The 56,420-nt window shown below is 72.1% G+C and carries 54 protein-coding genes (2 of these 54 cut by a window edge); 40 read left to right on the plus strand and 14 right to left on the minus strand.

Features of this window, described 5'->3' with window-relative positions; translation table 11 throughout:
• A protein-coding gene (locus AB0I59_RS17785) for a sensor histidine kinase (RefSeq protein WP_358133934.1) crosses the window boundary here: on the minus strand, window positions 1-794 show its 5' portion. It extends 409 nt beyond the left edge of the window; the window shows 794 of its 1,203 coding nt (coding positions 1-794); the start codon lies at window positions 792-794; the stop codon falls past the left edge of the window.
• A gap of 110 nt (window positions 795-904) precedes the next feature.
• On the opposite strand from AB0I59_RS17785, the gene AB0I59_RS17790 reads away from it, so the two are divergent.
• Genes AB0I59_RS17790 through AB0I59_RS17800 form a run of 3 tightly spaced genes read left to right on the plus strand, consistent with a single transcriptional unit; the run spans window position 905 to window position 3,134 of the window.
• Entirely contained in the window at window positions 905-1,129 is a 225-nt protein-coding gene (locus tag AB0I59_RS17790; RefSeq protein WP_061255570.1) for a hypothetical protein, read from the plus strand.
• Window positions 1,130-1,143: 14 nt separating this feature from the next.
• Window positions 1,144-1,620, plus strand: coding sequence for a PH domain-containing protein (locus tag AB0I59_RS17795; protein ID WP_061255756.1), 477 nt, complete (start codon window positions 1,144-1,146; stop codon window positions 1,618-1,620).
• Window positions 1,617-3,134 carry a PH domain-containing protein gene (locus AB0I59_RS17800; RefSeq protein ID WP_358133937.1) on the plus strand — a complete coding sequence of 506 codons (1,518 nt, stop codon included), beginning with the start codon at window positions 1,617-1,619 and terminating at the stop codon, window positions 3,132-3,134. Before AB0I59_RS17795 ends, AB0I59_RS17800 begins: the two co-directional genes overlap by 4 nt.
• A gap of 13 nt (window positions 3,135-3,147) precedes the next feature.
• Here the strand turns inward: AB0I59_RS17800 and AB0I59_RS17805 are convergent, their stop codons facing one another.
• Complete coding sequence (locus AB0I59_RS17805; protein WP_358133940.1) at window positions 3,148-4,197, minus strand: COX15/CtaA family protein; 1,050 nt, start codon at window positions 4,195-4,197, stop codon at window positions 3,148-3,150.
• A 124-nt stretch (window positions 4,198-4,321) separates the two neighbouring features.
• On the opposite strand from AB0I59_RS17805, the gene AB0I59_RS17810 reads away from it, so the two are divergent.
• From AB0I59_RS17810 to AB0I59_RS17830, 5 genes are all read left to right on the plus strand, one after another.
• Window positions 4,322-5,500 (plus strand): NAD(P)/FAD-dependent oxidoreductase, encoded by a 1,179-nt coding sequence (locus AB0I59_RS17810; protein WP_358133943.1) that lies wholly within the window; start codon window positions 4,322-4,324, stop codon window positions 5,498-5,500.
• Window positions 5,488-5,916, plus strand: coding sequence for a (2Fe-2S)-binding protein (locus AB0I59_RS17815; protein WP_358133946.1), 429 nt, complete (start codon window positions 5,488-5,490; stop codon window positions 5,914-5,916). Before AB0I59_RS17810 ends, AB0I59_RS17815 begins: the two co-directional genes overlap by 13 nt.
• Window positions 5,913-7,304, plus strand: a complete 1,392-nt coding sequence (locus tag AB0I59_RS17820; RefSeq protein ID WP_061255572.1) for an FAD-dependent oxidoreductase — start codon at window positions 5,913-5,915, stop codon at window positions 7,302-7,304. The genes AB0I59_RS17815 and AB0I59_RS17820 overlap by 4 nt, the downstream gene beginning before the upstream one ends.
• The gene (locus tag AB0I59_RS17825; RefSeq protein ID WP_061255573.1) at window positions 7,291-8,184 is read left to right on the plus strand and encodes a dihydrodipicolinate synthase family protein; all 894 of its coding nucleotides are present in this window, start codon (window positions 7,291-7,293) and stop codon (window positions 8,182-8,184) included. The genes AB0I59_RS17820 and AB0I59_RS17825 overlap by 14 nt, the downstream gene beginning before the upstream one ends.
• A 76-nt stretch (window positions 8,185-8,260) precedes the next feature.
• Window positions 8,261-9,262: a proline racemase family protein gene (locus AB0I59_RS17830; protein ID WP_358133950.1), complete on the plus strand. Its 1,002-nt coding sequence runs from the start codon at window positions 8,261-8,263 to the stop codon at window positions 9,260-9,262.
• 143 nt (window positions 9,263-9,405) lie between these two features.
• Here the strand turns inward: AB0I59_RS17830 and AB0I59_RS17835 are convergent, their stop codons facing one another.
• Together AB0I59_RS17835 and AB0I59_RS17840 are read right to left on the minus strand one after the other, a co-directional pair.
• Window positions 9,406-10,281 carry a hypothetical protein gene (locus tag AB0I59_RS17835; protein WP_358133953.1) on the minus strand — a complete coding sequence of 292 codons (876 nt, stop codon included), beginning with the start codon at window positions 10,279-10,281 and terminating at the stop codon, window positions 9,406-9,408.
• A 129-nt stretch (window positions 10,282-10,410) separates the two neighbouring features.
• Entirely contained in the window at window positions 10,411-10,572 is a 162-nt protein-coding gene (locus AB0I59_RS17840; protein WP_358133956.1) for a hypothetical protein, read from the minus strand.
• A 205-nt stretch (window positions 10,573-10,777) separates the two neighbouring features.
• Here AB0I59_RS17840 and AB0I59_RS17845 point away from each other — a divergent pair, with 205 nt between their 5' ends.
• From AB0I59_RS17845 to AB0I59_RS17880, 8 genes are all read left to right on the plus strand, one after another.
• Complete coding sequence (locus tag AB0I59_RS17845; RefSeq protein ID WP_061255576.1) at window positions 10,778-11,950, plus strand: branched-chain amino acid ABC transporter substrate-binding protein; 1,173 nt, start codon at window positions 10,778-10,780, stop codon at window positions 11,948-11,950.
• Between the two features lie 18 nt (window positions 11,951-11,968).
• Window positions 11,969-12,862: a branched-chain amino acid ABC transporter permease gene (locus tag AB0I59_RS17850; protein WP_061255577.1), complete on the plus strand. Its 894-nt coding sequence runs from the start codon at window positions 11,969-11,971 to the stop codon at window positions 12,860-12,862.
• Window positions 12,859-13,959 carry a branched-chain amino acid ABC transporter permease gene (locus AB0I59_RS17855; protein WP_358133960.1) on the plus strand — a complete coding sequence of 367 codons (1,101 nt, stop codon included), beginning with the start codon at window positions 12,859-12,861 and terminating at the stop codon, window positions 13,957-13,959. The genes AB0I59_RS17850 and AB0I59_RS17855 overlap by 4 nt, the downstream gene beginning before the upstream one ends.
• The gene (locus AB0I59_RS17860; RefSeq protein ID WP_082776866.1) at window positions 13,956-14,807 is read left to right on the plus strand and encodes an ABC transporter ATP-binding protein; all 852 of its coding nucleotides are present in this window, start codon (window positions 13,956-13,958) and stop codon (window positions 14,805-14,807) included. Before AB0I59_RS17855 ends, AB0I59_RS17860 begins: the two co-directional genes overlap by 4 nt.
• The gene (locus AB0I59_RS17865; RefSeq protein ID WP_358133963.1) at window positions 14,794-15,507 is read left to right on the plus strand and encodes an ABC transporter ATP-binding protein; all 714 of its coding nucleotides are present in this window, start codon (window positions 14,794-14,796) and stop codon (window positions 15,505-15,507) included. Before AB0I59_RS17860 ends, AB0I59_RS17865 begins: the two co-directional genes overlap by 14 nt.
• A 70-nt stretch (window positions 15,508-15,577) precedes the next feature.
• Entirely contained in the window at window positions 15,578-16,627 is a 1,050-nt protein-coding gene (locus AB0I59_RS17870; RefSeq protein ID WP_358133966.1) for a proline racemase family protein, read from the plus strand.
• Between the two features lie 58 nt (window positions 16,628-16,685).
• Window positions 16,686-17,669 carry an ornithine cyclodeaminase family protein gene (locus AB0I59_RS17875; protein WP_061255580.1) on the plus strand — a complete coding sequence of 328 codons (984 nt, stop codon included), beginning with the start codon at window positions 16,686-16,688 and terminating at the stop codon, window positions 17,667-17,669.
• Complete coding sequence (locus AB0I59_RS17880; RefSeq protein ID WP_358133968.1) at window positions 17,666-18,418, plus strand: GntR family transcriptional regulator; 753 nt, start codon at window positions 17,666-17,668, stop codon at window positions 18,416-18,418. The genes AB0I59_RS17875 and AB0I59_RS17880 overlap by 4 nt, the downstream gene beginning before the upstream one ends.
• A gap of 22 nt (window positions 18,419-18,440) precedes the next feature.
• Here the strand turns inward: AB0I59_RS17880 and AB0I59_RS17885 are convergent, their stop codons facing one another.
• From AB0I59_RS17885 to AB0I59_RS17895, 3 genes are all read right to left on the minus strand, one after another.
• Entirely contained in the window at window positions 18,441-19,373 is a 933-nt protein-coding gene (locus AB0I59_RS17885) for an EamA family transporter (protein WP_082776867.1), read from the minus strand.
• Between the two features lie 174 nt (window positions 19,374-19,547).
• On the minus strand, window positions 19,548-20,315 hold the full coding sequence (locus tag AB0I59_RS17890) for an ABC transporter permease (protein WP_358133971.1): 768 nt from the start codon (window positions 20,313-20,315) through the stop codon (window positions 19,548-19,550).
• A 52-nt stretch (window positions 20,316-20,367) separates the two neighbouring features.
• Entirely contained in the window at window positions 20,368-21,318 is a 951-nt protein-coding gene (locus tag AB0I59_RS17895; protein WP_358133974.1) for an ABC transporter ATP-binding protein, read from the minus strand.
• A 401-nt stretch (window positions 21,319-21,719) separates the two neighbouring features.
• Here AB0I59_RS17895 and AB0I59_RS17900 point away from each other — a divergent pair, with 401 nt between their 5' ends.
• The 9 genes from AB0I59_RS17900 (at window position 21,720) to AB0I59_RS17940 (ending at window position 30,788) form a co-directional block, all read left to right on the plus strand.
• Window positions 21,720-22,412 (plus strand): helix-turn-helix transcriptional regulator, encoded by a 693-nt coding sequence (locus AB0I59_RS17900; RefSeq protein WP_228640155.1) that lies wholly within the window; start codon window positions 21,720-21,722, stop codon window positions 22,410-22,412.
• Window positions 22,409-23,821, plus strand: a complete 1,413-nt coding sequence (gene sufB, locus AB0I59_RS17905) for a Fe-S cluster assembly protein SufB (RefSeq protein WP_061255584.1) — start codon at window positions 22,409-22,411, stop codon at window positions 23,819-23,821. Before AB0I59_RS17900 ends, sufB begins: the two co-directional genes overlap by 4 nt.
• Window positions 23,821-24,954, plus strand: a complete 1,134-nt coding sequence (gene sufD, locus AB0I59_RS17910) for a Fe-S cluster assembly protein SufD (RefSeq protein ID WP_061255585.1) — start codon at window positions 23,821-23,823, stop codon at window positions 24,952-24,954. Before sufB ends, sufD begins: the two co-directional genes overlap by 1 nt.
• Window positions 24,951-25,265, plus strand: a complete 315-nt coding sequence (locus AB0I59_RS17915) for a non-heme iron oxygenase ferredoxin subunit (protein WP_061255586.1) — start codon at window positions 24,951-24,953, stop codon at window positions 25,263-25,265. Before sufD ends, AB0I59_RS17915 begins: the two co-directional genes overlap by 4 nt.
• Before the next feature lie 3 nt (window positions 25,266-25,268).
• Entirely contained in the window at window positions 25,269-26,015 is a 747-nt protein-coding gene (gene sufC / locus AB0I59_RS17920; RefSeq protein WP_061255587.1) for a Fe-S cluster assembly ATPase SufC, read from the plus strand.
• Entirely contained in the window at window positions 26,015-27,277 is a 1,263-nt protein-coding gene (locus tag AB0I59_RS17925; RefSeq protein WP_358133979.1) for a cysteine desulfurase, read from the plus strand. The genes sufC and AB0I59_RS17925 overlap by 1 nt, the downstream gene beginning before the upstream one ends.
• Before the next feature lie 3 nt (window positions 27,278-27,280).
• Window positions 27,281-27,718 carry a Fe-S cluster assembly sulfur transfer protein SufU gene (gene sufU / locus AB0I59_RS17930; protein ID WP_061255589.1) on the plus strand — a complete coding sequence of 146 codons (438 nt, stop codon included), beginning with the start codon at window positions 27,281-27,283 and terminating at the stop codon, window positions 27,716-27,718.
• A gap of 28 nt (window positions 27,719-27,746) precedes the next feature.
• Window positions 27,747-28,112, plus strand: coding sequence for a metal-sulfur cluster assembly factor (locus AB0I59_RS17935; RefSeq protein ID WP_358133982.1), 366 nt, complete (start codon window positions 27,747-27,749; stop codon window positions 28,110-28,112).
• A 555-nt stretch (window positions 28,113-28,667) separates the two neighbouring features.
• Complete coding sequence (locus AB0I59_RS17940) at window positions 28,668-30,788, plus strand: DEAD/DEAH box helicase (protein WP_435831002.1); 2,121 nt, start codon at window positions 28,668-28,670, stop codon at window positions 30,786-30,788.
• 126 nt (window positions 30,789-30,914) lie between these two features.
• On the opposite strand, the gene AB0I59_RS17945 is transcribed toward AB0I59_RS17940, so the two are convergent.
• A complete protein-coding gene (locus AB0I59_RS17945; RefSeq protein ID WP_358133988.1) occupies window positions 30,915-32,681 on the minus strand; it encodes an ABC transporter ATP-binding protein in 1,767 nt (588 codons plus the stop codon).
• Window positions 32,678-34,384, minus strand: coding sequence for an ABC transporter transmembrane domain-containing protein (locus AB0I59_RS17950; protein WP_358133991.1), 1,707 nt, complete (start codon window positions 34,382-34,384; stop codon window positions 32,678-32,680). Before AB0I59_RS17950 ends, AB0I59_RS17945 begins: the two co-directional genes overlap by 4 nt.
• Window positions 34,385-34,895: 511 nt before the next feature.
• Between AB0I59_RS17950 and AB0I59_RS17955 the strand changes: the two genes are divergently transcribed.
• The 3 genes from AB0I59_RS17955 (at window position 34,896) to hisG (ending at window position 37,135) form a co-directional block, all read left to right on the plus strand.
• Window positions 34,896-35,873, plus strand: coding sequence for an acetylxylan esterase (locus tag AB0I59_RS17955; protein ID WP_358133994.1), 978 nt, complete (start codon window positions 34,896-34,898; stop codon window positions 35,871-35,873).
• An 81-nt stretch (window positions 35,874-35,954) separates the two neighbouring features.
• Window positions 35,955-36,218, plus strand: a complete 264-nt coding sequence (locus AB0I59_RS17960) for a phosphoribosyl-ATP diphosphatase (RefSeq protein WP_061255594.1) — start codon at window positions 35,955-35,957, stop codon at window positions 36,216-36,218.
• Between the two features lie 71 nt (window positions 36,219-36,289).
• On the plus strand, window positions 36,290-37,135 hold the full coding sequence (gene hisG / locus AB0I59_RS17965; protein ID WP_061255595.1) for an ATP phosphoribosyltransferase: 846 nt from the start codon (window positions 36,290-36,292) through the stop codon (window positions 37,133-37,135).
• Between the two features lie 173 nt (window positions 37,136-37,308).
• On the opposite strand, the gene AB0I59_RS17970 is transcribed toward hisG, so the two are convergent.
• Window positions 37,309-38,943 (minus strand): serine/threonine-protein kinase, encoded by a 1,635-nt coding sequence (locus AB0I59_RS17970; RefSeq protein ID WP_358133998.1) that lies wholly within the window; start codon window positions 38,941-38,943, stop codon window positions 37,309-37,311.
• A gap of 164 nt (window positions 38,944-39,107) precedes the next feature.
• Between AB0I59_RS17970 and AB0I59_RS17975 the strand changes: the two genes are divergently transcribed.
• Genes AB0I59_RS17975 through AB0I59_RS17990 form a run of 4 tightly spaced genes read left to right on the plus strand, consistent with a single transcriptional unit; the run spans window position 39,108 to window position 42,536 of the window.
• Window positions 39,108-39,992: an ABC transporter ATP-binding protein gene (locus tag AB0I59_RS17975; protein ID WP_061255597.1), complete on the plus strand. Its 885-nt coding sequence runs from the start codon at window positions 39,108-39,110 to the stop codon at window positions 39,990-39,992.
• A complete protein-coding gene (locus AB0I59_RS17980) occupies window positions 39,992-40,729 on the plus strand; it encodes an ABC transporter permease (protein ID WP_358134001.1) in 738 nt (245 codons plus the stop codon). The genes AB0I59_RS17975 and AB0I59_RS17980 overlap by 1 nt, the downstream gene beginning before the upstream one ends.
• Window positions 40,726-41,919 (plus strand): sensor histidine kinase, encoded by a 1,194-nt coding sequence (locus tag AB0I59_RS17985; RefSeq protein WP_358134004.1) that lies wholly within the window; start codon window positions 40,726-40,728, stop codon window positions 41,917-41,919. The genes AB0I59_RS17980 and AB0I59_RS17985 overlap by 4 nt, the downstream gene beginning before the upstream one ends.
• An 11-nt stretch (window positions 41,920-41,930) precedes the next feature.
• Complete coding sequence (locus tag AB0I59_RS17990; protein WP_358134007.1) at window positions 41,931-42,536, plus strand: response regulator transcription factor; 606 nt, start codon at window positions 41,931-41,933, stop codon at window positions 42,534-42,536.
• 78 nt (window positions 42,537-42,614) lie between these two features.
• Here AB0I59_RS17990 and AB0I59_RS17995 read toward each other — a convergent pair whose 3' ends face one another.
• A complete protein-coding gene (locus tag AB0I59_RS17995) occupies window positions 42,615-43,814 on the minus strand; it encodes an EAL domain-containing protein (protein WP_358134011.1) in 1,200 nt (399 codons plus the stop codon).
• Between the two features lie 159 nt (window positions 43,815-43,973).
• On the opposite strand from AB0I59_RS17995, the gene AB0I59_RS18000 reads away from it, so the two are divergent.
• From AB0I59_RS18000 to AB0I59_RS18020, 5 genes are all read left to right on the plus strand, one after another.
• Window positions 43,974-44,771 carry an acVLRF1 family peptidyl-tRNA hydrolase gene (locus AB0I59_RS18000; protein ID WP_358134014.1) on the plus strand — a complete coding sequence of 266 codons (798 nt, stop codon included), beginning with the start codon at window positions 43,974-43,976 and terminating at the stop codon, window positions 44,769-44,771.
• A gap of 240 nt (window positions 44,772-45,011) precedes the next feature.
• A complete protein-coding gene (locus AB0I59_RS18005) occupies window positions 45,012-46,610 on the plus strand; it encodes an ABC-F family ATP-binding cassette domain-containing protein (RefSeq protein WP_061255602.1) in 1,599 nt (532 codons plus the stop codon).
• Window positions 46,611-46,724: 114 nt separating this feature from the next.
• Entirely contained in the window at window positions 46,725-46,940 is a 216-nt protein-coding gene (locus AB0I59_RS18010; protein WP_061255603.1) for a helix-turn-helix domain-containing protein, read from the plus strand.
• Window positions 46,941-47,079: 139 nt separating this feature from the next.
• Window positions 47,080-47,898 carry an enoyl-CoA hydratase/isomerase family protein gene (locus AB0I59_RS18015; protein ID WP_061255604.1) on the plus strand — a complete coding sequence of 273 codons (819 nt, stop codon included), beginning with the start codon at window positions 47,080-47,082 and terminating at the stop codon, window positions 47,896-47,898.
• An 84-nt stretch (window positions 47,899-47,982) separates the two neighbouring features.
• Window positions 47,983-49,830, plus strand: coding sequence for an ABC transporter ATP-binding protein (locus tag AB0I59_RS18020; protein WP_358134019.1), 1,848 nt, complete (start codon window positions 47,983-47,985; stop codon window positions 49,828-49,830).
• On the opposite strand, the gene AB0I59_RS18025 is transcribed toward AB0I59_RS18020, so the two are convergent.
• Window positions 49,808-50,674 carry a sulfotransferase gene (locus AB0I59_RS18025; protein WP_358134022.1) on the minus strand — a complete coding sequence of 289 codons (867 nt, stop codon included), beginning with the start codon at window positions 50,672-50,674 and terminating at the stop codon, window positions 49,808-49,810. The two genes, AB0I59_RS18020 and AB0I59_RS18025, sit on opposite strands and share 23 nt — an antisense overlap.
• A gap of 61 nt (window positions 50,675-50,735) precedes the next feature.
• On the opposite strand from AB0I59_RS18025, the gene AB0I59_RS18030 reads away from it, so the two are divergent.
• Window positions 50,736-51,659 carry a S66 peptidase family protein gene (locus tag AB0I59_RS18030; protein WP_358134025.1) on the plus strand — a complete coding sequence of 308 codons (924 nt, stop codon included), beginning with the start codon at window positions 50,736-50,738 and terminating at the stop codon, window positions 51,657-51,659.
• A 43-nt stretch (window positions 51,660-51,702) separates the two neighbouring features.
• Entirely contained in the window at window positions 51,703-52,659 is a 957-nt protein-coding gene (locus tag AB0I59_RS18035) for a hypothetical protein (protein WP_228640078.1), read from the plus strand.
• 52 nt (window positions 52,660-52,711) lie between these two features.
• Here AB0I59_RS18035 and AB0I59_RS18040 read toward each other — a convergent pair whose 3' ends face one another.
• A complete protein-coding gene (locus AB0I59_RS18040; RefSeq protein ID WP_358134028.1) occupies window positions 52,712-54,484 on the minus strand; it encodes a glycoside hydrolase family 15 protein in 1,773 nt (590 codons plus the stop codon).
• Window positions 54,485-54,494: 10 nt separating this feature from the next.
• On the minus strand, window positions 54,495-55,112 hold the full coding sequence (yczE, locus tag AB0I59_RS18045) for a membrane protein YczE (protein WP_061255608.1): 618 nt from the start codon (window positions 55,110-55,112) through the stop codon (window positions 54,495-54,497).
• Window positions 55,113-55,175: 63 nt separating this feature from the next.
• On the opposite strand from yczE, the gene yczR reads away from it, so the two are divergent.
• Window positions 55,176-56,420 carry the 5' portion of a MocR-like transcription factor YczR gene (gene yczR, locus AB0I59_RS18050; RefSeq protein WP_358134031.1) on the plus strand. Its footprint extends 183 nt past the window's final position, so the window shows 1,245 of its 1,428 coding nt (coding positions 1-1,245); it begins with the start codon at window positions 55,176-55,178; its stop codon lies off the right edge, out of view.

Below are 56,420 nucleotides of genomic sequence, written 5' to 3' on the forward strand. Positions count from 1 at the left end.
TGCGGACGCTCCGGCCGCGCGTCTTCCGGGACCTGCCGCAGGACCCCGATCACCTCGCGCAGGTCCTGCAGAGCCTGGTGCGCACTGGCCCTGATGGCGCTCGCCGCGCGCCGGATCTGCTCGGGAGGGGCGCCTGGGCTGTACTCCAGCGCCCCCGCGTGCAGGCTCAGGATCGAGATGCGGTGGGCGAGCACGTCGTGCATCTCCCGGGCGATTCGCTCCCGCTCCAGCCGCCGCGCCTCCTCGGCCGCGATGGAGGACCTGGCACGCAGGGAGAGGACCAGCTGCCGCCGGGCCCGTACGACGATGCCCCAGGCGAAGATCATCAGAATAAGGGTCGTCATCAGCAGGAACGACCCCCAGACGCCGAGGAGAGGGTCCGGCCGCAGGTGCACGTACGGGATCGCGGTCAGGATCCCGAACGCCACCACCGGTCCGGCGATCTTGAACGGGCGGTGCACCGCCACGGTGAACAGCGCCACGATGGACGCGCCCCCCACCAGCGTGAGCACCGAGGTGAGCGACGACGTCACCAGGGCCAAGGTGACCGGCCGGCGGCGGCGCAGCCACACCGCCGCGCAGGACAGCACGCCCAGGACCTGCTCGACCACGATGTAGCCCCGTGCCTCGCCCGCGATGTCCGGCGCCGAGAGCAGCGTCACCCCGCAGGCCGCCAGGAACATGCACGTGTCCACGATCCAGTCGCGGGTCGAGCGCCGTACGGGGCGGTCCTCCTCGCCCTCGCCGAGAAGGACCGAGGGCAGCAGCCACCGGTATTCCATTCTCGACGTCATGGTCATCGAGGTTACGGCGTGGCTGCCGATCCACGACACCGACCAAAGTAGGTAGCGCCGGCTACCTCGGCACGAGGCGGCCGGCCGCGCCGCGAGCCGATGCTTGGAGCATGAAGACGTTGCTCGAAATCGCGGGCTGGGCGGCGGTCGTCCAGGGAGTGGGCGGAGCCGTCACCCACCTGCTCGGCTGGTGGAGGTGGGCGCACGACCTCCTGATCGTGAACCGCCTCGACATCCTGGCCGGATACGAGGTGTTCGCCTCGCTCGCGCTCGTGGTGCTCGGGTTCGCCCTGCTCGGGACCTCCGAGACGCTGAACAAGGACCGGACCTCGTGACGCCGTCCCTGCGGATGCGACCGCCGCGCAACCAGGCCGACCCGCGCGCGGTGGCGTGGTGGACGGTCCAGGCACTGCTGCTCGCCGTCCCGCTGGTGATCGCCGCGTCCCTGGCGTACTGGCTCCTCACCGACCGGCCGGTCTGGCTCGGTGCGATCGTGATCGCGTTCGGGCTGGCCTGCCTGGGGTTCGTCGTCCTGGCGCCCCGGGCGTACTACCGGGTCGAGCGCTGGGAGGTGACCGGCGAGGCGGTCTACACGCGTACGGGCTGGCTCACGCAGACCTGGCGGGTCGCGCCGATGTCGCGCATCCAGACCGTCGACACCGTCCGCGGGCCGGTGCAGCGGCTGTTCGGGCTCGCCGGCGTGACGGTGACCACGGCCTCGGCCGCCGGCCCGGTCAAGATCGAGGCGCTCGACCGGGAACTGGCCGCGGAGCTGGCCGAACACCTGACCCTGATCACCCAGAACACCCCCGGGGACGCGACATGACCCTCGGCACCGACGAGGCCGCCGCGCGGGAGGAGACCGGCTGGCTCGCGCCGCACCCGCGCGTCGTGGCCGCGGCCGCCGTGTTCTCCCTCGGCGTCGCGGTGCCCGCGGTGGTCGCGCTCGCGCGCTTCCTGCTCGGCAGGGACGTCGCCGTCGGCCTGGTCGTCGCCGCGGGGGCGGGCGCGACGGTCCTCATCGCCGCCGCGGGCGCGGCCTACGAGACCGCGCGCCTGCGCACCACCCGCTACCGCCTCACCGGGCAGCGCCTGGAACTGCGCTCCGGCATCTGGACCAAGGAGCACCGCGCCGTCCCGCGCGAGCGGGTGCGCAGCGTGGACGTCACCGCCGATCCCGTACGGCGTGCGCTCGGCCTGGCCGTGGTGAAGGTGGGCACCGGCGAGCACGCCTCCGGCGAGCGGGCCGAACTGACGCTCGACGCGCTCGCCGTGGCCGAGGCCGAGGCGCTGCGCCGCGTCCTGCTGGCCGAGCGCCCGGCGGAACAGGCGGAGGGGCCGCTCGCCGAGCTGCGCTGGTCGTGGATCAGGTACGCGCCGCTGACGGTGTGGACGGTCGTCGGCGGCGGGCTGGTGCTGGGCGGCCTGTACAAGCTGCTGGGCACGCTGGGATTCGAGCCGTCGGAGTCGGAGGCCGTCGCGCGGGCCTGGGAGTGGTTCACCGCCACGCCGTGGCTCACCGTCCCGATCCTCCTGCTGGCCAACGTCCTGGTGGGGCTGGTGGGCGCGATCGCGCTGTACGCCGAGTCGTGGGGGAAGTACCGCCTGGAGCGCGAGCCGGCCACGCTGCGGATCCGCCGCGGCCTGCTCACGACCCGCTCGCTCACCTTGGAGGAGCGGCGGCTGCGCGGGGTGGCGGTGACGGAGCCGCTGCTGTTGCGGCTGGGCGGCGGGGCGAGGGTCACGGCGGTCGCGACGGGCCTGAAGAAGGCGGAGGAGAACCAGACCGAGGACGTCGCCGCGCTGACGCCGCCACTGCCGGCGGGAGAGGCCCGCCGGATCGCCTCCGGCGTCCTGCGGGAGGAGTTCGACCCCGCCGGGCTGCGCGGCCACCCCCGGGCGGCCAGGGGCAGGCGGGTGCGCCGGGCGCTCCTCACCGTGGTGACACTCGCCGCCGGGCTGGGCGTGCTCGCCTCGCGGACCTCCTGGGTGCCCGGCTGGGTGTGGGCGCTGCCGGTCCTGGCGGTTCCGGCCGGATGGGCGCTCGCCGCCGACGCCTATCGCTCGCTGGGCCACGGCCTCACCCGGCGGCACCTGCTGACCCGGTCGGGTACGGCACGGCGCAGGACGGTCGCCCTGGACCGCGCCGGGATCGTCGGTTGGACGATCAGCCAGTCGGTGTTCCAGCGCCGGGCCGGCCTGCTGAACGTGTCGGCCACGACCGCCGCGGGTGCGGGCCGCTATGACGTGCTGGACGTGGGCCAGGACGACGGGCTGCTGCTGGCCTCGCGGGCGGTGCCCGGCCTGCTGGAGCCGTTCGTCGAGGAGTTCGTCGAGTAGAGCGGGTAGCCGCTCAGGCGGACCCGCCGTGCGGCGCGGCGGCCTCCAGGGGCTGGGCGTCGCCCGCCGTGGCCGCCGCGCGGCCGTCCGCCTCGGGGTCGACGGGGTCGCGGGTCCGCATCAGGAACACGACCCGCAGGGTGGAGATCCACACCAGGGTCGAGCCGAGCACGTGCAGCAGGACGAGCAGGGCGGGGATGGCCAGGAAGTACTGCACGTAGCCGATCACGCCCTGGGCCAGCTCCACGCCGAACAGCACCAGAGCGGCCCGCCGGACCCTCGCGGGCGAGTCGGTCAGGTGGAGGGCGAACAGCAGCGCGAACGTGAGGCCGACGACGATCCAGACGATGTCGGCGTGCAGCCGGGCCACGGTCTCGATGTCGAAACCGAACCGTGAGGCGGCGTCGTCGCCTGAATGCGGTCCCGTCCCGGTGACCACGACGCCGGCGACGAGGAGCAGGCCGACCGCGCCCAGCAGGACGAAGCCGAGTGTGCGGATATCCCGGTGCACGAGCCGCCGCGGCGGCTCGTCGCCCTCCCCGGCCCGCGCGAACATCGCGTACGCCGCCGCGATCATGGCGATCGACAGCAGGAAATGCACGCTCACCGTGAACGGGTTGAGCATGGTCCGCACGACCAGGCCGCCCCACAGCGCCTGGGCGAGCACCCCGATCGGCTGGAGCCAGGCGAGCCGTACCAGGTCGCGACGGCCCCGGCCGTCGCCGTCGATGTCGCGGACGAGCCGGACGGCGGCGAGGACGCAGGCGACCCCGACGGCGAGGACCAGGAAGGTCAGCAGCCGGTTGCCGAACTCGATCGCCATGTTGAACGCGGAGTGCGCGTCGTGCTGGGCCGGGACGAAACTGTCCGGCGTGCACCTCGGCCAGGTAGGGCAGCCGAGGCCCGATTTGGACACGCGTACACCCGCGCCCGTGACCGTGATGCCCGCGTTGACGACGACGCTCGCGAGCGCCCATCGACGCATCGTGACGGTGCTGGGCAGCCAGTACGACCGGTGGAAACCGGTGGCGCGATCACGGATCTGGGCGGAGAGGCTGGTCACGCTCAAATGGTAGGCGGCGGTAGGGGTGGTCCCGCCTCCGGCCCGTTTGGACGGATATCGCCGGGTATTGCGATAAGCCAGTGAAATATGACACATTACTGAGCCGAAAGGGAGGTGAGCGGGCGTGCCGGATGTCGTGGTCATCGGTGCCGGAATGGTCGGCGCCGCCTGCGCCTATTACGCGGCCCGCGAGGGCCTGACCGTCACGCTGGTGGACCGGGGATCCGTCGCGGGGGGTACCACGGGATCGGGTGAGGGCAACGTCCTCGTCTCGGACAAGGAGCCCGGCCCCGAGCTCGACCTCGCCATGTTGTCCTGCCGTCTATGGACCGAGCTGGCCTCCGAGGCCCGCGAAGTCGGCGGGTTCGAGTACGAACCCAAGGGCGGCCTGGTCGTCGCGGAGAACGACGAGGTGCTGCGCGCGCTGACCGAGCTGGCCGGTCACCAGGGCGGGAGCGGTGTCGTGGCCCGTCCCGTGGCCGCCGACGAGCTGGCCGACCACGAGCCGCATCTCGCGCCGGGGTTCGCGGGCGGGATCCTCTACCCCCAGGACGCCCAGGTGCAGCCGATGCTCGCCGCCGCCCGGCTGGTCCGGCGGTGGCCGGGCGTCACTCTGCGTACCGGAACCGAGGTCACCGGCATCCTCATGGAAGGCGGCCGGGTCACCGGTGTGCGCACCGCCACGGGCGACATCCCGGCCGGCGCGGTGGTCAACGCGGGCGGCACGTGGGGCGGGGAGATCGCCGCGCTCGCGGGCGTGGAGTTGCCGATCCTGCCGCGCCGGGGCTTCATCCTGGTCACCGAGCCGCTGACCGGAGGGCCGTCGGGTGGGCCCTCCGGGCCGCTGGTCCGGCACAAGGTCTACACGGCCGCCTACGTGACCAACGTGGCCAGCGACTCCGAGGGCCTGGAGACGTCGGCCGTGGTGGAGGCCACCCAGGCGGGCACCGTCCTCATCGGCGCCAGCCGCGAGCGTGTCGGCTTCGACCGGACCGTCTCCCTGCCCGTGCTCGCGCGGCTGGCCCGGCAGGCGGTCGCCCTGTTCCCCGCGCTCGCCGACGTCCGGGCGATCCGGGCCTACTGCGGCTTCCGGCCCTACTGCCCCGACCATCTGCCGGTGATCGGGGCCGACCCGCGGGTCCCCGGGCTGTACCACGCGTGCGGCCACGAGGGCGCGGGCATCGGCCTCGCCCCGGTGACCGGGCTCCTCGTCGCGCAGCTCATCACGGGAGCGGAGCCCGAACTCGATCCGGAGCCCTTCAGCCCCGGCCGCTTCGCCGGAGCGGCCGCATGGACAGCGTGAACGGCGTGACCGGCGTGACCGGCGTGACCGGCGCCGAGGGCACCGACCATGCCGACCGCGCCGAGCGCACTGGCGGCACCGGTCGCGTGGACGGCGCGGTGAGCGGCAACGTGGACAAGGGAGGCGGCATGTCCGGGGCTTCGCCGTACCGGCTGGTGGGGGCACGGCCCGAGCCGGGGTTCGAGGTGCGCGTGGACGGGCGGGCCGTGCCGGTGGTGCCGGGCCAGACCGTCGGCGCTGCCCTCCACGCCGCCGGGATCCGCACCTGGCGCACGACCCGGTTCGGCGACCGCCGGCGTGGCCTGTTCTGCGGCATCGGCGTCTGCTTCGACTGCCTCGTCACGGTCAACGGGGTGGAGAACCTGCGGGCCTGCCTGACCGAGGCCCGTCCCGGGGACGAGGTGACCACCTCGTGACCGCGTACGACCTGGTGATCGTGGGCGCGGGACCGGCCGGCCTGGCGGCGGCGGGCGTGGCGGCGCGGGCGGGCCTGCGCGTGGCGGTGCTGGACGCCGGGGCGCGGATCGGCGGCCAGTACTTCCGCCAGCTCCCGGACGGGTTCAACGCCGCGCGGCCCGGTGCGCTCCACCACGGCTTCTCCACGTTCGTACGGCTCCGCGAGGCGCTCGGCGGCGCCGACGTCCTGCTCGGCCACCGGGTCTGGGCCGTCGAGCACGGGCCGGAGGGCGGCTTCGCCGTCCACTGCCTGGAAGGGCGGGAGGAGCGGGCGCGCACCGTCGCGGCGGCACGGCTGCTCATCGCGACCGGCGCGTACGACCGCGTCCTTCCGTTCCCCGGCTGGGACCTGCCCGGGGTCATGACGGCGGGCGCCGCCCAGGCGCTGCTCAAGGGCAACCTCGTGCTCGCCGGGCGGCGCGTCGTCGTCGCGGGGACCGGGCCGTTCCTGCTGCCCGTCGCGACCTCGCTGGCGGAGGCGGGGGCGAAGGTCGCCGGGGTCTTCGAGGCGGGCGGCCGGTTCGGGCTCGCGCCCCGGGCGCTCGCCCGGCCGGGCAAGGCCGCCGAGGCGCTCGCGTACGGCTACCGCCTGGCCCGGCGCCGCGTGCCGTACAAGGGCGGCCGTGCGGTGGTGGCGGCGCACGGCGACGGCGAGCTGACCCACGTGACGGTGGCGAAGGTGGACGCGGACTGGCGGCCCTACCGGGGCGGTTACGAGACGATCGAGTGCGACACCCTCGCCGTGGGCTACGGTTTCGTGCCCCAGCTCGACCTTCCGGCGCAGCTCGGCTGCGAGATCGCCGGGGACGCCGACGGCGGCCCCGTCGCGCGGGTGGACCGGCGCATGCGGACCAGCGTCGAAGGCGTGTACGCCGCGGGGGAGACCACGGGGGTGGGCGGCGCCGACCTGGCCGCGCTCGAAGGAGTGATCGCGGGCCGCGCCGTCGTGGCCGACGCCCTGGGCGCCCCCGCGGCCGGCGACCCCGAGGATCCCCGCATGGAGGCCAGGAGGCGGCGGCTCGCCGGGTTCGCGCGGGCCCTGCTGCGCGCCTACCCGGTCAGGGACGGCTGGATGTCCTGGCTGCGCGACGACACCCTGATCTGCCGCTGCGAGGAGGTGCCCTACGGCCGGATCAAGGAGGTCCGCGACCTGGGCGCCGCCGACGCGCGCTCCATCAAACTGCTGGCCCGGCCCGGGATGGGCTGGTGCCAGGGCCGGATCTGCGGCCACGCCGTGGCCCGCCTCGCCGGGGAGGACCCGGCGCCGCCCCGGCGGCCGATCGCCCAGCCCGTACGCCTCGGCGACCTCGCCGCCATGGATGGAAGGACACTTGATGACGACACGTGAGAAGCCCTGGCACGGAGTGATGGTGGCCACCGCGCTGCCGCTGCGCGACGACCTGACCGTCGATCACGACGCGTACGGCGAGCACTGCCGGTGGCTGGTGGACAGCGGATGCGACGGCGTGGTGCCCAACGGCTCCCTGGGGGAGTACCAGACGCTGACGCCCGAGGAGCGGGCCCGGGTCGTGGAGACCGCGGTCGCGGCCGTCGGCGGCGACCGGGTCATGCCGGGCATCGCCGCCTACGGTGCGCTGGAGGCGCGCCGCTGGGCCGAGCAGGCCCGCGACGCGGGCTGCCGGGCCGTCATGCTGCTGCCGCCGAACGCGTACCGGGCGGACGAGCGGGCCGTCCTGGCGCACTACCGCGAGGTGGCCGCCGCCGGTGTGCCCGTCGTGGCCTACAACAACCCGATCGACACCAAGGTGGACCTGACGCCCGGGCTGCTCGCGACGCTGTACGCCGAAGGGCTCATCGTGGGTGTGAAGGAGTTCACCGGGGACGTGCGGCGGGCCTACGAGATCGCCGAACTCGCCCCCGGGCTGGACGTGCTCATCGGCTCGGACGACGTGCTGCTCGAGGTGGCGCTCGCCGGGGCGGTCGGCTGGGTCGCGGGCTACCCCAACGCGCTGCCCGCCTCGACCGTCGAGCTCTACCGCGCGGCCGTCGCCGGCGACCTGGAGACCGCGCTCCCGCTGTACCGGTCCCTGCACGCGCTGCTGCGCTGGGACTCCAAGACGGAGTTCGTCCAGGCGATCAAGCTGTCCATGGACATCGCCGGACGCAGGGGCGGGCCGTGCCGTCCGCCGAGGCGGCCGCTCACCGCCGAGCAGGAGGCCGCCGTGCGCGCCGCCACCGAGAAGGCGCTCGCCGAGGGGCTGCGCTAGTGGGGCGTCGCCGTACCATCGCCCGGTCCGGCGATTGCGGACCGGCACATCGGAGAGCGGACCGGAGAGGGGTGCGATGAGGACGAAGCGGGTCTTCCACGCGGTGGACTCCCACACCGAGGGCATGCCCACCCGCGTGATCACCGGCGGGGTGGGGGTGATCCCGGGCGCGACCATGGCCGAGCGCAGGGAGTACTTCCTGGCCAACCTCGACCACGTGCGCACGCTGCTGATGTACGAGCCGCGCGGCCACTCGGCGATGAGCGGGGCGATCCTGCAGCCGCCCACCCGGCCCGACGCCGACTTCGGCGTGCTCTACATCGAGGTGTCCGGCTGCCTGCCGATGTGCGGCCACGGCACCATCGGCGTCGCCACGGTCCTCGTCGAGACGGGGATGGTCGAGGTGACCGAGCCGGTGACCGTGATCCGGCTGGACACCCCGGCAGGGCTGGTGACCGCCGAGGTGCGGGTCGAGGACGGCGCGGCCGTCGCGGTGACCATCACCAACGTGCCGTCGTTCAGCGTCGCGCTGGACCGCACGGTGAAGGTGCCCGGCCTCGGTGAGGTGGCCTACGACCTCGCATACGGGGGCAACTTCTACGCGATCCTGCCCATCGAGTCCGTCGGGCTGCCGTTCGAACGGTCGCGCAAGCAGGAGATCCTCGACGCGGGACTCGCCGTGATGGCGGCGATCAACGACAGGGACGAGCCGGTGCACCCCGGGGATCCCGGGATCCGCGGCTGCCATCACGTCCAGTTCGTCGCGCCGGGCTCGGACGCGCGGCTCTCCCGGCACGCGATGGCGATCCATCCGGGCTGGTTCGACCGCTCGCCGTGCGGTACGGGCACGAGCGCGCGGATGGCGCAGCTACACGCGCGGGGGGAGCTGCCGCTGGACACCGATTTCGTCAACGAGTCGTTCATCGGCACCCGGTTCGTCGGCCGCCTGGTGGAGGAGGCGACCGTCGGCGACGTCGCCGCGGTGGTCCCCGCGATCACCGGGCGGGCGTGGGTGACCGGGACCGCGCAGTACTTCCTCGACCCGCGCGACCCCTTCCCCGCCGGGTTCCTGCTCTGATCCGAAGATCGGGCAGTGACGGGCCGGTCGCGCGGCCCTGACCGCGGACAGTGCGAGGGTGTCCAGGATCCGCTTCACGGAAACCGGTCCGGACACCCTCGTGATCGCGCGTTCGCACGCGGCGGCGGGTCGGCTCTCGTTTCTCAGATGTCGAGCAGATCGCGGGCGGACTCGACGGCGACGGCCGCGCGGATCCAGGCGTCGAGCTGGTCGATGTCGGTGCAGGCGCCTATCTCGGCGCGTACGTCGTCCGGGACCTCGAGGTCACGTGCGGACAGTACCTGGAGGATCGACTCCGCTTTGCCTTCAGCTTTGCCTTCAGCAATGTTGTTGCGGGCCCACTCGCTGAGGTATTCGTAGGTTTCAGTCTTCATGAGCTTCTCCAGGTGCTCCCAGATCTCACGGGGCAGCGCTGCACGTACCATGTCAGCGTATCGGCCGCCCTTGTACGGGTCGAGGTCATGTACGGCTTTGAGCAGGGCGTTCAGAATGTCGGGGCCCTGCGGCGTGTTGGCGTGGGTGATCACCGACAGCACGGCGAGTTCGGGGTCTTCGGCCGCGTCACACGGGTCGAGGATCATGGGGACTTCGGTGGGGCCGGCGACGAGTGGGGTCAGCGTCAGCCCCGGATGGCCCAGCTCGATGGGGTGCCGGGACCAATGGGCGATCGCGGCGTCGGGACAGACCACAAGCAGGATCGCGGGGCACCTCATGCGGGTGCGAAGGCTGATGAGGTACATCGGCCAAGACCAGCGTTTGCCATTGTCCCGACCGCGTTGGACTTCCATGACCACGGCGAGGACAGGCTCGGGGTCGGCGTCGGACTGTTTCTTGCGGAAGACGATGACGGAGTCGGCGCGGAGTTCGGTGGGGGTGACCTCGGTGAGGTCGCCGGACTCCACGGCCGCGTGGTCGTAGTCGGGCAGAGGGATCTTGAGAGTTTCGGTGAGAAGCTCGGCCGCCAGAACCGGACGTTCATGGAACAGGCGCACGATGACTTCGTGTTCGCTCGTAAGCACAGCGTGACCGTAAAGTGGGCCGGGCTGCTGGCGCGCCAATTGGTGACTATCTGTAATTGAACAGTTACCGAATGTCCTCTGGTCTGAGTGGATATGAGGGGAGTGATTCGGAGTTCCCACCCCGGGCGGTCACCATTCGGCGGGTGCTCCGTCCGCCATCTCGTGCGTCGCGATCCGGAGGAGGGTTTCGCCGTCTCCGGTGATCAGTGCGGTGACGCCGAACGCGAGGACCACGGCCACGTAGGCGACCGCGATCAATACGGCGACCCAGTCGAAACGGTAGTGGCGCACGTGGAGTTTCCGGGGCGCGGGGCGGCCGATCGTCCAACCCTGGCGCCTCGGACCCTGAAACGATCTTCAGTGATGTGCTCGAGGAGCGCTGCTTACCTTTTCGCGGCGGTGTCTTCACAGGGGGCTAACGGTCTGATATCAGACCTTGACGCGATCTTCCGAGGACGTGCAATGTCACATTCCACATTCGGAAGAGGAGGCGCGGATGCGCAAGCTCTACGGGACGGCTCTCGCGGTCGTCATGGCATCGGCGGCCCTGATGACCGCGGGCTGCGGGCAGGGTCTGCTCGGCGGGGACGACGCCGGCTCCGCTGAGAAGAAGGACGAGCCGATCGTGCTCGGCATGCTGATCCCGCAGTCGGGCAGCGAGGCGGCGATCGGTCCCTACATGAGCAACGCCGCCCAGCTCGCGGTGGACGAGATCAACGCCAAGGGCGGCGTCCTCGGCCGCAAGCTGGAGTTGAAGACCGCCGACGACGCGTGCGACCCGCAGACGGCCGCCGCGGGCGCCAACAAGCTGGTGACGGCGGGCGTCCACGTCTCCATCGGCGGTTACTGCTCGGGCGCCACCCTGCCGACGCTGCCGATCTTCGGCAAGGCCGGGATCCCCATGATCATTCCGGCGGCGAACTCGCAGGAACTGGTCGACCAGAAGCTCAAGAACGTCTTCCTCATCAACGGCACCGGCTCGCAGCAGGCCGGAGCCGCGGCCGCCTGGATGACCAAGGATGGGGCCACGAAGGTCGCCCTCATGCACGACAACACCAGTTATTCCAAGGACATCGCGCTGCGGACCCAGACCCTGGTCGACGAGCCGGGTGGCCCGGAGACCGCGATCCTCGAGGCGGTGACCCCCAAGGAGAGCGACTACAGCGCCAACATCACCAAGGTGCTGGCCAAGAAGCCCGACTACGTCTACTGGACGGGCTACTTCCAGGAGGGCGGTCTGATCGCCAGGCAGCTCCGCCAGGCCGGTTACCAGGGCAAGATCATGGTCGGGGACGGCTCGGTCTCGCCCAAGCTGATCGAGATCGCCGGAGCCGAGGCGGCCACGGGCGTCTACGCCACCATGACCCAGACCCCGGACACGCTCCAGGGCGCGGAGAGCTGGATCGCGGACTACACGAAGAAGTTCGGCTCCGAGCCGGGGCCGTACTCCAACCAGGCCTACGACGCCGTACGGCTGGCCGCCGAGGCGGTCACCAAGGCCGGCGGCACCGACGGCCAGAAGGTCATCGCCGCCCTTGAGGCGATCGACGGGTTCTCGATGTTCTCCGGGCCGCTGAAGTTCACGCCCGAGCACACCCTGAGCACCGGCGGCTTCCAGATCCTGGTCGTCAAGGACGGCAAGTTCGCCCTCCAGGACGCGCTCCAGTGACCTCCAGGGAATCGTGACATGTCACAGTTGGTCTGGAACGGACTCTTCGTCGGGTCGTTCTACGCGCTCGTGGCGCTCGGCTACAGCATGGTCTACGGGATCATCAAGCTGCTCAACTTCGCCCACGGCGACCTGTACATGCTCGGCGCGTTCATCGGCTTCGCCGTCCTCGGCGCGGCCGGTGGCGTGTCCGCGGGCATGGCCCTGCCCCTGCTGCTCTTCGTGCTCGTACTCACCATGGGCGTCACCGGCCTGGCCGGGGTGCTGCTGGAGCGGGTGGCCTACCGCCGGCTCCGCGGCGCCCCGCGCCTCTCGCTGCTCATCACCGCGGTCGGCGCCTCCTTCGCCCTGGAGTACGGCATGCGGGCCGCCTCGGGCGCCGACCCCCGCGTCTACCCGGTGCGGCTGGGCGGCACCTCGCTGGAGGTGTTCGGCGCCCGCGTCACCCTCCAGCAGCTCGCCCTGGTCGCCGTGGCCGTCCTCCTCATGATCGGCCTCAACCTGCTCGTCACCCGCTCCAGGGAAGGGCGGGCCATGCGGGCCGTCGCGCTCGACCCCAAGGCCGCCGCGCTCATGGGGATCGACGTGGACGCCGTCATCTCCCGGACGTTCTTCCTCGGCTCCGCCCTCGCCGGCGCCGCCGGAGTCATGGCCGGCGCCCACTACGGAAAGATCGACTTCATGATGGGCTTCCTGATCGGCCTCAAGGCGTTCACGGCGGCCGTGATCGGCGGCATCGGCAACATCCCCGGCACCATGCTGGGCGGGCTGCTCCTCGGCCTGCTCGAATCGTTCGGCACCTTCTGGCTGGGCGGCGAGTGGCGGGACGTCTTCGCCTTCGGCGTGCTCATCCTGTTCCTGACCGTGCGGCCGACCGGCCTGCTCGGCGAACGCGTCACGGAGCGGGTGTGACCGGGCCGGGGGACCAGGCGCCCACCGGCGCCGGCCCCGCCTCCGACACCACCACAGGCACTCCCGCCACGGGCACTCCCACCACAGGCACTCCCGCCACGGGCACTCCCGCCACAGGCACTCCCAGCAGGGGCATCCCGCCCCGCCGCACCGGACCCCGTGGCGCCGGGCCGCGCTCGATCGCGTCGCGGCTGATGGACAACCGGTGGGCCGGGCTAGCCGGGCTGCTCGTCGCGCTGCTCGCGCCCTTCGTCAACGCCACGCCGTACGCGCTGTCGGTGATGACCAGCGCCGCCATCTTCGTGATGCTGGCGGCCGGGCTCAACATCGTCGTCGGCTACTGCGGCCTGCTCGACCTCGGCTACGTCGCCTTCTTCGCGGTCGGCGCGTACACGAGCGGGGTGCTGTCCACCCGGTTGGGGCTGCCGCTGGTCGCCACGCTGCCCGCCGTGCTGGTGGTCACCGTGATCGCCGGCCTGGTCATCGGGGCCCCGACGCTCCGGCTGCGCAGCGACTACCTGGCGATCGTCACGCTGGGCTTCGGCGAGATCATCCGGGTGACCGCGAACAACCTCGACGTGACCGGGGGGCCGTCCGGGATCTACGGCATCCCCGGGCTGACCGGGGGCCCGGTCTCCTTCTACTACGTGACCGTGCTGATCGTCGCGCTCGCCGTGGTCGGTGCCGCCCGGCTGGGCCGGTCGCGCCTGGGCCGGGCGTGGCGGTTCGTCCGCGAGGACGAGGACGCCGCCGAGGCCATGGGCGTGCACACCTACAAGGTCAAGATGGCGGCCTACGTCGCCGGGGCGATCTGGGGCGGGCTGGCCGGGGTCCTGTTCGGAGCGCACCTGTCGGCGATCTCGCCGACGAGCTTCACGTTCCTGCAGTCCGCGCTGGTGCTGATGGCCGTCGTGCTCGGCGGCATGGGCTCGATCAGGGGCGTCGTCGTCGGCGCCGTGGTCATCAGCGTGCTGCCCGAGCTGCTGCGTGACCTGGCCGACTACCGCTACCTCGCCTTCGGCGTGCTGCTGATCATCGTGATGCTGGTCCGGCCGCAGGGTCTGTGGCCGGCCAGGTCCCGGGAGGCCGCCCAGTGAACAGCACAGTGAAGAGCACAGCGAACGCCCCGCTGCTGTCCGTCGAGGACCTGCGGCTCTCCTTCGGCGGCGTGCTCGCCATCGACGGGCTGTCCTTCGGCGTCGGCGAGGCCGAGATCGTCTCGGTGATCGGCCCCAACGGCGCGGGCAAGACCTCCGCGTTCAACTGCGTGACCGGCTTCTACCGGCCGACCGCGGGAGCCGTACGGCTGCGCGGGCGTGACATCACCGGGCTGCGGCCCTCGGCGGTGGCCGCGCTCGGCGTGGCGCGGACGTTCCAGAACCTTCGTCTCTTCGGCGAGATGTCCGTCCTCGACAACGTCAGGGCGGGCACCCACCTGCGGATCAGGCAGAACGTCTTCGACGCGCTGCTGCACACCCCGCGCTACCGCAGGGGCGAGCGGGAGAGCACCGAGCAGGCCCACCACTGGCTCGACTTCGTCGGGCTGCGCGGCGACAGGTACGGCCCCGCCCGCGCCCTGCCGTACGGCGAGCAGCGGCGGGTGGAGATCGCCAGGGCGCTCGCCCGTGAACCCGACCTGCTGCTGCTGGACGAGCCCGCGGCCGGCCTCAACCACGGCGAGAAGGCCGAGACGCTCGACCTCATCCGCCGCGTCCGCGAGCTCGGCGTCGCGATCGTCCTGATCGAGCACGACATGGGGCTGGTGATGGACGTCTCGCAGCGGGTGGTCGTGCTCAACTTCGGGCGGGAGATCGCCGACGGGCCCCCGGACGAGGTGCGGCGCGATCCCGAGGTCGTCGAGGCGTACCTCGGCAGGGACGCCGACGAGGCCGAGATCGAGGAGGCCAGGGCGAGCGTGGCGGGAGGACGCGATGGCGGCGCTTGAGGTCGACGGGCTGGACGTCCACTACGGCGGCGTCCACGCGCTGCGCGGGCTGTCCCTGACCGTCGGGGAGGGCGAGGTCGTCGCCCTGCTCGGCAACAACGGCGCGGGCAAGACGACGACCCTGTCGGCCGTGTCCGGACTGGTCCGGCCCAGCGCGGGACGGGTGGCCTACGAGGGGCGTGACATCACCGGCGCCAAGCCGAGCGCGATCGTCCGGCTCGGCCTGGTGCACGTCCCCGAGGGCCGGCGGGTGTTCAGCACGCTCAGCGTCCACGACAACCTCTTGCTCGGCGGGTACGCGGTGGGCGACCAGGCCGAGGTCCGGCGGCGGATCGACCGGGTGTACGCGCTGCTGCCCCGCCTGGCCGAGCGGAGCGGTCAGCAGGGCGGCACGTTGTCCGGCGGCGAGCAGCAGATGCTCGCCATCGGCCGCGCGCTGGTCACCGGACCCCGCCTGCTGCTGCTCGACGAGCCGTCCATGGGCCTGGCCCCGCTGGTGGTCGCCGCCGTGATGGACGTGATCAGGGAGATCAACGCCGAGGGCACGGCGGTGCTGCTGGTCGAGCAGAACGCCAGGGCCGCGCTGAAGATCGCGCACCGGGGATACGTCATCGAGAACGGGACATGCGTCCTGACGGGGACGGCCGCCGACCTGCGCGAGGACACGCGGGTCGCCGAGGCGTACCTGGGCGGCGTGTGATGGGCCCGCGCGTGATGGACATGCCTGTGATGGACATGGGGCGAGCGCTGGAACGGGAACGGACATCGGAGTGAGCACAGGGATGAACGCGGGGAGCGCGGCATGGGCGCCCGCCCGGATGGAGACGAGCCGGGACGTCCGTACGGTCGACTACCACACCGGCGGCGAGCCGTTCCGGATCGTGGTCTCCGGAGCGCCGGACATCCCCGGCGCGACGGTGCTGGACCGCAGGACGGCCGCCGCCGCTCCCGAGGTGGACGCCGTGCGGCGGCTGCTCTGCCACGAGCCGCGCGGCCACGCCGACATGTACGGCTGCTTCCTCGTCCCGCCCGACGACGGAGCCCACCTGGGCGTGTTGTTCTGGCACAAGGACGGCTACTCCACGGCGTGCGGGCACGGCACCATCGCCCTCGGCGCCTACGCCGTGGAGTACGGCCTGGTGCCGGCGGACCCCGACGGCGAGACCGGCGTCGCGGTGGACGTCCCGTCGGGCCGGGTGCTCGCGCGGGTGCGCTGCGCGGGCGGGCGGGTCGAGGCGGTGACGTTCCGCAACGTGCCGTCCTACACCGTCGCCCGCGACGTGCCCGCGCTCGGGACCGCGGTGGACGTGGCGTACGGCGGAGCCATCTACGCCTCCGTCCCGGCCGCCGCCTTCGGCCTCGCGGTGACCCCGGGAGACCTCACCGAGTTGATCGCCCTCGGCCGGGCGATCAAGGCCGACCTGGCCGGGCACCCGTCGGCGCGGCATCCCGTGGACGACCGGCTCTCCGGCATCTACGGCGTGATCTTCCACGACGATCTCGGGTCGGACGGCGACCGGTACCACCAGCGCAACGTGACCGTCTTCGCGGACGGGGAGGTCGACCGGTCCCCGTGCGGGTCCGGCACCGCCGCGCGGCTGGCGCTGCTCGCCGGGGACCACCCCGACCCGAGGACGGTCACCCTGCGGCACGAGGGCATCGCGGGCAGCGTGTTCCTGGCGAGCGTGGCCGCGGTGACCGAGGAGGCGGGACGGCCCGCGATCGTCCCGGAGATCGAGGGCACGGCGTTCCGCACCGGGGAGCACCGGTTCACGCTCGACCCCCGGGATCCCCTCGGCACCGGATTCACCCTCCGGTGACGCGGGCGGGACGAGACGAGGACGCGAGACGCGGGGGCGAGATGAGGGGGATGGGCGGATGAACGGAGTGCCCCACCTGGACGACGGGCTGCCCTATCTGGACGGGGATACGGTGCGCGGGCTCGTGCCGCCGGGCCGGGCCGTCCAGGCTCTGGAGGACGCGCTGCGCGGCGGGCTCGACCCCGAGACGACCCCGCCGCGGCCGGTCGTCGACGTTCCGGCGGGGCAGCTCCTCCTCATGCCCGCGTTCTGGGGGGCGTACGCGGGCGTCAAGATCGCGACGGTGGCGCCGGACAACCCCAGGCGCGGGCTGCCCCGGATCCAGGCCGTCCACCTGCTTCTCGACGCCGCCACGCTGAGCCCCGTGGCGACGATGGACGGCACGGCGCTGACCTCGCTGCGCACGCCCGCGGTCTCGGCGCTCGCCGTACGGCGTCTCGCGTCGCCGGACGCCCGGTCGCTGGTGGTGTTCGGCAGCGGCCCGCAGGCGTGGGGGCACGTGGCGGCCCTGCGGGAGGAGCGGCCGGTGGATCGGGTCACCGTGGTGGCCCGCGATCCCGGCGGCGCGGCCCGGCTGGCGGAGCGCTGCGCCGCCGAGGGGCTGACCGCCCGCTCCCATCCCGCGTCGGATCCGGCGTGGCACCGGGCGGTCGAGGAGGCCGACCTGATCGCCTGCTGCACGACCGCGAGAACCCCGCTGTTCCCCGGCCGTCTGGTCCGCGACGGCGCCGTGGTCGTGGCCGTCGGATCGCACGAACCCGGCGCGCGCGAGCTGGACGACGACCTCGTCGCCCGGGCGGTCGTCGTCGTGGAGGCCCGCTCCGCGGCCCTGACGGAGGCCGGGGACCTGGTCGTCCCGATACGGGACGGTAGGATCACGGCTGACCATCTCGCCGGGAACCTCGCCGAACTCGTCGCCGGCCGTGTTGACCCCGGTTCGGGCCCCCGCGTCTTCAAAAGCGTGGGCATGGCCTGGCAGGACCTTGTGGTCGCCGCCGCCGCGTACGAGGCGTGGACCTCCCGGCGGGGAGATCTCCAGTGAGCACGAAAGAGGGTGGGGACATGGCGCCTTCGGCCGCGGACGGGCTCGGCCTGCCGTTGGTGGGCGAGCGGCAGAGCCTGCGCGAGCAGGTGGCACAGGCGCTGCGGGACGCCCTGGTCGCGGGCGAGATGCGGCCGGGCGTGGTCTACTCCGCGCCGGTGCTCGCCGCGCAGTTCGGCGTGTCCGCGACCCCCGTACGCGAGGCGATGCTCGACCTGGCCAAGGAGGGCCTGGTCGAGGCTGTGCGCAACAAGGGTTTCCGGGTGACCGAGATGACCGACCGCGATCTCGACGAGATCACCGAGATCCGCCAGCTCATCGAGGTCCCGACGGTGGCCCGGCTGGCGGGCACCCGCGCGGCCGCCGACTTCGAGGAGCTGCGGCCGGTCGCGGAGGAGATCGTCGCGGCGGCGCGGAGCGGCGACCTGATCGCCTACGTCAACGCCGACATGCGCTTCCACCTGGGGCTGCTGAGCCTGTCCGGCAACACGCACCTCGTCGAGGTGATCCGCGACCTGCGCGGCCGGGCCCGCCTGTACGGCCTGCGCGGCCTGTCGGAGCGCGGCACCCTGATCAACTCGGCCCGCGAACACGTCAGCATCGTGGACGCCCTCGTCCGGGGCGACGCGGGAGCGGCGGAGCGCGTCATGAGCCACCACATCCAGCACGTGCGCGGCATCTGGGCCGACAAGCCCGAGAGCCTGGAGCGGCCGGAGAGCGCCGGACAGCCGGGGAATCCGGGAGCGTAGGCCCGCCCGACCGGTGCCCGGTTCAGCCGGATCTGGTCGCGCCGATGGAGGCGATGACGACGCAGCCGATCGCCGCCCACTCGCGCACCTCGAGGAACTCGCCGAGCACGAGAAGGCCGACCATCGCGGCGACGGCGGGTTCGAGGCTCATGAGGATGCCGAAGACCCGCTTCGGCATCCTCCGCAGGGCCTCCAGCTCGATCGAGTACGGGATGACCGAGGAGAGCAGCCCGACCCCGGCCCCCAGCAGCAGGATCTCGGGGCGCAGCAGATCGGCGCCGCCGGAGGCCACCCCCACCGGGGCGACGGCGATGGTGGCGACGACCATGGCGAGCGCGAGCCCGCTGGACCCGGGGAACCGGGCGCCGGTGGCCGCCGACAGCACGATGTAGGCGGCCCACAGGGCGCCCGCGAGCGCGGCGAATCCGATGCCCACCCAGTCGGCGCCGTCCGCCCCGCCCCACGGCGCGAGCAGGATCACCCCGGCGCCGGCCAGCGCCACCCAGAGGAGGTCGAGCCGCCGCCGGGAGGCGACGACCGCCACGGTGAGCGGCCCGATGAACTCGATCGCGACCGCGATCCCCATGGGCAGCCGGGCCAGCGCCTCGTAGAACGACAGGTTCATCAGGCCGAGGCTGAGTCCGAAGGCGGCGCCGACGGCGAGGTCGCGCCGGGTGAGACCCCGCAGGCGGGGTCGGGCCACCGGCACGAGGATGAGCGCGCCGATCGCGATCCGCAGGAACACCACGGCGCTCGGCGACAGCTCGGCGAAGAGGTTCTTGGCCAGCCCGGCGCCGACCTGCACGGACAGGATCGCGAGCAGCACCAGGCCGGGCGGCGGGATCGAGTCCGACGCCGCCCGCAGCAGCGCGCCGGGACCGGCCCCGGCCCGCCGGGCGCGGAACGGCCTGATCCGGTACGGCTCCGCCGCCCCCCACACGGGTTCAGCCGTCATCCGGCCGCCACCTCCCACGTTCGTCGACCGCCTCGTACCGGCGCCGACCACTCGATCCGAGCGCAGAACCTATCGCCTCGGTCTGAGCCGCATGGCACCGAGGTCGGGCTCGTCCGCCGTGCTCGCCTCCGTGCCGTTCTCCCCGGCGCCGTTCCCCGGCCCTCTCCCGGGCGCCTACTCCCAGCGGAAGGTGCGGCCGGCCAGCCCGAGCGTGACCACCGCCCACACGAGCAACACGAGCACCGGGCCGGTGGGGAACCCGCCGCCGGAGGCCAGCACCGAGCGCATGCCGTTCGTCAGCGCGGTGATGGGCAGGAGCTCCAGGATCGGGCGGACGCCCTCCGGGAACGTGGCGACCGGGAACACGACGCCGCCGAGCCCCAGCAGGACGAGGTAGACGAGGTTGGCCGCGGCCAGCGTGGCCTCGGCCCTGAGCGTGCCGGCGATCAGCAGGCCGAGCCCGCTGAACGCGGCCGTGCCGAGCACGATGAGCAGCGCGATCCAGAGCGGGTCGCCGTGCGGGGACCACCCCATCAGCAGCGCGACCACGGTGATCACCGCGACCTGGATCGCCTCGACGCCGAGGACCGCGGTGGTCTTGGCGAACATCAGCCCCGGCCGGGACAGGGGCGTGGCGCCCAGGCGCTTGAGCACGCCGTACCGGCGTTCGAACCCGGTCGCGATCGCCTGGCCGGTGAAGGCCGTCGACATGACCGCGAGCGCGAGCACGCCGGGGGTGACGAAGTCGACGCGGGTGCCGTCCACGCTGATCAGGGGCGCCCGTGAGAAGCCGACGAGCAGCAGCACGGGGATGATCAGGGTGAGCAGCAGCTGCTCGCCGTTGCGCAGCATGGCGCGCATCTCCGCGCCCGCCTGCGCCAGCACCATCCGCGGCAGCGGGGCCGCCCCCGGACGGGGGGCGAAGTCGAGCGTCGAGGTCATCACGTGGTCCGATCGGAGGAGGCCGGCCGCGCCTGGCCCCGCCTGAGGGGGGTCATCGCAGCTCCCGGCCGGTGAGTTCGAGGAAGACGTCTTCGAGGGTGCGCCGCTCGATGCTGAGGTCCTCGGTGGTGACGCCCTCGCTCGCGCACCACGCGGTGACCGTCGCGAGCAGTCCGGGGGCGACCTGACCCTCGATGATGTAGTGCCCGGCGGGCGACTCCTTGGCGGCGCTTCCCTGCGGCAGGGCGCTGAGCAGCTCGTCCAGGTTCAGCCCGGGACGGGCCCGGAACCGGAGCTGGCGCTCCGCGCCGGTCAGCGTCGCGGGGGTTCCGGTGGCGACGACCCGCCCATGGTCGATGATGATCACCTGGTCGGCGAGCTTCTCCGCCTCGTCCATGTAGTGCGTGGTGAGGACGACGGACACCCCGGCCTCGCGCAGTCCGGTGACGACGTCCCAGCAGGCGTACCTGGCCTGCGGGTCCAGGCCCGCCGTCGGCTCGTCGAGGAAGACCAGCTCCGGCCGCCCCACGATGGCCCCGGCCAGCGACAGCCGCTGCTGCTGCCCGCCGGACAGTCGCCGGTACGGCGTACGGGCGTGCTCGCTCAGGCCGAGGCGATCGAGGAGCGCGGCCGGGTCGAGCGGGTGCGCGTGGAAGCGGGCCATGAGGCGCAGCCACTCCCCGGCGCGCATCGCGGGCGGCACCCCTCCGCTCTGGAGCATCACGCCGACCCGCGCCTTCAGGGCGGAGTCGGACGGGTCGCGGCCGAGCACGCGCACGGAGCCCCCGTCCGGTCGGCGGAATCCCTCGCAGATCTCGATCGTGGACGTCTTGCCCGCGCCGTTGGGGCCGAGGATCGCGGTGACCTCGCCGCGGGCGCAGGACAGCGTCAGCCCGTCGATCGCGGTGGTGCGACCGTAGCGTTTGACGAGGTCGCGCACCTCGACCGCGGGAGCGCTGGCCGCGTCTCCCGCGGATCGCGTGTTCGCGGCGTCCGGCATCATGGTTCTCCTGCCTGCCGTCCGCACCATGGCAGACACCGGGGCACACAGTGGCCAGCAGTCCCCACGCTACCGGCCTCCCCCCAGCCAGATGGGACACACTTCTTGACGAAACGAGTCTAGGGAGGCGACGGCGTGCCTCCGCCGCCGGAGGTCTCCTCGCGCGTGCCGGGGCCCGTCCGAGCAGGTTAGGTAAGGCTACCCTGCGTGACAAATTGCATTCCGGACGGCTCCCTCTTCATTTGTGGCGCGGGAAGGAATTACGGCACACTGATGTTGTGAAATACGTGCCCGGGAAGACGTACGCCGAGAACTCCGCCACCGCGCGGCGATCCGGCGCGTCCGAGAGCACAGCCGGGAACACGTCCGGGAACACGTCCGCCGCGAACGCCTCCGCCGCCCATCTGTCGGCCGAGCGGGGCACACGCGCGCGGGTCGCGCGTCTCATCCTGGAACACGGCCCGGTGACGGCCGCTTCCCTGGGCGAACGGCTGGGGCTCACGCCCGCCGCCGTCCGCCGTCACCTGGACGCGCTGCTCGCCGACGGGATGATCGAACCCCGTACGGCACGGCCGCGCGGCCAGCGGGGCAGGGGCAGGCCGGCGAAGCTGTTCGCGATCACCGACGCGGGTCGCAGCACCTTCGTCCACGCCTATGACGACCTGGCGGGCAGCGCGCTGCGCTTCCTGGCCGAGCGCATGGGCGACGAGGCCGTGTCCGAGTTCGCGCGGGCACAGGTGTCCGGCCTGGTCAGCAGACTGGAGTCGGTCATGCGCGAGGTCCCCGCCGACCAGCGGATCCGCGTGCTGGCCGAGGCGCTGTCCGCCGAGGGCTACGCGGCCTCGGCGACCGAGACGGGCAAAGGGGGCGAGCAGCTCTGCCAGCACCACTGCCCGGTCGCGCACGTGGCCGCGGCGTTCCCGCAGCTGTGCGAAGCCGAGACGGAGGCCTTCGGGCAACTTCTCGGCACACCGGTGCAACGACTGGCCACGATCGCCAACGGCGACGGGGTCTGCACCACACACGTGAGTTCTCACGCGTTGGCCGTACGGCACGCGCGTAGTCATGAAACGACGAGCAAGGAGTCCGGAAGGTGACTGTCACCGACCGCCCGGAGCTTGAAGGCCTCGGGAATTACAAGTTCGGCTGGGCCGACTCGGACGTGGCCGGTGCCGCGGCCCGCCGCGGTCTCTCCGAGGAGGTCGTCCGCAACATCTCCGCGCTCAAGAACGAGCCGGAGTGGATGCTGGACCTGCGCCTCAAGGGCCTGCGGCTGTTCGGGAAGAAGCCCCTGCCGACCTGGGGTTCGGACCTCACCGGCATCGACTTCGACAACATCAAGTACTTCGTGCGCTCCACGGAGAAGCAGGCCGCCTCCTGGGACGAGCTGCCCGCCGACATCAAGAACACCTACGACAAGCTCGGCATCCCCGAGGCGGAGAAGCAGCGCCTCATCGCCGGTGTCGCCGCGCAGTACGAGTCGGAGGTCGTCTACCACAAGATCCGTGAGGACCTTGAGGAGAAGGGCGTCATCTTCGTCGACACCGACACCGGCCTCAAGGAGCACGAGGAGCTCTTCAAGGAGTACTTCGGCTCGGTGATCCCGGTCGGCGACAACAAGTTCGCCTCGCTGAACACCGCGGTCTGGTCCGGAGGGTCGTTCATCTACGTCCCGCCGAACGTCAACGTGGAGATCCCGCTGCAGGCCTACTTCCGGATCAACACCGAGAACATGGGCCAGTTCGAGCGCACCCTGATCATCGTGGACGAGAACTCCTACGTCCACTACGTGGAGGGCTGCACCGCGCCGATCTACTCGTCCGACTCGCTGCACTCCGCGGTCGTCGAGATCATCGTGAAGAAGGGCGCCCGCTGCCGGTACACGACCATCCAGAACTGGTCGAACAACGTCTACAACCTGGTCACCAAGCGCGCCGTGGCGTACGAGGGCGCGACCATGGAGTGGATCGACGGCAACATCGGCTCCAAGGTCACGATGAAGTACCCCGCCGTCTACCTCATGGGTGAGCGGGCCAAGGGCGAGACCCTGTCGGTCGCCTTCGCCGGTGAGGGGCAGCACCAGGACGCCGGCGCCAAGATGGTGCACCTCGCGCCGAAGACGTCGAGCACGATCGTGTCCAAGTCCGTCGCCCGCGGCGGCGGCCGCACCTCCTACCGCGGTCTCGTGCAGATCGAGGAGGGCGCCGCCGGGTCGGCCTCGACGGTGAAGTGCGACGCGCTGCTCGTCGACCAGATCAGCCGCTCCGACACCTACCCCTACGTCGACGTCCGCGAGGACGACGTCTCGATGGGACACGAGGCCACGGTCTCCAAGGTCTCGGAGGACCAGCTCTTCTACCTCATGAGCCGCGGCCTGAACGAGGACGAGGCGATGGCGATGATCGTGCGCGGCTTCGTCGAGCCGATCGCCAGGGAGCTCCCGATGGAGTACGCCCTGGAGTTGAACCGCCTGATCGAGCTGCAGATGGAAGGGGCCGTCGGCTGATGGGTCTGGAAACGATGCCGGTGTCCAAGCTCCACGCGGAGTCCTCGTACGACCCGGCCGACTTCCCGGTGCCGACCGGCCGCGAGGAGGAGTGGCGCTTCACGCCGCTGTCCCGCCTCAAGGGACTCCACGACGGCACGGCCGCCCCCACGGGGAACGTCGTGATCGACGTGGACGCGGCGCCCGAGGTCACCGTCGAGACGGTCGGCCGCGACGACGCCAGGATCGGCCAGGCGTACGTGCCGGCCGACCGGGTCAGCGCGCAGGCGTACGCCTCGTTCGAGAAGGCGACGATCATCACGGTGCCCCGGGAGACCGTGGCCTCCCGGCCGACCGTGGTCAACGTGCGCGGCCTCGCGGAGGGCGCCGGCCACGGGGCGGCCTTCGGCCACATCCTGGTCAAGGTCGAGCCGATGGCCCAGGCGGTGCTGGTCCTGGACCACACCGGCGGCGCCGTCTACGCCGACAACGTCGAGTTCGCGATCGGCGAGGGCGCCACCCTCAAGGTCGTCAGCCTGCAGGACTGGGCCGACGGCGCCGTCCACGTCTCCCACCACCACGCCCAGCTGGGCAAGGACGCGACGTTCCGGTCCTTCGTGGTGACCCTCGGCGGCGACCTCGTACGGCTCTCGCCGTCCGTGTCGTACAGCGCGCCGGGCGGCGACGCCGACCTGACCGGCCTCTACTTCGTGGACGCCGGGCAGCATCTGGAGCACCGCCTGTGGGTCGACCACGCCGTGCCCAACTGCCGCAGCAACGTGACCTACAAGGGTGCGCTGCAGGGCGAGGGAGCGCACGCCGTGTGGATCGGCGACGTGATCATCCGGGCCGAGGCCGAGGGCACCGACACCTACGAGCTCAACCGGAACCTCCTCCTCACCGACGGCGCCCGCGCCGACTCGGTGCCGAACCTGGAGATCCTCACCGGCGAGGTCGCCGGGGCGGGCCACGCCTCCGCATCCGGCCGTCTCGACGACGAGCACATCTTCTACCTGCAGGCCCGCGGCATCCCGTACGACGAGGCCAGGCGCCTCGTGGTGCACGGCTTCTTCGCCCAGCTCCTGGAGAAGATCGAGGTCGAGGAGATCCGCGAGCGCGTGCTGTCCGCAGTGGAGGCTGAGCTCGCGCGATGAGTTTCGAGAAGGTCTGCAAGGTCAGCGACATCCCCGACGACGGCGCCCTGGGCGTCGAGGTCGGGGAGACCCCGGTCGCGCTCGTACGCACCGGCGGTGAGGTCTTCGCGCTGCACGACGTGTGCTCGCACGCCGAGGTGAAGCTGAGCGAGGGCGACGTCTACGACCACACCCTCGAGTGCTGGCTGCACGGCTCGTGCTTCGACCTGCGCAGCGGCAAGCCCACCGGCCCGCCGGCCACCAAGCCCGTGAACGTCTACCGAGTCAAGATCGACGGCGATGACGTGTACGTCTCGCTCTCGAAGGAGTAATACGTGTCAACCCTTGAGATTCGTGACCTGCACGTCGCCGTCGGCGACAAGGAGATCCTCCGCGGGGTCAACCTGACCGTCAGCGCGGGCGAGACGCACGCCATCATGGGGCCCAACGGCTCCGGCAAGTCCACTCTCGCCTACGCGGTCGCGGGGCATCCGAAGTACACCATCACCTCCGGCAGCGTGCTGCTCGACGGTGAGGACCTGCTGGCCATGTCGGTGGACGAGCGCGCCCGCGCCGGCTTGTTCCTCGCGATGCAGTACCCCGTCGAGGTCCCCGGCGTCAGCGTCTCCAACTTCCTGCGCTCCGCCGTCACCGCGGTCCGCGGCGAGGCCCCGAAGCTCCGTGACTTCGCCAGGGACCTGAAGAACGGCATGGACGCCCTGTCCATCGACTCGGCCTTCGCGCAGCGCAACACCAACGAGGGCTTCTCCGGCGGTGAGAAGAAGCGGCACGAGATCCTCCAGCTCGAACTGCTCAAGCCGAAGATCGCCGTCCTGGACGAGACCGACTCGGGCCTCGACGTCGACGCGCTGCGCGTCGTCTCCGAAGGCATCAACCGGTTCCGCGCCTCCGGCGACACCGGCGTGCTGCTGATCACCCACTACACCCGCATCCTGCGTTACGTGCAGCCCGACTTCGTGCACGTCTTCGCCGGCGGCCGGATCGTCGAGGAGGGCGGCCCCGAGCTCGCCGACAAGCTGGAGGACGAGGGATACGAGGCCTACGTGAAGGCGTCCGCGTAATGAGCGTTCCGAGCTTCGACGTGGAGAGGATCAGGAAGGACTTCCCGATCCTCTCCCGCGAGCTGCCCGGCGGCCGGCCCCTGGTCTACCTCGACTCGGGCAACTCCTCCCAGAAGCCCAACCAGGTGATCGACACGATGCGCGAGCACCTGGCCCAGCACTACAGCAACGTCGGCCGGGCCCTGCACGCGCTCGGCAGCGAGTCCACCGAGGCGTACGAAGCCGCCCGTGACAAGGTGGCCGGGTTCATCGGCGCGCCGTCGCGGGACGAGGTCATCTTCACGAAGAACGCCTCCGAAGCGATCAACCTGGTCGCCTACGCCTTCGGCAACCCCATCAACACCGATGACAGGTTCCGCGTCGGCCCCGGCGACGAGATCGTCATCACGGAGATGGAGCACCACTCCAACATCGTTCCGTGGCAGCTGCTCGCGCAGCGCACCGGCGCGAAGCTGCGCTGGTTCTCCGTCACGGACGAGGGCCGCCTCTCGCTGGACGACCTCGACGAGCTGGTCAACGAGCGCACGAAGATCGTCTCGATCGTGCACCAGTCGAACGTGCTCGGCACGGTCAACTCGATCTCCCCGATCCTGGCGCGGGCCCGCGAGGTCGGCGCGCTGATGATGGTCGACGCCTCCCAGTCGGTGCCCCACCAGCGGGTGGACGTGGACGACCTCGACGTCGACTTCGTCGCCTTCACCGGGCACAAGATGGTCGGCCCGTCCGGCATCGGCGTGCTCTGGGGCCGCCGCGAGCTGCTCGACGCCATGCCGCCCTTCCTCGGCGGCGGCGAGATGATCGAGGCGGTCTGGATGGACCGCTCGACCTACGCCCCGCTGCCGCACAAGTTCGAGGCGGGGACGCCGCCGATCGTGGAGGCCGTCGGCCTCGGCGCCGCGGTCGACTACCTCACGTCGATCGGCATGGACGCGATCAAGCAGCACGAGAGGGAGCTCACCGGCTACGCCCTGGAGGCGCTGCGGGAGATCCCGGGGCTGAGGATCATCGGTCCGCGCACGGTCATCGCCCGTGGCGGCACGGTCTCCTTCACGCTGGAGGGCATCCACCCGCACGACGTCGGCCAGATCCTGGACGACGTGTTCGGCGTCGCCGTCCGGGTAGGACACCACTGCGCCCGTCCGCTTCACCTGCGGTTCGGAATTCCGGCGACCACGCGGGCGTCGTTCTACCTGTACAACACGACGGCCGAGATCGACGCTCTGGTTCGCGGCCTCCACCATGTCCAGAAGGTGTTCGGCTGAGCCATGATCGCTGAATCCATGTACCAGGAGCTGATCCTGGAGCACTACAAGCATCCGCAGGGCCGCGGGCTGCGTGAGCCGTACGACGCCGAAGTGCACCACGTCAACCCGACCTGCGGTGACGAGGTCACCCTGCGGGTGAAGCTGGGCGACGGCGGCAAGGTCCTGGACGTCTCCTACGACGGCCAGGGGTGCTCGATCAGCCAGGCCGCCGCCTCCGTCCTGTACGAGCTCGCCACCGACTCCACGGTCGAGGAGTCCCTCTCCGTCGTCGACGAGTTCACCCGGCTCATGCAGGGCCGGGGCCAGGTCGAGGCGGACGAGGACGTCCTCGGTGACGCCGTGGCCTTCGCCGGTGTGGCCAAGTTCCCCGCCCGGGTCAAGTGCGCTTTGCTGTCCTGGATGGCCTACAAGGACGCGGTACTGCGGAGCCAGGCGTGACCCCTCGAACGAACGTAAGGAGGATGGCGTGAGCAAGCCGACCGAGACCCCCACGGCGACGTTCGACGGAGAGACCTCCCTCGACGACGTCCTGGAGGCGCTGAAGGACGTCGTGGACCCCGAGCTCGGGATCAACGTGGTCGATCTCGGCCTGATCTACGGAGTTAACCTCGACCCCGCCGGTGCGGGCGAGCAGCCGATCGCCACGATCGACATGACGCTGACCAGCGCCGCCTGCCCGCTGACCGACGTCATCGAGGACCAGGCAAACTCGGCCCTCGCCGACCTCGTGTCCAGCGTCGTGATCAACTGGGTGTGGCTCCCGCCGTGGGGCCCGGACAAGATCACCGACGAGGGGCGCGAGCAGCTCCGCATGCTGGGGTTCAACGTCTGACCCCGGGTCGTACGGCCCCTGAGGGGCCGCGCCGGCCGATCATCCGGCCGATCCACCGATGGTGCCGCGTCACGCACGATGAGGCGGCACCATCGGCATGATCGGCCGACCGGTCGGCCGTGTTCAGCCGTGCGCCGGGGACGTTCGTCGTGATGTTGACGTCCCGGGGAATGGTGTATGGTTGCATCTCGTTATGCCCGAAGCGACTTGAATGACGGTGTCCGTGACAAGGCCGCTCGTATCGACGCGAGTGCCCTGCACGTCTGCGGGAACGCCGAAGTCGCCGGTTTGACCGCAGTGCCGCATCACCAACGCGCAGATCGCGTGGCACTGCCGCCCGACGCAGGGGCCAGCCCGCCGGATGAATCGGCGGCGCCGGACTTTGTGTCCGTCCAGGAAAGCAGTCCTGGAAGCTCCGCCCTGAACACCCCTGCGTCCGAATGAATGTATGAAGTACGGCCACGCCGTACCCGTCCTGGCTCGTCCTTTCGCAGAAGTGACGCGCCCCCGTGTTTCGACACGTCATCTTCGATGAAAGGCACGAACCTCGTGACCATGCTTGACGCTGGCCATATTTCCCCCGATTCGTCCGTGGATTCCTCCACGGTCTCCTCCGCGCCGTCCGAGGCCCCCGACGCCGAGCAGGCGAACGGCTTCGCGCTGCTCGGCCTGCCGAGGCCGCTCGTCTCCGGGCTGGCCAGGGAGGGCATCACCGCGCCGTTCCCCATCCAGAGCGCGGCCATCCCCGACGTGCTCGCCGGACGTGACGTGCTCGGCCGGGGCCAGACCGGCTCCGGCAAGACGCTCGCCTTCGGCCTGCCCACCATGGCCCGCATCGCCGGGGAGCGCGCGCTGCCCAAGCGCCCGCGCGCCATCGTCCTCGTGCCCACCCGTGAGCTGGCCCTGCAGGTGGCCGACACCCTGGAGCCGCTCGGCCGGGGCTTGTCGCTGCGTACCAGGACCGTCGTCGGCGGCATGTCCATGGGCAGGCAGATCGAGGCGCTGCGGCGCGGCGTCGAGATCGTCGTGGCCACCCCCGGGCGCCTGACCGACCTCATGGAGCAGGGCGAGTGCTCGCTCCAGGACGTCCAGGTCACCGTGCTCGACGAGGCCGACCACATGTGCGACCTCGGCTTCTTCCCCGTGGTGAGCGCGATCCTCGACGCCACCCCCTCCGACAGCCAGCGGCTGCTCTTCTCCGCCACCCTCGACGGTGACGTGGACAAGCTGGTCCAGCGCTTCCTCACCGACCCGGTGACGCACTCGCTGGCCCCGGCGACCTCCTCGGTCGAGACCATGGAGCACCACCTCTTCCAGGTCCACAGGGACGACAAGGTCGACGTGACGGCCGAGATCGCCAACCGCGAGGGCCGTACGATCCTGTTCGTCCGCACCCAGCACGGTGTGGACCGGGTCGTCAAGCAGCTCGCCCGGGTCGGCATCCGCGCCGGCGGCCTGCACGGAGGCAAGCGGCAGAACCAGCGCACCCGCATCCTCGGGGAGTTCCGCGAGGGCAACGTGAGCGTGCTCGTCTGCACCGACGTCGCCGCCCGCGGCATCCACGTCGACGACGTCAGCCTCGTGCTGCACGTCGATCCTCCGATGGACCACAAGAGCTACCTGCACCGCGGCGGTCGTACGGCCCGCGCGGGCGAGAGCGGCAGCGTCGTGACGCTCGTCATGCCGAACGAGCGCCGCTCCACCGACGCGATGACCCGGCGTGCGGGCATCAGCCCGTCGCGCCACCGGGTTCGCCCCGGTGACTCGGTGCTCACCGAGGTCGCCGGCGCGCGTCAGCCCAGCGGCGAGGCGATCCCCGTGTGGGAGCCCGACGTGCGCAAGCCGCTGCGTCCGCGCCGTGAGGGCCAGGGCGGGGAGGGACGTTCCCGCCGCTTCGGCGACCGCCGCGACGGCGGACGGCGCTTCGAGGGCCGGTTCGACCGCGACAGCCGTCCGGGCCGCGACGGTGGACGGCGCTTCGAGGGCCGGGGGAGTGACGAGCGCGACTCCGAGAACCGTGTCGCCGAGCACACCGGCGCCGAGAACCGGGGCTTCGAGAGCCGGAGCCAGGAGAACCGCTCGTTCCAGGGCCGGGAGCACGGAGGGGCCCGCGACGGAGCGCGCCCGTTCCGTGGCGACCGTGACAACCGTCCGTTCCGCGGTGACCGTGACGGCGGTTCCTACCGGGGCGATCGGGAGAGCCGTCCCTTCCGTGGCGACCGCGACGGCGGTTCGTTCCGCGGCGACAGCCGGGGCGCCTACCAGGGAGACCGTCCCGCCTACCAGGGAGACCGTCCCGCCTACCGTGGTGACCGTGACGGCGGTTCGTTCCGCGGCGACCGTGACGGCGGCGACAACCGCCGCTACCAGGGGGACCGCTCGCGCGGTTCCTGGAGCGACAACCGGGGTTCGTACGGCGGCTTCCGGGGCGACCGGTCGCGTGGAGGGAACGGCGAGGGCCGCCCGGACCAGCGTGGCGCCGGCTTCCGTGAGGGCGACCGCGCCGGGGACCGCGGCGGCGCTCCCCACGAGGGCCATCACCGTGACGGTTACCGCGGCGAGCGCCGTCCGGACAGCCGGGGCGACTTCCGCGCTCCGCGCGGCGGTGGCTTCCGCCAGGGCGGCCGTCCGGGCGGTCGCGCCGGAGGCCACTCCGGCAACCGTTCCGGCCGCTGAACACACACCGTTCGATCCGGCAGGCGCCGGTGCCCCGCGGGGGGCACCGGCGCCTGCCGCGTTTCGGCGGACCCGCCTGACGGCCCACCCTCTCCGGGCCCGGACCCGGCGTGGTGGACGACAGGCTCAGTCGCCGTGCCAGGAGCGCCAGAGGACGGCGTAGGTCCCGCCCGCGGATACCAGGTCGTCATGGGGGCCGAGTTCGGTGATCACACCGGCGTCCATCACCGCGACCCGGTCGGCGTCGTGCGCCGTGTGGAGCCGGTGCGCGATGGCGATCACGGTGCGCCCGTCCAGGACGGCGGCAAGGGCGCGTTCGGTGTCACGGGCGGTCGCCGGGTCCAGCAGGGCGGTGGCCTCGTCGAGAACCAGGGTGTGCGGGTCCGCCAGCACCACCCTGGCGAGGGCGAGTTGCTGGGCCTGGGCGCCGTCCAACCGGTGCGCGGCTTCCCCTAGGTCGGTGTCGAGGCCGTCCGGCAGCTCGTCGGCCCAGCGGGCGCCGACGGTGGCGAGCGCGGCGCGCAGCCGGTCGTCGTCCGCGTCCGGCGCGGCGATCAGCAGGTTGTCGCGCAGCGTGTCCTGGAAGACGTGATGCTCCTGGGTGACCAGCACCACCTGGCGGCGCAGACGCTCCGGCGGCAGATCGGCGATCGGTACCCCGCCGACCGTCACCGATCCGGAGCCCGGCCGGTCGATCCCGGCCAGCAGCCGCCCGAGGGTCGACTTGCCGGCACCCGACGGTCCCACGAGGGCGATCCGCTCCCCCTGCCGTACCTGAAGGTCGACGCCGTGCAGCACGTCGGCGTGGCCGGCGTAGTGGTAGCGGACGCCCGACACGCTGATCCGGTCGTCGGCGGGTTCGGCGGGTTCGGCGGGTTCGGCGGGTTCGGCGGGTTCGGCGGTGGTGGGTTCGGCGGCCAGGCCCTCCACCCGGGCATAGGAGGCGCCGCTGGACTGCAGTTGCTCGGCCCACTTCAGGATGGTGTCGATGGGCGCGTCCAGTTGGCGCAGGTAGGCCGAGGCGGCGACGACCGCGCCGAGCGTGACGGCGTGCTGGGCGTAGAGCACGCCGCCGATCAGCAGGACGCCGACCACGGGCAGGGCGTAGGAGACGTCGACGGCGGGGAAGAGGACCGTGCGCAGCCACAGGGTGCGCAGCCGGGCGCGCCGGACGGTGGCGATGGCCTCCTCGGCGGCCTGGTGGCGGCGCTGCTGAAGGCCGAGCGCCTCCATGGTCCGGGCTCCGGCGGCGGTGGTGGCGATCACTTCCGCGAGCGCCGAGGTGGCCTCGCCCTCGGCGAGGTAGGCGGTCCGAGCGCGGCGCAGGTACCAGCGCAGGGCCGGCCCGAGGACCAGCAGGCAGGCGAGGCCGGACAGGCCCAGCAGCGGGTCGAGGAAGAGTACCGCCACGACGACGAACAGCGCCTGCATGACGGCGATGAACACCTCGGGCACCGCGTCGCGCAGCGTGGAGGCGATGATGTCGACGTCATTGGTGCCACGGACGCTCAGGTCGCCGGTGACGGAGTGCTCTGCGGTGCCGGCGGGCAGCGCGAGCACCCGGCCGAGGAACCGCTCGCGGACCCGGGAGGCGGCACGCTCGCCGAACCGGGTCCCGAGCAGCAGGGCGTACCGGGACAGCAGGATCTGGCCGATCGTCGCGGCGACGATGATCAGAGCCAGCCGGTCGACGGTGGCCAGGGCGGCCTGGCCGTGCGACGTCCTGACGGTGTCCACGATGGTTCCGAGCAGCCATGGACCGACGAGCCCGACGGCCGCCGCGAGCAGGTTGAGGACCAGGACGGCGATGATCGTCCGGTTGTCCGCGCGGAGTTCGGCCCAGGCGGCCCGGCGTACCTCGGCACGTCCGGCGACGGGCAGCGGTCGGGTCATCGGTGAGCCTCCTCGGCCGCGTCGGTGTCACGGGACACCAGAGCCCGGTAGCCGGGCGCGTTCTCCAGCAGTTCGCGGTGGGTGCCGGTGGCCGCGACCCGTCCGTCGACAAGGTGCACCACCACGTCCGCCTGTTCCAGCACGAAGGGCGAGGTGCTGGTGACGACGGTGGTCAGGCCGGCGCGCGCGGTACGCAGCCGGGCGGCCATCACGGCCTCCGTGTGGGCGTCGACCGCCGAGGTCGGTTCGACGGCCAGCAGCACCTCCGGGCCGGCGCACAGCGCCCGGGCGAGCCGGAGCCGCTGGCGTTGTCCCCCGGACAGGCTCAGGCCCCGGGCGGCGACGACCGAGTCGAGGCCGTCGGGCAGCGCGTCCACGATGTCCGCGGCGGCCGCCGCGTGGATCGCGGCCCGCACGGCCGAGTCCTCGGGGTGGCCCCTGCCGCTCACCACCTCGCGGACGGTTCCGGCGAACAGATCGGCGTCGTTGTCCGCGACCAGGATGCGCTCGCGGACCTGGGCCAGGGGGACCGCGTCCAGCCGCACGCCGCCCCAGAGGACATCGGAGTCCTCGAACCGGCCGAGGCGCTCGACCACAGCCGCGGCGTCCGCGGGGCGCGCGCCGGTGAGCACAATGAACAGGCCCGGCGGCACCTCGACGCCGGAGGCGGGATCGTGGAGCACGGCCGGGCCCGCGGGCGCGTCCGCGGTGGTGGCGGGGCCCGTCCGGCCGGGTGCCAGAGCGAGGAATCCGGTGACGCGCCGGGCGGCGACCACTCCGCGGGCCAGGTCGGAGCCACCCATGATGAGGACGGTCATCGGAATGGCCAGCATCGCGACGTACCCATAGGCCGCGACCAGATCGCCGATGGTGAGCGATCCCTCGGCGGCCATCCGGGCGCCGAGCCAGGTGACCAGCGCGAGGAAGAGCAGGGGCAGCCCGCCGCTGAGCGCGCCGACCCAGCTGGTGGCGGCGCCCACCCGGTAACCCTCCTGGCACAGCTCGCGCGAGCGCCGCCGGTAGCGGTCGGCGTGCATCTCCTTGCCGCCCAGACCGTTGAGCACCCGCAGGCCGGCCACCACGTCCACCAGCCTGGCGGTCAGCGCGCCCTGCCGCTCCCGGTAGTCGTCTCCGGCGCTCAGGACCCGGCTCAGCAGGGGCCCGATGACGACGGCGAGTAACGGCGCACCGGCGAGCACCACGAGGGCGAGCGTGAGGGAGATGTCGGCGAGCACGAATGCGACGACCACGTACCCGACGACGGCGCCGATCCCCGGACCGGCGAAGGACATCGCCTGGGAGATCGTCCGCGCGTCGCTCAGGCCGATCGCCACCACCTCACCGGTCGCGACCCGGCGGGGCAGCGTGCCGCCGAGCCGGAGCGCCTGGTCCATGATCGCTCGCACGGTACGGAACATCGCGTCCATCCGGACCTTCGTCGTCGTCCGGTGCTGTGCCATGCCCAGCAGGGCGCTCCCCACCCCCGCGGCCAGCATCGCGGCCGTCCAGCCCGTCAGCGCCCCGGAGTCGTGGGCGGCCAGGCCGTCGTCGACGGCACGGGAGAGCAGGTACGGCGGTAGGGCCATGGCGACCATCCACGCGCTGCTCAGCAGCGACCCGGTCAGGATGCGGCGCTTCTGGCGGATCGCCAGCCACAGGAGGAACCGCACCGGCCCTCGGATCTGCGCGTCAGGGGATGTCACCGGCGAATGTTAGTGGCGGGCGGAGGGATGATCAACGCGTTATGGCGCCCGCTCACGCTCCCGCCGGATGAGAGGATCGCCCCCCTGAGCCGCCCGGATCATGGACGCCCGCCCGACCCGCGCGGGCGTCGGCGTCCCCCGAAGACGGCGCCCGAAGACGGCGCCCGAAGACGGCCCTTGAAGACGGCGCGGCCGTTTCGAGGTGTCGTGGGCGTTCGCTTCCGTCGTCTCCGGATGGGATGGAGTCCCGGCACTCAACCGGGTAAGTTCCGAGCGTGTCCCCGAGCGGATCCCGGCACGGCCGACCATGCGGGCGCCGACGTCGCTCCTGCGGCGAAGTGGTCCTCGTCGCGTGCTCCCGCGTCTCTTAACCGGACCAGAACCATGCTCGGTCGTCGTTCCTGTACGGTTCCACGTCACCGGGATCACGCGCGACGCGCGCTCCCGGCATGGTCCGCGTCACCCGGGATCCCCACCCGTGTGCGCCTGTCGCAAGTCGTAAGGAGCCCCCTTGTTCGTCGACCTGCCGCTCGACCAGCTCCGTGCCTACCTGCCCGAACGCGGCGAGCCCGAGGACTTCGACGACTTCTGGGAGCGCACGCTGTCGGAGTCGCGGGCGCATGATCTGGCGGCGACCTTCACCCCGTACGACGCCCACCTCGCACGCGTGGACGTGTACGACGTGACCTTCGCGGGCTTCGGCGGGCATCCGATCAAGGGGTGGCTGCTCACCCCCGCGTCCCCGGAGGGGCCGCTGCCGTGCGTCGTCGAGTTCATCGGCTACAACGGCGGGCGCGGCCTGCCGCACGACTGGCTGCTGTGGCCCTCGGCGGGATACGCCGCCTTCGTGATGGACACGCGGGGCCAGGGCGGCGGGTGGCGGCAGGGCGACACACCCGATCCGGCCCCGGGGACCGGCCCCGAGACGGCGGGGAAGCTGACGCGTGGCGTGCTCGACCGCGACGACTACTACTACCGGCGCCTGTACACCGACGTCGTACGCGCCGTCGAGGCGGCGAGGGCGCATCCCGCCGTGGACGCGGAGCGGATCGCCGTCGCGGGCGGCAGCCAGGGCGGCGGCATGGCCCTGGCCGCGGCCGCGCTGGCCCCGCGAATCGGCGCGGACATCTCCTACGCCTTCGTCGACGTGCCGTTCATGTGCCACATCCGCCGCGCCGTGGAGATCACCGACGCTTTGCCGTACGGGGAGCTGAGCCGGTTCTGCGCGGTCAACCGGGACAGGGCCGAGGACGTCTTCGCCACTCTCGCCTACTTCGACGGGACGAACTTCGCGGCCAGGGCGACGGTGCCCGCCCGGTTCTCCGTCGGGCTGCGCGACGAGGTGACCCCGGCCTCGACCGTGTTCGCCGCCTACAATCACTACGCCGGTGCCAAGGACATCTCGATCTGGCCGTTCAACGGGCACGAGGGCGGCCAGTCCCTCCAGGCCCTGGAACACCTGAGGATCGCCAGAAAGATCTTCGGCTGACGCGGACGGGTGGCGCGATGCGGCTGGTCGTACGGACCGACTACGCTGGTTCCGCATCGCCCGACGACCCTGAAAGAGATCATGAAGACCTTCGAAGAGCTGTACGCCGAGCTGTCGGAGAAGGCGCGCACCCGGCCAGAGGGCTCGGGCACCGTGGCCGCGCTGGACGCCGGGGTCCATGCCATCGGTAAGAAGGTCGTCGAGGAGGCCGCCGAGAGCTGGATGGCGGCCGAGCACGAGTCCACGGATCGGGCGGCGGAGGAGATCTCCCAGCTGCTCTACCACGTGCAGGTCCTCATGCTGGCGCGCGGCATCGGGCTGGACGAGGTCTACAAGCATCTCTAGGCCGCCCACCGGGTGGCCTGAATGCGTTCCATGACCTCGTCATCCGCATCCCGAAGGGTTTCTGCCACACCATGTTGCGTCTCGCCGTACCGAACAAGGGCGCGCTCGCCGATGCCGCCCAGACCATCCTGAAAGAGGCCGGATACCGTCCGCGCAAGGACAGCAAGGAACTCGTGGTCATCGACCCCGAGAACTCCTGCGAGCTGTTCTTCCTGCGTCCCCGCGACATCGCCGTCTACGTGGGCGAGGGCACGCTCGACGCGGGCATCACCGGCCGCGACATGCTGTTCGACTCGGGCGCCCCGGCCGAGGAGGTCGTCCCGCTCGGCTTCGGCGGGTCCACGTTCCGCTTCGCCGCCCCCGCCGGGCGGTACGGCAGCGCCGCCGACCTGTCCGGTCTGCGGATCGCCACCTCCTACTCCGGCCTCCTCGGCAAATACCTCGCCGACGAGGGCATCGACGCCCGGGTGATCAAGCTCGACGGCGCCGTGGAGACGGCCATCCGGCTGGGCGTCGCGGACGCCGTCGCCGACGTCGTCGAGACCGGCACCACGCTCCGCAACGTCGGCCTGGAGGTCTTCGGCGAGCCCATCGCCCACTCCGAGGCCGTGCTCATCAAGCGGAGCGGCGCCCCGGAGACGAACGGCTTCCAGCAGCTCATCCGGCGGCTGCAGGGCGTCCTGGTCGCCCGCGACTACGTCATGATGGATTACGACATCCGCGCCGAGCGCATCGACGAGGCCATCGCGATCACGCCGGGCGTCGAGGGGCCGACGGTGTCCCCGCTGCACCGCGAGGGCTGGGTGGCGGTCCGCGCCATGGTGCCGCGCAAGGGCCACCAGCAGATCATGGACCAGCTCTGGGAGATCGGCGCGAAGGCCATCCTGGTCACCGCCATCTACGCCTGCCGTCTCTGACGATCCGGCGCCGCCGTGACGGTCCGGCCGCGCGCGCCTTCGTCCAGGGGGAGCGCGTGGCCGGGTTCACCATCGGGCGGATGGAACGTTTCCTGTTCACCGGGACCCGCGGCCCCGCCAGGTACGTCGTCCTCGGCGGCGCCCGCCGCTGAGCCCGTCCGGGCCGTCCGCGGTCAGCGCCTCGGGCCCGACAGGAGGCCGGACCGGTTCAGATAGTCGATCAACGGCCCGCTGGAGGCCAGCCGGCCCTTGCGCTGGGCCTTGCTCAGCGTCCTGCCGAGGTCCCGCAGTTTCTTCTGGACCTTCTTGGGCTCCCCGTCCGCGAGCTCCTCCCGGATCTCCTCGATCTCCTCGCGTACCTTCTCCGCCGTGTCGGAGTCGATGCCGTGCTGCCGCTCCTGGGCGGTCAGGGCGCTCTCCAGTCCGGCCAGCCACGCCTGAGGACCGCTCGCGGTCCTGCTCGGCGAGGGAGACGGCGCGGTCGGGGGGGTGGTGGACGGCGCGGCGGACGGCGTCGTGGACGGGCTCTGCCGGGTGGGGGAGGGCGTCGTGGCGGCCCCCGTACTCATCGCGGCGGGGGAGGCGCCGGGCGACGGCGTCGACGAGGGGGACACGAGCCACACCACCGCCACGACGGGGAGGACCGCGGCCGCCGCGATCATCGCGCCCTTGCGCCGGGACATCCCGCCACGCGTCGCCCGCCCACCCGGTCCCCCGTGTACGGAGGTCCCGTGTACGGAGGTCCCGTGTAAGGAAGGGGCGGACAGGGACGGCTGGTACGCGGTCGGCCCTCCATACGCGGTGGACCCGCCGGGTCCGGTCGGCCCTCCGTACGCGGTAGGCCCTCCATACCCGGTCGGTCCTCCGTACGTGGGAGGGGCGAGCGGGGACGCGGCCGGTGGCCAGGCGGTGGGCGGGACGCCGACGTCGTGCGACGCGGCGCCTCCCACGTCGAGCACCGCGGTGTCGCCCGCCCGCGCCGGGCGCGGGTCCACGCGCATCCGGGCGATCACCTCTCCGGCGGCAGGCCGGGCGCGGGGCTCCTTGTCCAGCAGCGCCAGCACCAGCGCCTCCAGTTCGACCGGAAGGTCGGGCCGGTAGCGGCGCAGCGGAGCCGGAGCCTGTTGGACGTGCTGGAAGACCAGCTCGGTCGAGCTCCCGGCGAACGGCGGGTGGCCGCACAGGAGCTCGTAGCACACGCAGCCGAGCGCGTACATGTCGCTGGCGGCGTCCCCGGGCCGGCCCATGATCTGCTCTGGGGACAGGTACGCCGCGGTGCCGACGATCATGCCGACGGCGGTCAGCCGGCCCGCCGCCTCGTCCGCCAGCCGGGCGATCCCGAAGTCGACCACCTTGAGCTGGCCGTCCTCGGTCAGGTGCAGGTTCGCGGGCTTGACGTCGCGGTGCACCACCCCGGCCCGGTGCGCGGCGTCCAGGCCGATCGCGGCCTGTGCCGCGAGACGGCGGACCTCGTCCACCCCGAGCGGCCCGCGCGCCGCCAGTTCCTCGGCCAGGCTCCGCCCGGAGAGCAACTCCATCACGAGGAACGGGCGCCCGCCCTGCTCGCCCACGTCGTACACGCTGACCACGTTGGGGTGCACCACCCGCGCGGCGGTGCGGGCCTCCTGGGCGAACCGCGCCCGCATCGACGGGTCGGACGCCTCGGCCGCGAAGATCTTGACCGCCACGGGCCAGTCGCGGTGCAGGTCGCGGCCGCGCCACACCTCGGCCATCCCGCCCCGGCCGATCAGCGCGTCCAGCCGGTAGCGGTCGCCGAGCACGGAGGTGTTCCCTGCCGAGCCGTTCACCGCGACCAGACTCCCAACAAATCACCGCCAAAGGATGCAAGACACCCTAACGGAGCGATCAAGGGCTCCGGCCCGGCGTCGCGCGGGAAGCCTGACAAATGTCACGGAGAAGGCCGGAGGTATGGAACTGCCGGTCCGCGCCGCGCGCCTCTAGCGTCGAGGACATGGACGCCATCTCCTTCTCCGGAGTCACCAGGACCTACGGGGACGTGCTCGCGGTCGACGGGCTGGACCTCGACATCCCGGCGGGCCGCACGGTCGCCCTGCTCGGACCGAACGGCGCCGGCAAATCCACCACGATCAACATGCTGCTCGGCCTGCTCCGCCCCACCAGCGGCGAGATCAAGGTCTTCGGCGACACCCCGTCGCGTGCCGTCGCGCGCGGCCGCGTCGGCGCGATGCTCCAGGAGGGCTCGCTGATCCCCGAGCTGACCGTCGCGGAGACCGTCGGATTCGTGCGCGGCCTCTACCCCGACCCCCTCCCCTTCGACGAGATCCTGCGCATGGCGGACCTCACCGACCTGGCCGGACGCCGGGCCGACCGGCTGTCCGGCGGGCAGACCCAGCGGGTGCGGTTCGCCCTGGCCGTCGCGGGCGCCCCCCGGCTCCTCGTGCTCGACGAGCCCACCGCCGCCATGGACGTCGAGTCGCGCCGCGCCTTCTGGGACTCCATGCGGACGTACGCGGCGCGCGGCCACACGGTCCTGTTCGCCACGCACTACCTGGAGGAGGCCGACCAGAACTCCGACCGGGTCGTCGTCATCGCACGCGGGCGGGTCGTCGCCGACGGCACGGCCGCCGAGATCAAGGCCGGGGCCGGTGGCCAGGCGGTGAGCTTCACGCTGGGCGCCCAGCCCGCCGCCGGCCTCGACGCGCTTCCCGGCGTCGTCGCGGTCGAGATAGCGTCGGGCCGCGCCGTACTCAGGACGAGCGACGCCGACGCCACCGTCGACGCGCTCTACCGAAAGACCACTCTCGACGTGCACGGGCTCCGGATCGACGGAGCCGATCTCGAAGACGCCTTCCTCGCACTCACCCAGGAGCCCTGATGCCGGAGCACGTCAAGATCGAGGCGCTGCGGATGCTGCGCAACAAGCGCTATGCCATCTTCGTCGTGGCGTTCCCCGTCGGCTTCTACCTGCTCTACGCCAACCTGTGGGGCGACCAGGTGGACGACACGACGGGACTGAAGGCCGGCGTCGTCCTCATGGTCTCCATGGCCGCCTACGGCGCGCTCGCGTCCTCGATGATGTCCACGGCGGTGCCCTGGGCGCAGGAACGCGAGAGCGGCTGGCTGCGCCAGCTCCAGATCACCCCGCTCCCCAGGTGGTCGATCGTCGTCACCAAGCTGATCGTCTCCCTGCTGCTCACGCTGCCCTCGCTCGTGCTCGTCGGCCTCGCGGCCGTGCTCACCCAGGGTGTCTCGCTCCCGCCGGGGCAGTGGGCCGGGCTGGTCCTCGCGATGTGGCTCGGTGTGATCCCGTTCGCCGCGCTCGGCCTGACGATCGGCTCGCTGGTACGGGCCGACACCGCCCAGCCGCTCGCCATGATCTGCATGTTCGGGCTCGCCCTGCTGGGCGGCCTCTGGTTCCCCATCGACATGATGCCCTCGGCCATGAAGGCGATCGCGCACGCGCTGCCGTCGTATGACTACGCCACCATCGGCTGGAACATCGTCGCGGGCCAGGCGCCCCCGGCCTCCGCGGTTCTCGGCATCCTCGGCTGGGGCGCCGTCCTGGCCGCCTTCGCGCTCTACACCTACCGGCGGGCGACCGTACGCGCATGACCGGGCGGCTGGACGGCGTCTTCACGTTCGGCGTGGAGAAGGGACGGGGATCACGCCTGCGGCGCCTGATGGGCGTCTCGTTCGGCTTCGTTTACCTCGTCTATCCGGTGTCCGACATCGTGACGGGAAAGGTGGGCGGAGCGGGGGCGGCCTGGCAGCTCGCCGCCCTCGCCGCGTTCGTGACCACCTACGTCGCCGCCGTCCTCAGCCCCGGGGACTACGGCGACCGCGGCAGGTGGACGGTCCCGCTGATGGCCGTGACCACCGCGATGGCGATCGTGTTCCCGCTCCTCTTCGGAGGCGGCTGGACGGCGCTGCCGATCTACGTCACCGTGATGCTCTCCATGGCGCTGCCGCTGCGCCCCGCCCTGGTCGCCATGGCCGTGATGGCCCTGGTCGTCCTCGTCGACAGCCGGCTCGCGGGCGCGGAAGCGGAGACGATCGTGCTGCTCCTCGTGCAGGTGTGGACGCTCGGGATCCTGTTCGCCAGCGTGCGGAACACCCGCATGCTGGTGCTCCGCCTCGAGGACGCGCAGCGGGAGGTGGCCCGGCTGGCGGCGGGGGAGGAGCGGCTCCGCATCGCGCGGGACCTGCACGACCTGCTCGGGCACAGCCTGTCGCTGATCGTGCTCAAGAGCGAGCTGGCCGGGCGGCTGGCCGAGCAGGGGTCGGACCGTACGGCCCGGGAGATCGCCGACATCGAGTCGGTGGCGCGGCAGGCGCTGGTCGAGGTGCGCGAGGCCGTCACCGGCTACCGCCGGCGGGGATTCTCCGAGGAACTCGACGGCGCCCGCGCGGCGCTCACCGCCGCCGGGCTGCGGGTGGCCGTCCGGATCTCCGGCACCCCGCTCCCGGACGGCCTGGACGGCCTCTTCGGCTGGGCCGTACGCGAGGCGGCCACCAACGTTGTACGGCATGCCCGCGCGACCCGCTGCGAGATCGGCGTGGCCCACGACGGCTCGGGCGCGGTCCTGGAGGTCGGGGACGACGGCGACGCGGGGCCGTACGAGCCGGGCAGCGGTCTGCGCGGCCTGGCGGAGCGGGTCCGCGCGGAGGGAGGCGTCATGGAGGCGGGGCCGGTCCCGAGCGGCTTCCGGTTGAGGATCACCGTGCCCGGCCCGGCCGCCGGTCCCGCGACGGCGGACCCTGGCGCCCCGGGCGGCCGGGACTCCGGCGTCCCGGCCGTCTAGGCTCGGGCGACATGATCCGCGTCATCCTGGCCGAGGACCAGGCGATGGTGAGAGGGGCCCTGGCGTCCCTGCTGGACCTGGAGCCGGACATCGAGGTCGTGGGGGAGGCCGCCACGGGCGAGGAGGCCGTCGCCGTCGTCGAGCGGGTCCGCCCCGACGTCGCCCTTCTGGACATCGAGATGCCCGGGATGGACGGCATCGCCGCCGCCGCGGAGATCCGCGACCGGGTGCCCGGATGCCGGGTGATGATCCTGACCACATTCGGCCGCCCGGGATACCTGCGCCGGGCGATGGAGGCCGGCGCCGCCGGGTTCCTGGTCAAGGACAGCCCCGCGCGCGATCTGGCGGTCGCGATCCGCCGCGTGCTGGGCGGCGAGCGGGTGATCGACCCCGGGCTGGCCGCCGCCGCGCTGAGCGCCGGGCCGAACCCCCTCTCGCAGCGGGAGCGCGACGTGCTGGCCGTGGCGGCGGACGGTGCGACGATCGCGGACATCGCCCGAGCGTTGCACCTGTCCGAGGGCACGGTGCGCAACTACCTCTCCTCGGCCATCCAGAAGACCGGCGCGCGCAACCGCATCGAGGCCGTGCAGCGGTCGCGACTGCAGGGCTGGCTCTGACCTGAGGTCCGCGCGCGGGGACCACACGATCGCACGGTCACACGGCTACGGCGGTCGCGCGGCCACGCGGCCACGCGGTCAGCGGGACGACGGGATGGTGGCGACGTGGCGGATCAGGTCGCCGACGCGGACGATGCCCATGCAGCGGCCGACCTCGTCGACCACCACCAGGTCGTCGTAGACGCGGGTCGCGTCCCGGCCCGCGAGCTGCATGGCGGCGATCGCCGGTGTGGTCCTGGGGACCGTCCTGGTGGTGTCGGCCAGGCGTCTGGCCGGTTTCTTGGCGTGCAGCGCGTGGCCGTACGCGCCGGCCATGAAGAGCAGGAAGCGGCTCCGGTCGACGCTGCCGACCGGCCGCTGGTACTCGTCCACCAGGATGACGCTGGTGATCGACGGCTCGGAGCCGAAGGCCGCGACGACGTCCTCCGCCGTCGCCTCGGAGGACAGCGTCACCGCCGGGAGCAGCAGCTCCTGGACTCGCGGCCCGAGCAGCGCGGCCACGGGCGTGGTGTCCGGGACAGGTAGCGGGACGTGCAGCTGGACCCGTCCGCTGGACGGCTTCCAGTCGATCGGCGCGAGCAGCGGGCCCTGGGCGAGCCGGATCCCCCATCCGCGCGTCGCCGCGAGCTGGGCCTCATCCCGCAGGCCGGGGGCGAGCACGTGCGCGCCGAGGGCGCGCGCCACCCCCACGAGCGACTCGGCGAGCGCGCTCCTGCGGGGATCGCGCGGCACCCGGTCCACGAGGTCGCGGGCCAGCACGATCACGTACGGCGACGCGTCGGCGAGCAGGTCGAGGGGCAGGTGCGCGCTGCCGAGCCCGCCGAAGGCGACGAGATATCCGGCGGCGCGCAGGCCGTCGATCCCGGCGAGGAGCGCCCTCCGGTCCGCCGCCGGGATCTCCCCCTCGATCACGAGGATCAGCTCGCGCGGCCGCCTGCCCGAGACGCGTACCGCCTCGTGCAGCGGGGCGAGGCCGCCGGACCCGCCGATCACCGAGCGGGCCGGGATCGGCAGCACGAGGGGGAGCAGGGCCTCCGCGCGTGACGCGGCGAGCAGGCCCCGCACGGTGCTGGAGACGTCGGACGGCGCGAGCCCGGGGACGTCGCCCGCCGCGACCTCGACGGCGATGACACCACCGGTGTCGAGGTCAACGATCGGCAGGAAGACCGGAGCGGGAGCGTGGCCGGGACCCGGGGGATCCGCGGCGAAGGAGCCGGACGCGGTGACGTCCGGGGCGGACTGGGCGAGCGGCGCCGCGAAGGGAAGAGGGACCGACACGGTTGAATTGTGCTGTTCCTCTATCGGTGACAGGAGTGACGCGAAACGAAGTTCACCGACTTTTCCCCTACCGTTCTGTCGGGATATATCACCCCTGGTCCGGCGGCCGTGACAGGGCCGGACACGGCGCGGCGCGGTCTCGGGATAGCCTCGGGTCCCATGACGGCACGACCGGCGGCGGGCGGGGGCAGATGGGTGACGGTCACCCCCGAACGCGTCGAGCGCTGGATAGAGGGCTTCACGGCCCGCCATGGCGCCGCCGAGGTGACGGCCACCCCCGATCTCGTACGGCTGACCGCGGCCGACGGGGCGGTGGCCGAATGCCACGTGCCGTTCCCGCCCCTGGCCGTCCAACCCGGCGGGCCCTCGGGACAGCCGTTCGGCGCGTCTCCCGGACAGCCGATCGCCGAGGCCCCCGGACACCCCCTCGGATCACCCCTCGAACTTCCGCTCGGACATCCACCCGACCGGTTCCTCGGGGTGAGCGACGCGGTGGCGGCGCTCGCCGCGCACGCGCGGCGCGACCGCCTGGTGGGCGTCCTCCTGGTACGGCTCGGCGGCTACGCCGCGGGCGTGTTCGACGGAGAGCGGCTGGTGGCCTCCAAGGTCGGCTCCCGGCAGGTCCACGGACGCAGCGCGGCGGGAGGGTGGTCCCAGCAGCGGTTCGCCCGGCGCAGGGAGAAGCAGTCCGGCGAGGCGCTGGGGGCGGCGGCCGAGGTCGCCGCGCGGGTGCTGCTGCCGTACGCGGGGGATCTGGAGGCCGTCCTGCTCGGCGGCGACCGGCGGGCGATCGACGGGGTACGCGGCGACCGGCGCCTGGCGCCGCTCCTCGCCCTCGAACGCGAGCCGTTCCTCACGGTCCCCGATCCCCGGCTCGCCGTGCTGCGGGAGACGCCGGGGCTGTTCCGCGCGGTCCGCGTCCGCGTCCTCGACCAGGGAGCGTCCGGCGGCGCGTAGCAGTGGCGTGACGCATCCACTGAACCGGTGCAGGCCCGGCGATGTCCTCCAACGCCGGGCGAACCGGGCTTCGCGGCCGTGAGACCGGAGGTCACCGGCGGACAGGCCGTACACTGGGCGGTATGCGCGCTCCCGATTGATCATCTCCCCGAGTTCGCGCGGATCCGTTCTCGCACTCGCCGGCCATCCGTGCGACCACGCGCCGGTCCTGACCCCATCACACGGGATGTTCCCCTAATCATGATCATTGCTACTGACGTCGAGCTGCGCGCCGGGTCCCGGCTGCTCATCGAGGGCGCCTCGTTCCGGGTGAATCCCGGAGACAAGATCGGCCTCGTTGGCCGCAACGGCGCCGGCAAGACCACGCTGACCAAGGTGCTCGCGGGCGAGGGCATCCCCGCCGCCGGCTCGGTGACCGCGGCCGGCAGCGTCGGCTACCTGCCCCAGGATCCCCGCTCCGGCGACTTGAGCACCCTCGCCCGCGACCGGATCCTGTCCGCGCGCGGTCTGGACGAGGTGCTGCGCGAGCTGCGGGCCGCCGAGCTCGGCATGGCCGCCGACGACTCGCGCACCCGCGACCGCGCGGTCCGCGCGTACGGCCGGCTGGAGGACCGCCTGCACGTGCTGGGCGGCTATGCCGCGGAGTCGGAGGCGGCCTCGATCGCCTCCAGCCTCGGACTGCCCGACCGGGTGCTCACCCAGCCCCTGGAAACCCTCTCCGGAGGGCAGCGCCGCCGGGTCGAGCTGGCCCGGATCCTCTTCAGCGGAGCCGAGACTCTCCTGCTTGACGAGCCGACAAACCACCTCGATGCAGACTCGATCGGGTGGCTTCGTGATTTTTTACGATCCCACCAGGGCGGCTTGGTGATCATCAGCCATGACGTCAACCTCCTTGAAGCGACGGTAAACCGCGTTCTGCACCTCGACGCCAACCGCTGCGTGGTCGACACCTACAATGTCGGCTGGAAGGCCTACCTCGCCCAGCGCGAGACCGACGAGAAGCGCCGCAAGCGCGAGCGGGCCAACGCCGAGAAACAGGCCTCCGTGCTGCTCTCGCAGGCCGACCGGATGCGGGCCAAGGCCACCAAGGCCAAGGCCGCGCAGGACATGGAGCGCCGGGCCCGGCGCATGCTGGCCGGGGTGGAGGGCGAGCGGCGCAGCGACCGGGTCGCCAAGCTCCGCTTCCCCGAGCCCGCCCCCTGCGGCAAGACCCCGCTGACCGCCACCGGGCTGTCGAAGTCGTACGGCTCGCTGGAGGTCTTCACGGATGTGGACGCCGCCGTGGACCGGGGCTCCCGCGTGGTCATCCTGGGCCTGAACGGCGCGGGGAAGACCACTCTGCTGCGCCTGCTCGGCGGCATCGAGACGCCCGACACCGGCGAGGTCAGGCCGGGTCACGGCCTCAAGCTGGGCTACTACGCCCAGGAGCATGAGACCCTCGACCCGGACCGCACGGTCCTGGAGAATATGCGCTCCGCGGGCCCCGATCTCGCCGACGTCGACCTGCGCAAGGTGCTCGGCTCGTTCCTGTTCAGCGGGGACGACGTGGACAAGCCCGCGGGGGTCCTGTCCGGCGGGGAGAAGACGCGACTCGCCCTGGCGACGCTGGTGTTGTCGAGCGCCAACGTGCTACTTCTGGACGAGCCCACCAACAACCTCGATCCGGCCTCGCGGGACCAGGTCCTGTCGGCGCTGCGATCCTACGCCGGCGCCATCGTGCTCGTCACGCACGACGAGGGAGCCGTCGATGCACTTCAGCCGGACAGGGTGATCCTGCTGCCCGACGGAGTAGAGGACGCCTGGAGCGACGAATTTTCCGATCTTGTGGCCCTCGCCTGATCTTAATTTGAGCGGGTAGGGATCTTTTCCCGCCGAGTAGGTAGCCGATCCCGCCGAAATGACTGATCATGGCGTGAGTAACGCTGCGGAAGTCTGGCACTACAGGAGGTACTCGTGGCCGAGACTCTGAAGAAGGGCACCCGGGTGACCGGGGCCGACCGTGAAAAACTGGCCAGCGATCTCAAGAAGCGGTACGCCGCGGGTGAGAGCATCCGCGCGCTGGCCGCTTCGACCGGCCGGTCCTACGGGTTCATCCACCGCATCCTGAGCGAGTCCGGTGTGGCTCTGCGCGGGCGCGGCGGGGCGACCCGAGGGAAGTCCAAGCGCTAGAGATCCGCCTCGCAACGCGCGCGACCGCAGCCGCACGTTCCCGCATGCCGGGCGGTCCTGTCAGGAGCCATCCGAACGATATTCGGTAGGCTCGGGGCGGGACCGCGGAGACCACTCGACCGGGATGTAGGAGCTGAGGATGGCGGAAGCGACACTTGGGGGGAGCACGGAGGCGATCTCGGCGACTGAGCTCGCGGAGATCGGACTGCGCTTTGAGGTGGACGGCGAGATCGCGACCATCACCCTGGACCGGCCGGAACGGCGCAACGCCCAGACGTTCGCCACCTGGTCGGCACTGACCCGGATCGGGGACAACCTCCCGGATCAGGTACGGGTGGTCGTGGTCCGTGGTGAGGGGCCGTCCTTCTCAGCGGGCATCGACCTGCGCATGTTCACGCCCGAAGGGGTGCCGGGGCAGGGGTCGTTCGGCACGGTCGCCGGCCTCGGCGACGCGGCCTTCGAACAGGCGGTCGCGCAGGCCCAGCGCGGGTTCCTGTGGCTCCGCCGGCCCGGCATCGTCTCCATCGCCGCCGTCCAGGGCCATGCGATCGGGGCCGGGTTCCAGCTGGCGCTCTCCTGCGACCTGCGGATCGTCGCGGAAGACGTCATGTTCTGCATGAAGGAGCCGGCGCTCGGGCTGGTTCCCGATCTCACCGGCACCAAGCCGCTCGTCGACATCGTCGGCGTCCCTCGGGCCATCGAGATCTGCCTGACCGCCCGCACCGTCGGCGCGCAGGAGGCGTTCCGGCTCGGCCTGGCCGAGCTGGTGGTTCCGGGTGAGGAGCTGCCGCAGGCCGTACGCGACCTCGCGGCCGCGCTGCTCAGTACGAACAGGGACGCCGCGACGGCGACCAAGCGGCTGCTTCAGGGGGCTCCCGGCCGGACCCTGGAGGAGCAGGCCGCCGCCGAGCGCGCGGAACAGGCGGTCCGGATCCGCGCCCTGTTCGCCTCCAGCTGACGCAGGAATCGGAGGTATCCTCCCGGGTGCTTCACAAGCGGGAGGACGAACGTGGCGATGATGGGTGGGGGCTACGGCCCCCAGATGATGCGGTCTCTCCGGCGTGACAGCTCGGTGACGAAGGAGCGGCTCGCGCCGGGCACCGTCCGGCGCATCGCGGGGTACGCCCGCCCGTTCAAGGGGCAGATCGCCGGGTTCCTCGTGCTCGTCGTGCTCGGCGCGCTGATCGTGGTCGCGAACCCGCTCCTGATGAAGTCGATCATCGACGACGGCATCAGGCTCGGCCGAGTCGACATCGTGCTCTGGCTGGCCGCCGCCATCGGCGTGCTCGCGGTGCTGGACGCGGGGATCGGCCTGGTCCAGCGGTGGTTCTCCGCGCGCATCGGCGAGGGCCTGATCTACAACCTCCGCACGGAGGTGTTCGACCACGTCCAGCGCATGCCCGTGGCATTCTTCATGCGGGCGCAGACCGGCGCGCTGGTGTCCCGGCTGAACACCGACGTCATCGGCGCGCAGCGGGCCCTCACGAGCACGCTGTCGTCCGTGGTCTCCAACGTGGTCAGCCTCATCGTGGTGCTCGGCGCCATGCTCGCGCTGTCCTGGCAGATCACCTTGGTCGCTCTGGTCCTGCTGCCGATCTTCATCTTCCCCGCGAAATGGGTCGGCCGGCGGATGTCGGCGCTCACCCGCGAGCAGATGCAGCTCGACGCGGAGATGAGCTCGATGATGACCGAGCGCTTCAACGTCGCCGGCGCCATGGTCGCCAAGCTGTACGGCAGGCCCGACGACGAGGCCGTCCACTTCGCCGGGCGGGCCGGGCGGGTGCGTGACGTGGGCGTGATCGTCGCGATGTACGGCGCGGTCTTCCGGATCGCGCTCGGCCTGGTCGCGGCGCTCGCCACCGCGCTGGTCTACGGCTTCGGCGGGGTCCTGTCGGTGAACGGGGTGTTCGAGGTCGGCACGCTGGTCGCCCTCGGCGCCCTGCTGATGCGCCTGTACGGCCCGTTGACCAGCCTGTCGAACGTGCACGTGGACGTGATGACCGCGCTCGTGAGCTTCGACCGGGTCTTCGAGGTGCTGGACCTCAAGCCCATGGTCGCGGAGGCGGCGGACGCCCGGCCGATCCCCGGCGGACCGGTGACGATCGAGTTCGACGACGTGCACTTCCGCTACCCGGCGGCCTCCGAGGTGTCGCTGGCCTCGCTCGAATCGGTCGCGCGGCCCGACACCGGTCCTTCCCAGCCGGTGCTCAAGGGCGTGACGTTCACCGCGCGGCCGGGGGAGCTGGTCGCCCTGGTCGGCCATTCCGGCGCGGGCAAGACCACCCTCACGTCGCTGGTGTCCCGCCTCTACGACGTGAACGAGGGCGCCGTCCGCCTCAACGGGCACGACGTCAGGCACGCCACGATGGACAGCATCAGGGACACGGTCGGCGTCGTCATGCAGGACTCCCACCTGTTCCACGACACGATCGGCAACAACCTGCGCTACGCCCGTCCCGATGCGACCGACGACGAGATCTGGGAGGCGCTGCGCGCGGCCCAGATCGGCGACCTCGTCGGAGCGTTGCCCGAGGGGCTGGACACGGTGGTGGGCGACCGCGGATACCGGCTCTCGGGAGGCGAGAAGCAGCGCGTCGCGCTGGCCCGGCTGCTGCTCAAGGCGCCCGACGTCGTCGTGCTGGACGAGGCCACCGCCCATCTCGACTCCGAGTCCGAGGCGGCCGTGCAGAAGGCGCTCAAGATCGCGCTGGCCGGGCGGACGTCACTGGTGATCGCCCACCGGCTCTCCACGATCAGGGAGGCCGACACGATCCTGGTGATCCAGGACGGCCAGGTCGTGGAGCGCGGAGGCCACGACGAGCTGCTCGCCCGCAACGGCGCCTACGCCGAGCTGTACCGGACCCAGTTCACAGGTAGCCCAGACGCGTGAGCTCCTCGCGCGCGACCTTCTCCACCAGCGCGAGGTCGGAGGCGGACAGCCGCGTGCGCCGGGCGGCCGCCGTGCCGTACAACGCGACCGTGGAGACCGCGGTCCCGAGGAACTCGGCCACGCCTTCGACGGCCTCGCCGGGCGCGGCCAGCATGTCCTCGTAGCGGAGCGTCAGCAGCTGCTCGCGGGGAAGCTCCTGGCGGAGCGTCGCGCTGAGCCGTACGGCACCACGCCAGCGCAGCGCGCACTTGCCCGCGGCGGGCATCACCTTCCACCGGTCGCGGTGCTCGGCGGAGTTCACTCCGAGGAAGGGGTTGGGGAACTCCGCGTCCTCGGTGAGCATGTGGGGACGGAACCAGGCCATGCAGGCGGGGTCGGCCAGCATGTCGGCGACCACGTCCCGGCCGTCCCTGATGATCTGGACGAATCTGGCGTCAGGAAACGCCTGGAGCAGCACCGGCGCGCTGTAGAGCAGGTCGGGACCGGCGTCCCCGAACCTGGCCAGCGTCGCCGTCTCCGTGCACGGGCCCGTCCCGACGATGCCGCCCGCGTCCCGGCAGGCGGCGGGGCACTCGGCGCAGGCGTCCGGGCCGATCCGCCACGCCTCCGCCAGCGCGTCCCTGATCACGCTCGGCGCCCCGCCGCTGCGCGCGATGGACGGCCTGCGGGCGAACGCGTAGACGACGCGGGCCACCGCGGCGCGGCCCATCGTCACGTGGAAGCCCGGGGAACGTTTCAACGCACGGGCGAGGAGATCCGCGCCGGAGTGCGGGGCGGCGAGCACGAACGCGGGACGGCGGACCTTGACGCCGTTGACAACCAAGATGTGTGTCGGAGGTCGCATAGGTACGGCTAGTCTGACAGCCTTTGCGAGGTGAACGAACGCATCCACACCGGGGCGTGCCGTGGCTGAGCTTCCGCGCCGGTTGCGTCCCGGCGACACCGTGGCGGTCGTCGCCTCCTCGGGCCCGGTTGATCCGGCCCGGCTGGAACGCGGCGAGGACGTCCTCAAGGGGCTCGGTCTCGACGTGATCGTCGGCTCGCGGGTGCTGGGCAGGGAAGGTTTCCTCGCCGGTCCCGACTCCGCCCGCGTCGTCGATCTCCAGGCGGCGTGGTGCGATCCCGCGGTGTCCGCGGTGATCTGCGCCAGGGGCGGGTACGGCGCCACCCGGCTGCTCGAACCGCTCGACTGGGACGCGATGCGCGCGGCCGGGCCGAAGATCCTGCTCGGGTCGAGCGACATCACCGCGCTCCACCTCGCCTTCGCCAAGGAGATGGGCGTCGCGACGCTCTTCGGCCCCATGCCCGCGTGCGCGCTCCTCGGCGACCCGGAGGGCCCGGAGCCGGAGACGCTCGACCATCTGCGCGGAGCCCTGTTCGAGGGGGAGCGGGCCGCCCCCGTCCACGGTGACCGGGTCCTCCTCCCCGGCCGGGCCGAGGGCCCGCTCGGCGGCGGGAACCTGAGCCTGCTCGCCGCCCTCTGCGGCACCCCGTACGGCTTCCGCGCCGACGGGCACATCGTGCTTCTCGAGGACGTGGGCGAGCAGCCGTACCGGATCGACCGGATGCTCACCCAGCTCCTGCAGGCGGGCAGCCTCGACGGCGCGGCCGGATTCGCGCTCGGCTCCTGGGTGGGGTGCGGCGATCCCGGACAGGTGCTCGACGTGCTGACCGAGCGGCTGGCCCCGCTCGCCGTGCCGATCATCGCGGGACTCCCGATCGGCCACGGCTCACCACAGTTCAGTGTGTGGATGGAGGCGGATGGGGTTATTGATACACAATCGTGTTCTCTGACGGGTCTCTTCCGCGATCCTGAGGGGGCACCCTAAAGTCCGCCCGGAAATTTCCTGGCAGCGGCGGAGGGATGGTGCTTTGGGACTCTTGCGGCGACTGCGCGGCCGGAAGCGGCCTGACCTTCCCGCACCGAGATCCGTCGAGGACGTCGACCTCGACTCCCTGCTCGCCCTGGTCGCCGAGACCATGGGCTTCACGTGCGTGTTCGCCCCGGACGGCGGGTCACTGACGATGGGCTCCCCGCCGCTCGGTGACGGCCACGACACCCGGCCGGGCCAGGTCCGCGTGGTGAATCTGGTCGGGCTGCGGCGCGAGGCCGCCCGCCGGTCCCGCGAGGACTGGCCGATGCTCGTCTCCGAGCACCTCGCCCACGCCGTGTCCGGTGAGCCGTTCGACGCCTGCAACCTGGCCCCGATCCGGCCGCTGCTGCGCACCCGGGTGCGCGCCGCCGACGACCCCGCGATCCCCGATCCCTCCCGGATCATCGGCCGCCACCTCAGCGCCGACCTGATCGAGGTCCTCACGATCGGGGCCCGGCCGGTACGCCCGGAGGAGGCGTTCTGCTGGCCCATCCCCCCGGCCGAGGCGCTCGACGTGGCGGTGGCGAACGCCTTGGCGGACGAGCGGCCGGCGGTGTCGCGGATCGACCTCGGCGGGGTGCGCGCGGGCCTGCTGTCCGCGCCCAGCGCGGCGGCCCACCTGCGCAGCCTGGAGCGGTACGTACCGGTCCCGGACGACGGCATGCTGGTCGCCCTGCCCCACCCCGGCGTGGTGGCCCTCCACCCGGTCGACGGGATCGGCGTGGTCCGCGCGATCGAACGGCTGCGGATCTTCGCCCAGCGGGAGTACGACGAGCGGCACGACGGGCTGAGCCCCCACGTCTACTGGTGGCACATCGACGCCGGGCACGGATGGCGGCTGACCCGCATCCAGGCCGACGTGGTCGCCCAGGACGGGCAGACCCGCCTCGTCATCGCGCCGCCGCCGGAGTTCGCCCGGCTCCTGGCCCGGATCGCGAACCGGGCCCGGCCGTAGGGCGCGGCGAAAGCCCCGCGGCACGGCGGGGGCGTTCCGTGGCGTGTGAGGGTCAGACGCTGAGCGCCTGCGCGGTGTGGATCAGCGGCACGTGGCTGAACGCCTGCGGGAAGTTGCCCACCAGCCGCCCGTAGCGCGGGTCGTACTCCTCGGCGAGCAGGCCGACGTCGTTGCGCAGGGCGAGCAGCCGCTCGAACAGCTCGATCGCGTCCTTCCTGCGGCCCACCATCGCCCTGGCCTCGGCCAGCCAGAAGCTGCACGCGAGGAACGCGCCCTCGCCACCCGGCAGGCCGTCGACGGCGTTCTCGGCGGCGACGGGATAGCGCAGCACGAAACCGTCCGTCATCAGCTCGCGCTCGATCGCCTCGATCGTGGAGGGCACCCGGGGATCCTCCGGGGGCAGGAAGCCGACGATCGGGATCATCAGCAGCGACGCGTCCAGCTCGCGGGAGCCGTACGACTGGGTGAAAGTGCCGCGTTCGGCGTCGAAGCCCTTCTCGCACACCTCGGCGTGGATCCGGTCGCGCAGGGCGGCCCAGCGCTCCACCGGGCCGGTGCGGTGCAGCTCGTGGACCACCCGGACGACCCGGTCGACGGCGACCCACGCCATGATCTTGGAGTGGACGAAGTGCCGCCGGGGGCCGCGGACCTCCCACAGGCCCGCGTCGGGCAGCTGCCAGCCCGTCTCCAGGAACTCCATCATCCTGCGCACCAGGGACCAGGCGTGGTTGCTGGGCGGCAGCCCCTCGCGGCGCGAGACGTACAGGGAGTTGACGACCTCGCCGTACACGTCGAGCTGGAACTGCGTGGCCGCGCCGTTGCCGATGCGGACCGGAGCGGAGCCCTCGTAGCCGGGGAGCCAGCCGAGGGTCAGCTCGGGCAGCCGCCGCTCGCCGGCCACGCCGTACATGATCTGCATGTCCTCCGGGCGCCCGGCGATGGCCCGCAGCAGCCACTCGCGCCAGGCGCGGGCCTCCTCCAGGTATCCCGCGCCGACGAGGGCGTCGAGGGCCATCGCGGCGTCGCGCAACCAGCAGAAGCGGTAGTCCCAGTTGCGGGTCCCGCCGATGTCCTCGGGCAGCGAGGTCGTGGGCGCGGCGACGATCCCGCCGGTCGGGGAGTAGGTCAGCGCCTTCAGCGTGATCAGCGAGCGGACCACCGCCTCCCGCCAGCGGCCCTGGTAGGTGCACCCGGAGACCCACTGCTTCCAGAGCTGCTCGGTCTCCGAGAGCTGCTCGAAGGGGTCGATCCGATCGGGCGCGGCCTCGTGCGAGGGGTGCCAGGTGAACACGAACGGCAGCCGGTCCCCGGCCGAGACGTTGAAGGTGGCGACGTGCCGGTAGCCGCCGCCCTTCAGCGGGACGGGGGAGCTCAGCCACACCGAGTCCGGGCCGCCGACGGCGAGCAGGTGGCCGTCCACGCGGCGCACCCACGGCACGATCCGGCCGTAGTCGAACCGGATGCGGATCTCGGTGCTCATCTCGACGGTCCCGGACAGGCCCTCCACGATCCGCACCAGGTCGGGGTTGGACTGCCGGGGAGGCATGAAGTCGGTCACCTTCACCGAGCCCGTGGGGGTCTCCCACACGGTCTCCAGAATGAGCGTCTCGTCCCGGTAGGCCCGCCGCGTGGCCATGGACCCGCCCTCGCGCCAGGCGCTCGAGGGTGCCAGCCTCCAGGAGCCGTTGGACGCGTCCCCGAGCAGTGCGGCGAAGCAGGCGGGGGAGTCGAACCTCGGCAGGCAGAGCCAGTCGATCGAGCCGTTCCGGCCGACGAGAGCGGCCGATTGCATGTCTCCGATGAGGGCGTAGTCCTCGATCCGCATGCCGATCACGCTAATACGTGCGGGCGGGTACGGCGCGCAGAGCTTTCATGAAGAACTGGGTCGTGGGCCCGATCGTGAGGGCGAAGACGATCGTTCCGATGCCGACGGTGCCGCCGAGGAGCCAGCCCACGGCGAGCGCGGTCAGCTCCACCAGAGTCCTGGCCACGCGGATCGACAGGCCGAGGCGGTGGAGCCCGGTCATCAGGCCGTCACGTGGCCCGGCGCCGAACCCCGCGCCGATGTACAGGCCCGAGGCGGCGGCGATGCAGACGATGCCGCCGAGCAGGAAGGCCCACTTCAGGACCCAGTGGGACGGGACGGTGACCAGCGCCATGGTGGCGTCGGCGCAGGTGCCGACCACCAGGACGTTGCTGATCGTGCCGAGGCCGGGGCGCTGGCGCAACGGGATCCACAGCAGCAGCACCAGGGCGCCGACGAGGTTGATGCACAGGCCCATCGACCAGCCGGTACGGATCGCCATCCCCTGGTGGAAGACCTCCCAGGGGTCGAGACCGAGCCCGGAGTGGACCAGCAGGCCGATGCCGACACCGTATCCCGTCAGGCCGACGTACAGGCGCAGGAGCCGGGAGGCCAGGGAACCGGCGCGGGGCAGTGAGAGTTCGCTCATAGTGGTTCCCATATTTCGGGCCATTTACTTGCAAATAAAGGGCCAATCAGGAAAATTGGACTTATGGACCGTCATCTTAGTGCGCTCCAACTGGCCAGGATCATCGAGGTCCCGGCGGGTGCCCGGCCCTACTACAAGGCCCTCGCGGAGGCGGTGCGGACGCTGATCCTGGACGGTCGGCTGGCCGTACGGGTGCGGTTGCCCGCCGAACGGCACCTCGCCGAGGCGCTGCGCGTCAGCCGTACGACGGTCACCACCGCCTACGACCGGCTGAGGGAGCAGGGCTTCCTGGAGAGCCGCCAAGGGGCGGGCAGCTGGACCGCGCTGCCCGATCCGGCCGCGCTCGGCGCCGAGGGGCCCTGGATCGTCCCCGACGACGCCGGACGGCTCCCGCTGCACTGTGCCGCGCCGCCCGCGACGCCCTACCTCGGCGACGCCATCGCCGAAGCCGGCCGGGCCTACCACCGGTACGCGCTGGGCATGGGATACGACCCCGTCGGTGTCGCGCCGCTGAGGGAGGCCATCGCCCGGAGGTACGGCGAGCGCGGCCTGGCGACCCGGCCCGAGCAGATCATGGTCACCGCGGGCGCCCAGCACGCCATCCACCTCGTCATGACGCTGCTCGTCGGCCCGGGGGACCCGGTGCTGGTGGAGTCGCCGACCTTCCCGCACGCGATCGACGTCGCGCGGCTGCGCGGCGCCCGCCTGGTCCCGACCGGCATCCAGGAGGACGGCTGGCACATGGACCTGCTGACGGGCGCGATGCGGCAGTCCGCCGCCCGCCTCGCGTACGTCATCCCGGACTTCCAGAACCCCACCGGCCACCTCATGGGCGACGCGGAGCGGGCCGCGCTGGTGGCCGCCGCCCGCCGCCACGACACGACGGTGCTCGCCGACGAGACCTGGGCCGAACTGGCGCTCGACGACGTCGGGCGCCGCTCGCCGCTCGCCGCCTTCGACACCGACGGCCGGGTGATCAGCGTCGGCTCGGCGTCCAAGCTCTGGTGGGGCGGCCTGCGCGTCGGCTGGATCCGCGCCACCGCCGCGCTGGTCCGGCGGCTCGCGCTCTTCCGGGCGTCCGTGGACATCGCCGGCGCGGTCTTCGAGCAGCTGGTGGTGACGCACCTGTTCGACCGGCTGGAGGAGACCCGTGCCGACCGGTGCCGGTCGCTGCGCGCCTCGCGGGCCGCGCTCACCGAGGCGCTGCGCGAGGAGCTGCCCTCGTGGTCCTTCACGCCGCCCTCGGGAGGCGGCTCGCTGTGGATCAGGCTGGACGCGCCCGTCGCGACCCCGCTCGCCGACGCGGCG

Source organism: Microtetraspora glauca (genome assembly GCF_040656155.1).
Lineage (GTDB): Bacteria > Actinomycetota > Actinomycetes > Streptosporangiales > Streptosporangiaceae > Microtetraspora > Microtetraspora glauca.

Bases quoted from the DNA above. Each gene is read 5' to 3' on its own strand.
- AB0I59_RS17915 (WP_061255586.1), top strand. From the start codon at position 24,951: ATGAGTTTCGAGAAGGTCTGCAAGGTCAGCGACATCCCCGACGACGGC.
- AB0I59_RS17985 (WP_358134004.1), top strand. From the start codon at position 40,726: ATGACCGGGCGGCTGGACGGCGTCTTCACGTTCGGCGTGGAGAAGGGA.
- AB0I59_RS17895 (WP_358133974.1), bottom strand. From the start codon at position 21,318: ATGATGCCGGACGCCGCGAACACGCGATCCGCGGGAGACGCGGCCAGC.
- AB0I59_RS17940 (WP_435831002.1), top strand. From the start codon at position 28,668: ATGCTTGACGCTGGCCATATTTCCCCCGATTCGTCCGTGGATTCCTCC.
- AB0I59_RS17800 (WP_358133937.1), top strand. From the start codon at position 1,617: ATGACCCTCGGCACCGACGAGGCCGCCGCGCGGGAGGAGACCGGCTGG.
- AB0I59_RS17845 (WP_061255576.1), top strand. From the start codon at position 10,778: ATGCGCAAGCTCTACGGGACGGCTCTCGCGGTCGTCATGGCATCGGCG.
- AB0I59_RS17865 (WP_358133963.1), top strand. From the start codon at position 14,794: ATGGCGGCGCTTGAGGTCGACGGGCTGGACGTCCACTACGGCGGCGTC.
- sufD (WP_061255585.1), top strand. From the start codon at position 23,821: ATGGGTCTGGAAACGATGCCGGTGTCCAAGCTCCACGCGGAGTCCTCG.
- AB0I59_RS17850 (WP_061255577.1), top strand. From the start codon at position 11,969: ATGTCACAGTTGGTCTGGAACGGACTCTTCGTCGGGTCGTTCTACGCG.
- yczE (WP_061255608.1), bottom strand. From the start codon at position 55,112: ATGAGCGAACTCTCACTGCCCCGCGCCGGTTCCCTGGCCTCCCGGCTC.
- AB0I59_RS18025 (WP_358134022.1), bottom strand. From the start codon at position 50,674: ATGCGACCTCCGACACACATCTTGGTTGTCAACGGCGTCAAGGTCCGC.
- AB0I59_RS17975 (WP_061255597.1), top strand. From the start codon at position 39,108: ATGGACGCCATCTCCTTCTCCGGAGTCACCAGGACCTACGGGGACGTG.
- AB0I59_RS18015 (WP_061255604.1), top strand. From the start codon at position 47,080: ATGGCGGAAGCGACACTTGGGGGGAGCACGGAGGCGATCTCGGCGACT.
- AB0I59_RS17885 (WP_082776867.1), bottom strand. From the start codon at position 19,373: ATGACGGCTGAACCCGTGTGGGGGGCGGCGGAGCCGTACCGGATCAGG.
- AB0I59_RS18040 (WP_358134028.1), bottom strand. From the start codon at position 54,484: ATGCGGATCGAGGACTACGCCCTCATCGGAGACATGCAATCGGCCGCT.
- AB0I59_RS17815 (WP_358133946.1), top strand. From the start codon at position 5,488: ATGGACAGCGTGAACGGCGTGACCGGCGTGACCGGCGTGACCGGCGCC.
- AB0I59_RS18020 (WP_358134019.1), top strand. From the start codon at position 47,983: ATGATGCGGTCTCTCCGGCGTGACAGCTCGGTGACGAAGGAGCGGCTC.
- AB0I59_RS18000 (WP_358134014.1), top strand. From the start codon at position 43,974: ATGACGGCACGACCGGCGGCGGGCGGGGGCAGATGGGTGACGGTCACC.
- AB0I59_RS17960 (WP_061255594.1), top strand. From the start codon at position 35,955: ATGAAGACCTTCGAAGAGCTGTACGCCGAGCTGTCGGAGAAGGCGCGC.
- AB0I59_RS17890 (WP_358133971.1), bottom strand. From the start codon at position 20,315: ATGACCTCGACGCTCGACTTCGCCCCCCGTCCGGGGGCGGCCCCGCTG.
- AB0I59_RS17945 (WP_358133988.1), bottom strand. From the start codon at position 32,681: ATGACCCGACCGCTGCCCGTCGCCGGACGTGCCGAGGTACGCCGGGCC.
- AB0I59_RS17875 (WP_061255580.1), top strand. From the start codon at position 16,686: ATGAACGGAGTGCCCCACCTGGACGACGGGCTGCCCTATCTGGACGGG.
- AB0I59_RS17925 (WP_358133979.1), top strand. From the start codon at position 26,015: ATGAGCGTTCCGAGCTTCGACGTGGAGAGGATCAGGAAGGACTTCCCG.
- AB0I59_RS17830 (WP_358133950.1), top strand. From the start codon at position 8,261: ATGAGGACGAAGCGGGTCTTCCACGCGGTGGACTCCCACACCGAGGGC.
- AB0I59_RS18005 (WP_061255602.1), top strand. From the start codon at position 45,012: ATGATCATTGCTACTGACGTCGAGCTGCGCGCCGGGTCCCGGCTGCTC.
- sufU (WP_061255589.1), top strand. From the start codon at position 27,281: ATGATCGCTGAATCCATGTACCAGGAGCTGATCCTGGAGCACTACAAG.
- AB0I59_RS17825 (WP_061255573.1), top strand. From the start codon at position 7,291: ATGACGACACGTGAGAAGCCCTGGCACGGAGTGATGGTGGCCACCGCG.
- AB0I59_RS17990 (WP_358134007.1), top strand. From the start codon at position 41,931: ATGATCCGCGTCATCCTGGCCGAGGACCAGGCGATGGTGAGAGGGGCC.
- AB0I59_RS17980 (WP_358134001.1), top strand. From the start codon at position 39,992: ATGCCGGAGCACGTCAAGATCGAGGCGCTGCGGATGCTGCGCAACAAG.
- AB0I59_RS17795 (WP_061255756.1), top strand. From the start codon at position 1,144: ATGCGACCGCCGCGCAACCAGGCCGACCCGCGCGCGGTGGCGTGGTGG.
- hisG (WP_061255595.1), top strand. From the start codon at position 36,290: ATGTTGCGTCTCGCCGTACCGAACAAGGGCGCGCTCGCCGATGCCGCC.
- AB0I59_RS17790 (WP_061255570.1), top strand. From the start codon at position 905: ATGAAGACGTTGCTCGAAATCGCGGGCTGGGCGGCGGTCGTCCAGGGA.